The 56216-nt window shown below is 64.2% G+C and carries 55 protein-coding genes and 4 tRNA genes (2 of these 59 only partly in view); 32 read left to right on the forward strand and 27 right to left on the reverse strand.

Annotated features, from left to right (window positions below; all coding sequences use genetic code 11):
• From AC5P6X_RS05965 to AC5P6X_RS06070, 22 genes are all read left to right on the forward strand, one after another.
• Positions 1–666, forward strand: the 3' portion of a protein-coding gene (locus AC5P6X_RS05965; RefSeq protein WP_495215355.1) for a CHC2 zinc finger domain-containing protein. The gene continues 396 nt to the left of window position 1, outside the view; the window shows 666 of its 1062 coding nt (coding positions 397–1062); its start codon lies beyond the left edge, outside the window; the stop codon is at positions 664–666.
• 171 nt (positions 667–837) lie between these two features.
• A complete protein-coding gene (locus tag AC5P6X_RS05970) occupies positions 838–2238 on the forward strand; it encodes a virulence-associated E family protein (RefSeq protein ID WP_495215356.1) in 1401 nt (466 codons plus the stop codon).
• A 401-nt stretch (positions 2239–2639) separates the two neighbouring features.
• Complete coding sequence (locus AC5P6X_RS05975) at positions 2640–3173, forward strand: terminase small subunit (RefSeq protein ID WP_099524823.1); 534 nt, start codon at positions 2640–2642, stop codon at positions 3171–3173.
• Positions 3170–5266: a phage terminase large subunit family protein gene (locus tag AC5P6X_RS05980; RefSeq protein ID WP_495215357.1), complete on the forward strand. Its 2097-nt coding sequence runs from the start codon at positions 3170–3172 to the stop codon at positions 5264–5266. The genes AC5P6X_RS05975 and AC5P6X_RS05980 overlap by 4 nt, the downstream gene beginning before the upstream one ends.
• Positions 5263–5592 carry a helix-turn-helix domain-containing protein gene (locus AC5P6X_RS05985; RefSeq protein ID WP_099470263.1) on the forward strand — a complete coding sequence of 110 codons (330 nt, stop codon included), beginning with the start codon at positions 5263–5265 and terminating at the stop codon, positions 5590–5592. Before AC5P6X_RS05980 ends, AC5P6X_RS05985 begins: the two co-directional genes overlap by 4 nt.
• 138 nt (positions 5593–5730) lie before the next feature.
• Positions 5731–5949, forward strand: a complete 219-nt coding sequence (locus tag AC5P6X_RS05990; RefSeq protein WP_099524829.1) for a DUF6148 family protein — start codon at positions 5731–5733, stop codon at positions 5947–5949.
• Positions 5946–7472 carry a phage portal protein gene (locus AC5P6X_RS05995; RefSeq protein ID WP_143600432.1) on the forward strand — a complete coding sequence of 509 codons (1527 nt, stop codon included), beginning with the start codon at positions 5946–5948 and terminating at the stop codon, positions 7470–7472. The genes AC5P6X_RS05990 and AC5P6X_RS05995 overlap by 4 nt, the downstream gene beginning before the upstream one ends.
• The gene (locus AC5P6X_RS06000) at positions 7469–9775 is read left to right on the forward strand and encodes a ClpP-like prohead protease/major capsid protein fusion protein (protein ID WP_099470266.1); all 2307 of its coding nucleotides are present in this window, start codon (positions 7469–7471) and stop codon (positions 9773–9775) included. The genes AC5P6X_RS05995 and AC5P6X_RS06000 overlap by 4 nt, the downstream gene beginning before the upstream one ends.
• 86 nt (positions 9776–9861) lie before the next feature.
• On the forward strand, positions 9862–10221 hold the full coding sequence (locus AC5P6X_RS06005; protein ID WP_033835715.1) for a DUF2190 family protein: 360 nt from the start codon (positions 9862–9864) through the stop codon (positions 10219–10221).
• A 78-nt stretch (positions 10222–10299) separates the two neighbouring features.
• A complete protein-coding gene (locus tag AC5P6X_RS06010; protein WP_099524837.1) occupies positions 10300–10731 on the forward strand; it encodes a structural protein P5 in 432 nt (143 codons plus the stop codon).
• Between the two features lie 206 nt (positions 10732–10937).
• Positions 10938–11072 (forward strand): hypothetical protein, encoded by a 135-nt coding sequence (locus tag AC5P6X_RS06015; RefSeq protein WP_258008217.1) that lies wholly within the window; start codon positions 10938–10940, stop codon positions 11070–11072.
• Complete coding sequence (locus AC5P6X_RS06020) at positions 11069–11560, forward strand: lysis system spanin subunit (protein ID WP_495215358.1); 492 nt, start codon at positions 11069–11071, stop codon at positions 11558–11560. Before AC5P6X_RS06015 ends, AC5P6X_RS06020 begins: the two co-directional genes overlap by 4 nt.
• Entirely contained in the window at positions 11557–11901 is a 345-nt protein-coding gene (locus AC5P6X_RS06025) for a head-tail joining protein (RefSeq protein ID WP_495215359.1), read from the forward strand. The genes AC5P6X_RS06020 and AC5P6X_RS06025 overlap by 4 nt, the downstream gene beginning before the upstream one ends.
• Positions 11894–12376 carry a hypothetical protein gene (locus AC5P6X_RS06030; RefSeq protein WP_495215360.1) on the forward strand — a complete coding sequence of 161 codons (483 nt, stop codon included), beginning with the start codon at positions 11894–11896 and terminating at the stop codon, positions 12374–12376. Before AC5P6X_RS06025 ends, AC5P6X_RS06030 begins: the two co-directional genes overlap by 8 nt.
• 13 nt (positions 12377–12389) lie before the next feature.
• Positions 12390–13190 (forward strand): phage tail tube protein, encoded by an 801-nt coding sequence (locus AC5P6X_RS06035; RefSeq protein WP_099524839.1) that lies wholly within the window; start codon positions 12390–12392, stop codon positions 13188–13190.
• Positions 13191–13261: 71 nt separating this feature from the next.
• A complete protein-coding gene (locus AC5P6X_RS06040; protein ID WP_495215361.1) occupies positions 13262–13912 on the forward strand; it encodes a hypothetical protein in 651 nt (216 codons plus the stop codon).
• A complete protein-coding gene (locus AC5P6X_RS06045; protein WP_495215362.1) occupies positions 13905–18071 on the forward strand; it encodes a Laminin subunit alpha-2 in 4167 nt (1388 codons plus the stop codon). Before AC5P6X_RS06040 ends, AC5P6X_RS06045 begins: the two co-directional genes overlap by 8 nt.
• Positions 18072–18074: 3 nt before the next feature.
• The gene (locus AC5P6X_RS06050; RefSeq protein ID WP_495215363.1) at positions 18075–21680 is read left to right on the forward strand and encodes a hypothetical protein; all 3606 of its coding nucleotides are present in this window, start codon (positions 18075–18077) and stop codon (positions 21678–21680) included.
• The gene (locus AC5P6X_RS06055; RefSeq protein WP_495215364.1) at positions 21677–22672 is read left to right on the forward strand and encodes a hypothetical protein; all 996 of its coding nucleotides are present in this window, start codon (positions 21677–21679) and stop codon (positions 22670–22672) included. Before AC5P6X_RS06050 ends, AC5P6X_RS06055 begins: the two co-directional genes overlap by 4 nt.
• 1169 nt (positions 22673–23841) lie before the next feature.
• The gene (locus AC5P6X_RS06060) at positions 23842–24867 is read left to right on the forward strand and encodes a hypothetical protein (RefSeq protein WP_495215365.1); all 1026 of its coding nucleotides are present in this window, start codon (positions 23842–23844) and stop codon (positions 24865–24867) included.
• Complete coding sequence (locus AC5P6X_RS06065) at positions 24857–25090, forward strand: hypothetical protein (RefSeq protein ID WP_262242831.1); 234 nt, start codon at positions 24857–24859, stop codon at positions 25088–25090. Before AC5P6X_RS06060 ends, AC5P6X_RS06065 begins: the two co-directional genes overlap by 11 nt.
• A gap of 147 nt (positions 25091–25237) precedes the next feature.
• On the forward strand, positions 25238–26029 hold the full coding sequence (locus tag AC5P6X_RS06070; protein WP_169448241.1) for a DNA adenine methylase: 792 nt from the start codon (positions 25238–25240) through the stop codon (positions 26027–26029).
• 3 nt (positions 26030–26032) lie between these two features.
• Here the strand turns inward: AC5P6X_RS06070 and AC5P6X_RS06075 are convergent, their stop codons facing one another.
• A complete protein-coding gene (locus tag AC5P6X_RS06075) occupies positions 26033–26575 on the reverse strand; it encodes an SOS response-associated peptidase (RefSeq protein WP_495215366.1) in 543 nt (180 codons plus the stop codon).
• A 388-nt stretch (positions 26576–26963) separates the two neighbouring features.
• Here AC5P6X_RS06075 and AC5P6X_RS06080 point away from each other — a divergent pair, with 388 nt between their 5' ends.
• From AC5P6X_RS06080 to AC5P6X_RS06110, 7 genes are all read left to right on the forward strand, one after another.
• A complete protein-coding gene (locus tag AC5P6X_RS06080; protein WP_242912764.1) occupies positions 26964–27473 on the forward strand; it encodes a hypothetical protein in 510 nt (169 codons plus the stop codon).
• A gap of 303 nt (positions 27474–27776) precedes the next feature.
• Positions 27777–28514: a BPL-N domain-containing protein gene (locus tag AC5P6X_RS06085; RefSeq protein ID WP_108270721.1), complete on the forward strand. Its 738-nt coding sequence runs from the start codon at positions 27777–27779 to the stop codon at positions 28512–28514.
• Between the two features lie 193 nt (positions 28515–28707).
• Positions 28708–28784, forward strand: a tRNA-His gene (locus AC5P6X_RS06090).
• A 78-nt stretch (positions 28785–28862) separates the two neighbouring features.
• A tRNA-Lys gene (locus AC5P6X_RS06095) sits at positions 28863–28938 on the forward strand.
• A 197-nt stretch (positions 28939–29135) separates the two neighbouring features.
• Positions 29136–29211 (forward strand) — tRNA-Lys (locus tag AC5P6X_RS06100).
• 246 nt (positions 29212–29457) lie between these two features.
• Complete coding sequence (locus tag AC5P6X_RS06105; RefSeq protein WP_108270722.1) at positions 29458–29757, forward strand: hypothetical protein; 300 nt, start codon at positions 29458–29460, stop codon at positions 29755–29757.
• A 139-nt stretch (positions 29758–29896) separates the two neighbouring features.
• A tRNA-Leu gene (locus AC5P6X_RS06110) sits at positions 29897–29983 on the forward strand.
• A gap of 59 nt (positions 29984–30042) precedes the next feature.
• On the opposite strand, the gene AC5P6X_RS06115 is transcribed toward AC5P6X_RS06110, so the two are convergent.
• The 11 genes from AC5P6X_RS06115 to AC5P6X_RS06165 form a co-directional block, all read right to left on the reverse strand.
• A complete protein-coding gene (locus AC5P6X_RS06115; protein ID WP_049417433.1) occupies positions 30043–31287 on the reverse strand; it encodes a tyrosine-type recombinase/integrase in 1245 nt (414 codons plus the stop codon).
• Between the two features lie 66 nt (positions 31288–31353).
• Positions 31354–31728, reverse strand: a complete 375-nt coding sequence (locus AC5P6X_RS06120; RefSeq protein ID WP_005412378.1) for a winged helix DNA-binding protein — start codon at positions 31726–31728, stop codon at positions 31354–31356.
• Positions 31729–32467: 739 nt separating this feature from the next.
• Positions 32468–32608, reverse strand: a complete 141-nt coding sequence (locus AC5P6X_RS06125) for a hypothetical protein (protein WP_005412379.1) — start codon at positions 32606–32608, stop codon at positions 32468–32470.
• 241 nt (positions 32609–32849) lie between these two features.
• Positions 32850–33470 (reverse strand): antirestriction protein ArdA, encoded by a 621-nt coding sequence (locus AC5P6X_RS06130; protein WP_032961789.1) that lies wholly within the window; start codon positions 33468–33470, stop codon positions 32850–32852.
• Positions 33471–33533: 63 nt separating this feature from the next.
• Entirely contained in the window at positions 33534–33794 is a 261-nt protein-coding gene (locus AC5P6X_RS06135) for a hypothetical protein (RefSeq protein ID WP_032961791.1), read from the reverse strand.
• Complete coding sequence (locus AC5P6X_RS06140; RefSeq protein WP_032961794.1) at positions 33791–33973, reverse strand: hypothetical protein; 183 nt, start codon at positions 33971–33973, stop codon at positions 33791–33793. Before AC5P6X_RS06140 ends, AC5P6X_RS06135 begins: the two co-directional genes overlap by 4 nt.
• Positions 33970–34410: a hypothetical protein gene (locus tag AC5P6X_RS06145; RefSeq protein ID WP_005412383.1), complete on the reverse strand. Its 441-nt coding sequence runs from the start codon at positions 34408–34410 to the stop codon at positions 33970–33972. Before AC5P6X_RS06145 ends, AC5P6X_RS06140 begins: the two co-directional genes overlap by 4 nt.
• Positions 34410–34733: a hypothetical protein gene (locus AC5P6X_RS06150; RefSeq protein WP_005412384.1), complete on the reverse strand. Its 324-nt coding sequence runs from the start codon at positions 34731–34733 to the stop codon at positions 34410–34412. Before AC5P6X_RS06150 ends, AC5P6X_RS06145 begins: the two co-directional genes overlap by 1 nt.
• Before the next feature lie 52 nt (positions 34734–34785).
• Entirely contained in the window at positions 34786–35385 is a 600-nt protein-coding gene (locus AC5P6X_RS06155; RefSeq protein ID WP_076739530.1) for a DNA polymerase III subunit beta family protein, read from the reverse strand.
• Positions 35386–35449: 64 nt separating this feature from the next.
• Positions 35450–35620, reverse strand: a complete 171-nt coding sequence (locus tag AC5P6X_RS06160) for a hypothetical protein (RefSeq protein WP_004154558.1) — start codon at positions 35618–35620, stop codon at positions 35450–35452.
• Positions 35621–35688: 68 nt separating this feature from the next.
• On the reverse strand, positions 35689–35850 hold the full coding sequence (locus tag AC5P6X_RS06165; RefSeq protein ID WP_154267699.1) for a hypothetical protein: 162 nt from the start codon (positions 35848–35850) through the stop codon (positions 35689–35691).
• Positions 35851–36925: 1075 nt separating this feature from the next.
• Here AC5P6X_RS06165 and AC5P6X_RS06170 point away from each other — a divergent pair.
• The 3 genes from AC5P6X_RS06170 (at position 36926) to AC5P6X_RS06180 (ending at position 38293) form a co-directional block, all read left to right on the forward strand.
• Positions 36926–37255, forward strand: a complete 330-nt coding sequence (locus AC5P6X_RS06170; protein WP_032961796.1) for a hypothetical protein — start codon at positions 36926–36928, stop codon at positions 37253–37255.
• A gap of 215 nt (positions 37256–37470) precedes the next feature.
• On the forward strand, positions 37471–37803 hold the full coding sequence (locus AC5P6X_RS06175; RefSeq protein ID WP_032961798.1) for a hypothetical protein: 333 nt from the start codon (positions 37471–37473) through the stop codon (positions 37801–37803).
• A gap of 88 nt (positions 37804–37891) precedes the next feature.
• Complete coding sequence (locus tag AC5P6X_RS06180) at positions 37892–38293, forward strand: response regulator (RefSeq protein WP_125899042.1); 402 nt, start codon at positions 37892–37894, stop codon at positions 38291–38293.
• Between the two features lie 21 nt (positions 38294–38314).
• Here the strand turns inward: AC5P6X_RS06180 and AC5P6X_RS06185 are convergent, their stop codons facing one another.
• The 15 genes from AC5P6X_RS06185 to AC5P6X_RS06255 all read right to left on the reverse strand — a co-directional run.
• Entirely contained in the window at positions 38315–38767 is a 453-nt protein-coding gene (locus AC5P6X_RS06185; protein ID WP_005412387.1) for a hypothetical protein, read from the reverse strand.
• On the reverse strand, positions 38764–39072 hold the full coding sequence (locus tag AC5P6X_RS06190) for a hypothetical protein (RefSeq protein WP_005412388.1): 309 nt from the start codon (positions 39070–39072) through the stop codon (positions 38764–38766). The genes AC5P6X_RS06185 and AC5P6X_RS06190 overlap by 4 nt, the downstream gene beginning before the upstream one ends.
• 9 nt (positions 39073–39081) lie before the next feature.
• Complete coding sequence (locus tag AC5P6X_RS06195; protein ID WP_065426719.1) at positions 39082–39579, reverse strand: hypothetical protein; 498 nt, start codon at positions 39577–39579, stop codon at positions 39082–39084.
• The gene (locus tag AC5P6X_RS06200) at positions 39576–39767 is read right to left on the reverse strand and encodes an LPXTG cell wall anchor domain-containing protein (RefSeq protein ID WP_005412390.1); all 192 of its coding nucleotides are present in this window, start codon (positions 39765–39767) and stop codon (positions 39576–39578) included. Before AC5P6X_RS06200 ends, AC5P6X_RS06195 begins: the two co-directional genes overlap by 4 nt.
• Before the next feature lie 8 nt (positions 39768–39775).
• Positions 39776–41440: a phage terminase large subunit gene (gene terL, locus AC5P6X_RS06205; protein WP_032961836.1), complete on the reverse strand. Its 1665-nt coding sequence runs from the start codon at positions 41438–41440 to the stop codon at positions 39776–39778.
• Between the two features lie 8 nt (positions 41441–41448).
• Positions 41449–41694: a DNA packaging protein gene (locus AC5P6X_RS06210; protein WP_032961803.1), complete on the reverse strand. Its 246-nt coding sequence runs from the start codon at positions 41692–41694 to the stop codon at positions 41449–41451.
• Positions 41691–41960: a phage holin family protein gene (locus AC5P6X_RS06215; RefSeq protein WP_005412393.1), complete on the reverse strand. Its 270-nt coding sequence runs from the start codon at positions 41958–41960 to the stop codon at positions 41691–41693. The genes AC5P6X_RS06210 and AC5P6X_RS06215 overlap by 4 nt, the downstream gene beginning before the upstream one ends.
• 26 nt (positions 41961–41986) lie before the next feature.
• Complete coding sequence (locus AC5P6X_RS06220; protein WP_126411773.1) at positions 41987–42472, reverse strand: hypothetical protein; 486 nt, start codon at positions 42470–42472, stop codon at positions 41987–41989.
• A complete protein-coding gene (locus AC5P6X_RS06225; protein ID WP_005412395.1) occupies positions 42472–45276 on the reverse strand; it encodes a tail fiber domain-containing protein in 2805 nt (934 codons plus the stop codon). Before AC5P6X_RS06225 ends, AC5P6X_RS06220 begins: the two co-directional genes overlap by 1 nt.
• 25 nt (positions 45277–45301) lie before the next feature.
• Positions 45302–47839 carry a phage tail fiber domain-containing protein gene (locus AC5P6X_RS06230; RefSeq protein WP_005412396.1) on the reverse strand — a complete coding sequence of 846 codons (2538 nt, stop codon included), beginning with the start codon at positions 47837–47839 and terminating at the stop codon, positions 45302–45304.
• Between the two features lie 39 nt (positions 47840–47878).
• Positions 47879–50980 carry a hypothetical protein gene (locus AC5P6X_RS06235; protein WP_234500153.1) on the reverse strand — a complete coding sequence of 1034 codons (3102 nt, stop codon included), beginning with the start codon at positions 50978–50980 and terminating at the stop codon, positions 47879–47881.
• Between the two features lie 69 nt (positions 50981–51049).
• Entirely contained in the window at positions 51050–53224 is a 2175-nt protein-coding gene (locus AC5P6X_RS06240; protein ID WP_032961810.1) for a hypothetical protein, read from the reverse strand.
• A gap of 3 nt (positions 53225–53227) precedes the next feature.
• The gene (locus tag AC5P6X_RS06245) at positions 53228–53626 is read right to left on the reverse strand and encodes a virion core protein, T7 gp14 family (RefSeq protein WP_032961812.1); all 399 of its coding nucleotides are present in this window, start codon (positions 53624–53626) and stop codon (positions 53228–53230) included.
• Between the two features lie 32 nt (positions 53627–53658).
• Positions 53659–54132: a hypothetical protein gene (locus AC5P6X_RS06250; protein ID WP_005412400.1), complete on the reverse strand. Its 474-nt coding sequence runs from the start codon at positions 54130–54132 to the stop codon at positions 53659–53661.
• A protein-coding gene (locus tag AC5P6X_RS06255) for a phage nozzle protein (RefSeq protein ID WP_005412401.1) crosses the window boundary here: on the reverse strand, positions 54129–56216 show its 3' portion. Its footprint extends 45 nt past the window's final position; the window shows 2088 of its 2133 coding nt (coding positions 46–2133); the start codon falls outside the window, past its right edge; the stop codon is at positions 54129–54131. The genes AC5P6X_RS06250 and AC5P6X_RS06255 overlap by 4 nt, the downstream gene beginning before the upstream one ends.

A 56216-nucleotide genomic window follows, 5' to 3' on the forward strand; every position in this document is an offset into this window, starting at 1 on the left:
GTACCGATCTGGAACGCCAAGCGCGACAAGCTGCGCAGGATGAAACCGGCCCGGGTGTTCCCGTACCGAAATGCAGAAGGGCAGATCCTTGGGTACGTGCTTCGCTGCGAGTTCATCGACCGTGAGAGCCGCAAACTCAAGAAGTGGACGCCCCAAGTGACCTGGTGCGTCGGTCCGGATGGGCAGAAACAATGGTGCCTTGAGAGCTTCCCTGGCGCGCGGCCTCTGTATGGGCTGGATGCACTGGCTGCGAAACCCGATGCGCCCGTTCTGATTCCAGAGGGAGAGAAGTGTCGGGACGTAGGCGCGCGCGCCTTCCCCGGATATGCGGCAATCACCTGGTCGGGCGGCGGCAAGGCCGTCACGAAAGCGGACTGGTCGCCGCTGGCAGGGCGGGACTGCGTGCTCTGGCCCGACGCCGACCTCCCGGGCCGGCAGGCAATGCTGGGGTGGAGCAACGACGCCCAACAGTTCAAGCCGGGCGTCGCCCAGCTGCTCAAGCGTGCAGGTGCCAGATCCATCCGGTTTGTGGATGTGACGGGCCAGCCTGATGGCTGGGACATTGCCGATGCGCTTGAGCGCGATGGATGGTCGCCTCGCCAGCTTGCAGCCTGGGCGGCAAACCGCGTGGTTGAAATCGACGTGGTGGCCGCCAATGGCGCATGACAGGAGGCTGGAGGAACGGTTGCTGCACTCCAACGCGAAGCTCGCTAGCGCATATCGAATCGCAGCGCAGACCGCACTGGACAACCCATACGAGCACTCCCCGCGCTTGCGCCGGGAGCGGGCAAGAGAATACCTGCGCCTAGCGCGGGGCTACGAAAAGGCAATGCGTAAATGACCGTGGGGACAAGGCGCAGGATGACGGTGATCGATGGTGGCGGTGCGCCACCGCCAGGCGATGGCGGGGTAGATCCGAATGCCTGGAAGTCGAACCTGACGCGCAATCGCGATGGGAACGTGGAAGGCACGCTGCACAACCTGATCCTGATCATGGAAAACGATGATCGGCTGAAGGGGCTGTGGTGGCTCAACGACTCCAGCAACCAGGTCAAGCTGCACCGGGACCCACCGTGGACTGGCGGCAGCAGGGATGAGTTCATCGACTCGGACGCCTACGAACTGGCGGCTTGGCTGCAGCACCCGGATCGCTACTGGATGAAGTGCAGCGATGACCTGGTGCTGAAGGCCGTCATCGCTGTCGCGCGCCGGCACCGCCGTCACCCGATCAAAGACTACCTCGGTGCCCTGGAATGGGATGGTGTACCCCGCGTTGAGCGGATGCTCGTTGAGCTGTTCGGGGCAGCGGACAATGCCTACAGCCTGCGCGCAGCGCAGTGCTTCATGGTAAGTGCCGTGGCTCGCATCCTGTGGGTGGACGCCAAGCAGCCCAGCGTGGGCGCACAGGTTGACTTCATGCTGGTCCTGGAAGGTGAGCAGGGTAAGCGGAAGTCCAGCGCCCTGCGCGCGATCTTCGGCAGCGAATGGTTTGTCGAGACCAGCGAATCCCCAAGTGGAAAGGACTTCTACCAGGTCATCCAAGGGGCTTGGGGCGTCGAGATCGGCGAGATGGACTCGTTCTCGAAGGCTGACGTGACCAGCGTAAAGACGGCTATCACCAGGCGAGTGGACAAGTTCCGCGCTCCCTACGAGCGCGTGCCTCGATCCTACCGCCGCGAATGCGTGTTCGCGGGCACCACGAACGAGCATCAGTATCTACGCGACCCAACCGGTGGGCGGCGCTTCCTCCCCGTGCGAACTGACGGCGACGTGCAGATCGCCCAGATCGCGACGTTGCGCGACCAGCTGTGGGCCGAGGCAGTGGCCATGTTCGACGCTGGGTTCGAGTGGTGGGAGCTGCCAGCGGACGCGAAGCAAGAGCAGGCCAGCAGGTACGTGGGCGACAGCTGGGAGGGGCGAGTCGAGCAGTGGCTCGACCTTCGGATGGAGCCGAGCAAGTACCCAACGCGACTGGCAATGGCGTCGCAGATTGACTGGGCTACCACGGACAACCTCCTCACGTACGCCATCGGCTTGGACCCAGGCAAGCACGGCAAGCCCGAGCAGATGCGGGTCGCCTCGATCATGAAGACGCTGGGCTGGGAGCAGCAGCGCAGGCGTTGGCCGGATGACGGCAGTCGGGAGCCTCGGTGGTTCAGGCCTGGCCTCGCCATCGATGATTGGCTGGCAACCGTACAGCGGTCAAGGCGGGAGGCGTCCAGTGGACCTGACTTCTGACCAGACCTCTCCAGCTTCGTCCACACCCGTCCGAACCACTGACCAGACCTGCCGCCTACTGCGACAGCGCTGTCCTGACCGTCCACACCATTTCTCGCGCGCGTACATGTACCAACACACCGCCCCAGTTCTCAACTACTCAAATCAAAGAAATAGGTATGGACGGTATGGACAGTGTGGACAGATTAGTAACGGCGCGGGTTCCGGGCGTCCAGACCTTGCCTTGATGGTTGGGACGGTGCGGACGGCTGGCATGTTCCACGCGAATCATCATGCGGTTGGTCGGCCGGGAGGGACAGGGGGGGGAAGGCAGGCCGATGGGTCCTCCCCGGCCTCAGATTCCACGGGTATTCGGTCGCGCAATTTCTCGCTAGTCATGAAGCATTTCCAAGGGGGTTGTAGTGGTTTCTGATCTGAGCAGCCCGATGAAACAGGGCGCGTTTGGGGATCTGGTGGGCATTTCCCAGCAGGCGGTCAGCGACCTGGTGCGTCGTGGCATCCTCGCTGACGGTGCTGCAGGTGATGAGTGGTTGCTTGCCTACTGCGATCACCTGCGCGAGGTTGCTGCTGGCCGGGGCGGGGAGGCAGGCAAGGATCTGACTGCCGAGCGTGCCCGGCTGGCGCGAGAGCAGGCTGACCGCTTGGCAATGCAGAACGCCGTGACCCGGGGCGAGCTGGCGCCGGCACATCTCATGGAACAGGTATTGTCGAAAGTCGGCGCGCGAGCGGGTCGCATCCTTGAGACGATCCCGGGCACGCTGCGGCGCCGGCTTCCACAGCTGAAGGCGGCGGATGTCGAGGTCGTGGCTCAGATTGTCGCCAAGGCACGAAACCTTGCCGCGTCGATGCGCCTGGCCGACGTTGACGCTGACGATGACACCGATGAAGGCGCGTCCACGGCGGTGCCGGTTGATGCCGAGGACCAATGCGAATGACGCTTCTTCGTGGAATCGATGCAAGCCAGCTGCAGGCCGTGGAGCGCCATCTGCAGCGCGGGCTCGCGTCCTGGGCGGTGCAGGAGCCGATCACGCTGGAAGCCTGGGCCCGGGAACACTTCTACCTTTCTGCCGAATCGAGCTACGTCGAGCAGAAGTGGACCCCGTGGCCGTTCCAGCGCGGGATGATGGCAGTGATCAGTAACGACGACGTGGCCGAGGTCTCGGTGAAGAAGTCGGCGCGTGTTGGATACACCAAGATCCTGCTCGCCTTCCTTGGCTACAACGCAGAGCACCGACGTAGGAACCAATGCATCTGGCAGCCGACCGACGACGACTCCGATGACTTCGTCAAGTCGGAGCTAGAGCCCATGCTGCGTGACGTGGAGTGCATGCGGGCCGTGTTCCCGGCCTATCTCGCCCGCCACAAGGACAATACGCTGCAGCAGAAGAAGTTCATCGGATCGCTGCTGCGCGTGCGCGGCGGTAAGGCCGCGAAGAACTATCGTCGCATCTCCGTGGACGTAGCGTTGCTCGATGAGCTTGATGCTTTCGACAACGACATCGAGAAGGAGGGCGCGCCGGACTCACTGGCGGCCAAGCGTCTGGAAGGTGCGACCTTTCCCAAACTTGTGGCTGGCAGCACCCCGAAGCTCAAGGGCTTCAGCCTGGTGGACACTCGCTACTCGCAGGCGGACGAACGATTCACCTACCAGGTGCGTTGCCCCCAGTGTGATGACTTCCATGCGCTGACCTGGGGTGGGAAGGACGAATCGCACGGGTTCAAGTTCGAACGTGACGCCGATGGCGACGTTGTCCACGTCTACCACCTCTGCCCGCACTGCACCTACCCCATGACGCAAGGCGAGTACCTGCAGGCCGCAGAACTGGGTGAATGGGTGAACTCGCGCGGTGACCTCTGGCTCCGCCCAGATGGTCGCTTCACGACTCCGGATGACCAGGTCGTCCCGGCGCCGCGTCATGTGGCACTTCACATCTGGACCGCTTACAGCCCGGCGGTCGCGTGGCAGCAGATTGTCCGCGAGTTCCTGGAGGCGTTCACAAAGCACCAGGAAGGCGACGACAGCAAGTTGAAGGCGTGGACCAATACAACTCTCGGTGAGACTTGGGAAGGTGAGGTCGAGCGGACGGATGCAGATGAGCTGGTCAACAGGGCGGAGCCGTTCCCCCTGAAGATTATGCCTCGCGACTGCTTGTTGCTCCTGTGTGGCATGGACACGCAGGACAACAGACTTGAGGCCGGCATCTGGGGTGTTGGCAGAGGCGGTCAGATGTGGACTATCGATCACCGGGTGTTCTTTGGTAACCCAGCACAAATGGAGGTGTGGTCCGAGGCGGAGGCATTCCTGCGTGAACAGGAGTACACCCACGTCAGTGGCCGGGCCCAGCGAATCTATGCGACCGCCATCGATTCGGGTGGTCACCATGCCGATGCGGTGTATGCCTTCGCGCACAGGCTGAAGGCACTCCGCGTGCATGCCGTCAAGGGCGCCAGCGGGCAGGAGCGGTCTATCGAGAACGGAAACAGCCGCGTGAGCTACCGGTTCAACGGTCGTATCGAGAAGCATGGCCCCGTGCTGTGGCACGTAGGTACCAATCTAGCCAAGGACCGTTTCCAGGCGCGGTTGGATGTTGCTGTGCCGGGGCCTGGCTACGTCCACCTGTCGGACCAGCTCTCGCCCGAATGGTTCAAGCAGTTGGCGGGCGAGATCCGCGCCACGCGGCGGATGAAGGGTGGGTCCGAATCCAGGTGGACCGCGACGCGGAAGCGAATCGAGGTCAAGGACTGCCTGACGTACGAAATATGGCTGGAAGAGCGCCTCGACCTGTGGGGACCCAAGAAAGCGAAGTGGTGGGATCAGTTGGAGGAACAAGTGCAGCCCGAGAACGATCTGTTCAGTCTTCCGGCCGTAACAGCACTGTCGGCGGATGGCGCTGCCGCTGCAGCGCCGGCTTCGCACGTGCCTGCTGTCGAGAAGAAGCCCACGCCGAGGACTGTGCAGGTAGCACGCGATTCCCGTGAAACGTCGCGCGATGGTTTCGGGTCGAGCGGTTGGAGCAGCCGCCTATGAGCAATTCTCGTGACATTGACGCTGCGGAACACCTGCGTCGCCTGGTAGTTCGGGGCATTGTCGAGCAGACAGGCTTGAACGAGGAACACGCGATGCCCTACGCCACGGCGGTAATGACGGTTCTGCAGACCGAGTACGGTGGCGAGCGCCTGCACATCCCCAAACCAGCTGGGCAGGACAAGCTCTGCTCGCGCGTGGAGGTGATCCGCGCCGAGCTGGCTGAAGGGCAGGACTGGCGATTGGTCTGCCGCCGGCACGGCGTATCGAGAGCGGCACTGTATCGAATGTTCCCGGGTGGATTGCCCAAGCCATCCCGAGCTGGATGAATTTGCCAGCGACCGTCTCAACCTCTGGCAAAGATTGAGACGGTCGCTTCGTAAGTGACTGATTTGATATGGGACGAAATCGAGATCGTCTCATGCGGCTGGTAACGGTTGAGACGGCCCAGTCTCCAAACTGTTCCCATGCCAACACCCGCCCAAACCATGCTGGAAATGTACCTGGCCGCAGAGGCTGCGGTGCTGCAGGGGCAATCGTTCCGTATGGGGGAGCGGCAGTTGAACCGCGCCGACCTAGCTGAGATTCGCGCCGGCCGGCGCGAATGGGAAGCCAAGGTGAACATGCAGGCAAGGGGCGGTAGCCGCGTGTCCGTGTCTCTTGCTGATTTCAGGGAGCGCGAGTGAACCGCCTTGACCGCGCTATCGCCGCTGTGGCCCCCGGCTGGGGGGCGAAGCGCGCCATGGCGCGTGCACGCATCGCGGCCTACAGCAGTGCGTACGACGGCGCCACGCCTAGCCGCCTGCGAGAGGCTGCGCGCGAGTTTGGATCAGGCAACACGGCGGTTGCCAGCGGCGCGACCCGAATCCGGACCCAGGCGCGGCACCTCGACCGGAACCACGACATCGTGGTGAACGGCTTCAACCAGATGGTGCAGAACGTGATCGGGCGGGATGGCATCGGCATCGAGCCGCAGCCGCGCGACGTGAACGGGAACATCGTGGAATCCCTGGTTGATCAGATCACCCCCCTGTTGCGGGACTTCTGGAAGCGCCCGGAGGTGACCTGGTGCCATGACTTTGGCGCGGCACAGCGCCTGATGACCCGGACCCTATTCCGCGACGGGGAATGCCTGTACCAAGACCTGATCGGTCCGGTGCCGTATCTCGACCACGGCACCGTTGTCCCCTACAGCATCGAGATGATGGAGCCCGATCTTCTGCCGATGGATTTGAACGATCCCGGCCGGAACATCATGCAGGGCGTCGAGCGGAATGCATGGAACCGCCCCATTGCGTATCACCTGTACAAGCAGCACCCCGGCGACCCCAATGCAGTGATGCCCGAAGTAAAGCGCGTGAGCGCTGACTTCGTTCACCACGCCAAGATGGTTGATCGTATCGGCCAAGTGCGCGGCGTGAGCCTGCTGGCGTCGGTCCTTACCCGCCTGGATGACCTCAAGGACTATGAGGAATCCGAACGCGTGGCCGCCAAGATCGCGGCCAGCATGGCTGCCTTCATCATCAAGGGTGATCCCCAGAGCTACGGCGAGAACGAGACGGTTCCGGAACGCAGGAGCATGCGGTTCCAGCCCGGCATGGTGTTCGATGACCTGGTGAAGGGCGAGAGCGTTGGCACCGTCGACACCAACCGCCCCAACCCCAACTTGGAGAGCTACCGCAACGGACAGTTGCGTGCTGTGGCCGGTGGCATGCGGGTTTCGTTCTCGTCGCTGTCGAAAAACTACAACGGTACCTATTCGGCTCAGCGGCAGGAGTTGGTGGAGCAGTATGGCGCGTACGGTGTTCTGGCCTATGAAGTGATCTCGCAGATTGTCCGGCCGATCTACGAGCGCTTCATTCAGGCTGCGATTGCCTCCGGCGAGCTGGTCGTTCCGCGCGGTGTCTCGATGACCACGGTGACCGACGCGATGTACATGCCGCCGGTGATGCCGTGGATCAACCCGGTCCATGAGGCGACCGGCCTGCGCATGATGATCCGCGCCGGCATCCGCTCGCTCACCTCGGTCATCAGCGAACGTGGCGGGCGCATGTACGACACGCTGGAAGAAATACGCAATGAGCGTAAGTGGGCGCGCGAACTGGGAATCACGCTGGACAGCGATCCGGGTCAGGTAAGCGACGCGGGAGTTACGCAGGCCCGACCTGAAGGCACCACTGTGCCGAACACATTCGAGGATACTCAATGAATACTCTGTCTCTGGGCGCGACCTCTCGCCTGGCTCATGCAGTGCTCGCCGCAACTTTCGCGTTCGATTCAAACGACATCGAGGCGCTGCAGCCGGAGGCAAAGGGCAAATCGGTCCTCGCGCTGAACACCACCACCGGGGGTGAGGCCGAGCTGCTGATCTACGGCCCAATCGGCGACTACTTCTGGGGTGAGGGCGTCACTGCGGCCAGCGTGGTCGAGCAGCTGGCCGGGACGACAGCGAGCGTGATCAACGTGCGGATCAACTCCGACGGCGGCGTCGTCACCGACGGGTTGGCCATCTACAACGCATTGAAGCAACACCCGGCCACGATCAACGTCACCGTGGATGGGGTTGCTGCCAGCATCGCCAGCCTGATTGCCATGGCCGGTAGCACCCGTCGCATGCACGAGAACACCATGCTGATGCTGCATGGCCCGCAGGGCGGTGGCTGGGGTTTTGCTGGCGACCTGCGTGAGCGAGCGGATCAGATCGATGTGTATGGACGCCAGATGCTGGTGTCCTACTCGGGGCGCGCCAAGAACCCGGCCGACATTGAGGCGATGCTGACCGATCGCAGGGATCACTGGTTGACCGCGTCCGAGGCGCTGGCGCTGGGCCTGGTCAGCGAAGTAATTCCCGACGTGCAGCCCGAGCCTGCGGACTCCGTCGCGGCAGCAGCGCTGCTGTCCTATGTGAGCGCGATCTCCGGGACCGAGGGCGCAGTGCACGCCCTGCTGCGCAAGCACATCCAGGCAACCACCACCGCTTCAGCCTTCGCCTCGCTCCGCGAGGTTCACCAGCGGGCCGTTGTGGCCCACCTTGAGGAAACCAGCATGAAACAGCAGTGCCAACTGATCATGGCGCAGGCGGGCACCGCTCCGGCTGCATCGACCCCCGCAGCCCCGGCATCGCCCGCACCCGCCACTCCGGTACCGCCGGTCGCAGCCGCTCCTGTCGCGGCCGCGACCTTGGCGCCGGCTGCAACGGTCGAGCAGGTGATTGCGGCAATCTCGGCCCGCAACGCAGCCATTCGTACAGTCTTCGCCGGATTCCGTGAGGTCAGCGGCGTCCAGGCTCTGGAGGCGGAGTGCCTGGCTGATGCTGCGATCACCGAAGACGTGGCGCGCGGCAAGCTGCTGGCGAAGCTGGCGGCGAGCGGACAGCCGCTGGCCGGCGGCTTCAGCATCACGGATGTAGTACCGGAGGAGGACAATCAGCGTCGCGCCCAGGTCAACGCGCTTCTGGCTCGTGCCGGCGTGCTGACCGGCGCGGACGCCGAATCCGCCCGCAATGGTAATCCCTACGCGCACACCACCCTGCTGGCGCTCGCCGAGCGCTCCCTGATCCAGGCCGGCGTGAACACCCGTGGCATGGACCGTGAGCAGATCGCACGCGGTGTTCTGGCAGTGCAGACCACCAGCGACTTCCCGGTCCTGCTGGAGAACGTGCTGCACCGCGTTCTGGTCGGGGCATACAACCTGCAGCAGTTCACCTGGACCCGATTCTGCGCAACCGGCACGCTGTCCGACTACCGTCCGCACAGCCGCTACCACCTTTCTTCGTTCTCCGACCTGAAGCCGGTCAATGAAGCGGGCGAGTACGAGAACGGCGTGCTGGGCGATGGCGAGGTCGAGACCATCAAGGGCGCCCGTAAGGGACGCATTCTGCAGATCACCCCGGAAGTGCTGGTGAATGACGACCTGGGTGCGTTCGTGCGCATCACCACGGCGCTGGGCCAGGCCGCAGGCCGCACGATCGAAAAGGACGTCTACGACGTGCTCAAGCAGAACAGCGGTCTGGGGCCGGTCATGAAGGACGGCCACACGCTGTTCCATGCGGAGCACGGCAACATCGCTCCCGGTGCCGCCGTGTCGGTCGACGCCTTCGACGCGATGCGCCAACTGATGGCACTACAGATGGACCCGGGTGGCAACGACTACCTCGATATCTCGCTGTCGCGTTTCCTGGGCACGGTCGCCATGCACGGCCGCGCGAATCTGGTGAACAACAGCGAGTACGACCCGGACGTGACCGGTAAGTTCCAGGTGAACAACACCTCGCGCGCCACCTTCAGCGACATCATCACCTCTCCGCGCCTGGGTACCGGCAAGGGCTGGTACGGATTCGCCGACCCGAATGTGGAGCCGGTGATCGAAGTCGCCTTCCTCAATGGCGTGCAGACGCCGGTCCTGGAGCAGGAAACCAACTTCCGCACCGACGGCCTCAGCTGGAAGGTCGTCCACAAGTATGGCGTGGGCGCGGTGGGCTGGCGCGGCGCAGCCTACAACCCGGGCGAGTAGCCAACTATCCGGCTGCGGCTTTCCTGTCGCAGCCGTTGTCTCCCCCCCCCTCCATTCATGCAAGACGCCAACTGAGGACCATCGTCATGGCGAAGAACTACAAATTCCCGGGAGCGGTGATTGACATCGTCGCCGCGTCCGCTCTGGTCAGCGGGCAGGCATCCATCGTCGGCCAGCTGTTGGCCGTCGCGCTGGTGGACATCCCCGCTGGCACCAAGGGCAGCGCCCAGATCGAAGGCGTGTTCGAACTGCCGAAGCTTCCCAGCGCCACCATTTCTGCAGGTGCCGGTCTGACCTGGGATTCCCAGGGCGGGCAGGTGATTGTCACCGGCGCCGATGCAGGCGACCTGGAGCACTGCGCGGTCGCCATCGCAGCCGCTGGCGCTGGTAGTGCGACCGTGCTCGCAAAGCTGACGCCGGGCTCCGGCTCGTTGAAGTCGGCGTAAGTCTTGGCCGGCATCGCTCACATGTGCCTGGGTGGCGTGAGCGGTGCCGGTTCTTCCACAGCGGCAACGGGGAATCGCATGGGCACCACCAGCACGCCGCGCGGCGTACGCAACAACAATCCTGGCAACATCGACCGTACTAGCACGCCCTGGCAGGGCGAGGATCGTTCTGTCGCCGCTATCGCCCGCGAGCAGCGCTTCTGCGTGTTCCTGACCCCGCAGGCAGGGTTTCGCGCTTTGGGGAAGACCCTTCTCACCTACCAGCGCAAGCACGGCCTGCGCACGGTGAAGGAGATCATCGGCCGCTGGGCGCCGCCAGTGGAGAACAACACGTCGGCTTACGTCCAGGAAGTTGCCAAGGCGGTCGGGGTAAGCCCGAGCGAGATCATCAGGCTGGACAACGCCGTGACGTTGGAAAGGCTGGCTACCGCGATCGCCAAACACGAGAACGGCGGACTGTTCTGGCGACGCGAGGTGATCGCGGCCGGCGTCGCTGAGGCGCTCTCGTAATGGTCGGGGGCGAGGTTAATGCGCACGCACCTTGGTGGGCCGCTGGCAGTGTAGTGGCCCTCTGGCTCTTGCGAGAGACCTGGACGGTGCTGCTCTCGCGCCGGAAGGAGCGTACAGAGACTGACGCCAACGTTGAACTTCTGAACGGGCTTGTCCGCCGTGTGGACTCGCTGGAGAGCTCCCTCACCGCAACCACAGAGAAGCTCATGGAAGAGATCAAGCTGCGCATGGCGGCTCAGGAGGAGGCGCACAGGCTGCGTCTGCGCATTATGTCTTTGGAAGCGGCGATGCGAAGCGTGGGTGCGATTATCCCCCCCGAAAGTCCGGTGGTGTCGGCATGATCCGCGCCCTCATCATCGCCGTCCTTCTGCTGCTGGGCGTCGTCGTCTGGCAGCGTGGCTCGGTGTCCATCGCTCACCGGGCGGCCGACAAAGCTGTGTCGAGCCGTGACGCCATGAAGAGGGAGCGAGACGCTGCCCGAGCTGAGGCCGATGCCGTCAACGAAACCCTGAAGGTCGAGCGTGGCAGTGCCGTCGCCGCAAACAACCTGGCGTCCAAGTACGAAAAGGAAAAGAACGATGCACAGAAGGCATCTGATCGCCTCATCGCTGATCTTCGCGCTGGCAACCAGCGCCTGCACCAGCGTTGGCAAGCGTCCGTCGCAACTGCAGAACTGTCCGCGACCGCCGCTGCCGGCAGCCAGCTTGATGGTCGAACCGTCGACCGAATTGAGAGTGCGGGCAGAGCTATTGGCGCCGCAGCCCAGTGCGACGCACAGGTGAGAGCGCTGCAGGCATATGCGCTGCTCTGCTCGGGAGGTTCAAAGTGAGCGAAGCCGAGTTCCTGCGGGATCTGGATGCTTCCCTGCACGCAGCATTCGCCGTCGCTGGTATGGCGTCGGTCGGCACGCATACGGCGAAGAAGGGCGGTGCGGTGACCACAAACGTGCGCGTCTACATCGACCGTGACGTTGAGACCATCGGAGAGCTTCGTCAGTTCGTTGCCGGTCGGGTCGAGATCGCTTACCTGCGTGCTGACGTTGAACCAGAGCAGGGCGACCGCCTGGAAGTTGGAGTGGCAGGGAGCGGCCTCGGCGTGGAAGTGTTCGTGAACAGTAAGAAGCTCAGCGACGACGGCTCCCGCAGCCGGTGGCTGGTGAACCGTGGTTGACCTGGCCGAGCCTTTGTCCTGGCAGTTGGTGGAGTTCCTGCGCGGTCGCGTGGAGCTGATCCAGAAAAGTTCTGGCTTCCGCACCGACATCGGCACCGGTCAGATCGTCGTTGACGACAGCGAAGTTGATGAAGACTTCGAGGGCCCGGCCACATTGATCTCTGTCAGGCAACTGTCCCGTAGTGGTGGGGGAAGCGCGCAGGTTACCTCGGATGCAGCGATCACCATCGAGTTCGAGGTCCCGCGTACCAGCAACCTCGCGAATCCGCGGCTGCTTGTGCACCGTGCCAGGCACGACTTGATCCGCGCGCTCACGTTCAACGTGAAGACGCTGCCCAAGGGCATTACCAGTTTCGATCTGCTTGAAACCCAGATGGCATCCCTGGAAGACGACGCAGGGCATTCCGCCGTCGTCGCTCAGATCACCGCGCGGGCTGGTCTGACCGAGACCTTTGAGCCCGTCCCCAACCCGTAGGAGAAGCACCACCATGGCACAGCCCAAGGTCCGTAAATTCGCAGGCGATCTGCGCTTCTGGGAGCACGGCGCGAACGGCGCCAGGATTCCCGTCATCCCCGAGCCCACTGACAAGTTCGGCAATCAGCCCCTGGAGCAGTCGTCGTTGACGTTCAGCTACGAAGCTGGCGACTCGGTGGAGATCAAGAGCAAGCGCCGTGATGCGCGCTATCAGCAGATCATCCACAAGGATTCCAACCCCGGCGTCACCAGCGTTTCGATCACCGCGTTGGAAGTGCCGCCGGCCATCCTGGCCCGCATGTTGTACGGCACGTTGGTGGCCACCCAGGTTGCGGCCGGCACCGCCACCGACGTTTCCGTGACCGTGGGTAGCGTGGACACGCCGGTGAAGCTGCCGCACAACTTCCTTCTGGCCGACACCGAGCCGACTTTCAAGAAGGGGGCCATCGACCTGGTCAAGGGCACCGATTACACCCTCGATCCGGCGCACGGCCTGCTGATTCCGAAGTTCGGCGGCCAGTTGCAAGCGGGCGATACCGTTGTGGCGAACTACAAGTACGACGCGTACCTGGAAACCGCCATCAGCGGCGGCACCACGCCGAGCAAATCCTTCCAGATCCTGGGCGACATGCAGGACCGCATCAGCGGTGACGAGGGCCTGCTGACCATCCCGAACGTCGACCTGACCGTGGACGGTGACGTGGACTGGTTCAGTGATGAGCCCATCCAGGTGACCCTGACCGGCCCGGTGATCTTCCAGGCCGGTGAGAGCGACCTGTACACCTTCAAGATCGCGGCGCAGGTAGCCGGCTGATCGCCGGGTTGACTCCAGCATGAGGAGGGCGCCAGCACGGCGCCCTCCCGATTCGAACCAGGAAGGGTGCCATGGCGTCCAATCGCAACAACAACCTGCTCAAGTTTTTCGTCAGCGGGCGCCGTGCGAAGGGCCTCCATGGCTTGACCAATCTTGCTGGCGACGTTCTCAACCGCTACGACCTGTCAGTGCAAAGGGCCTTCATCGGTCTGCAGCGACGGGCAGGCCCTGCGACCACGCAAGAGGTGCGGGGGTCCTACAACATCCGCGCGGCCGCGCTGAGGGGGAAGTACCGCGTGGAGACCGGTGAGCGCGGCTACTCAACGGGCAAGCGCGGCAGGGACGACTTCCTTTCGATCTGGGCGAGCACCCGGCAAATCTCACTTCTCGAGTTCGGTGGCCGTTGGGCTGGCAGGCGATCGGTCGGCGCAACGGCCAGCATCGGTCTCGGCGAGACCAGAACTTATGACGGAGCGTTCATCGCCACAATCAAGGGCCGAAGGGCCATTCGAGTGCGACGTTGGGACCGCGCGACCCAGAAGCGGGCGGGGCGAGGCCCTGTTCGAATTCTTCGGGGCCCAAGCCCCTTCGAGATGCTCTCAGGCGCTGACGGCAACAGCCGGGCTCTCGCAGCGCGCCGCCGCTTGATCGAACGTTTTCACACCACGTACCTGACTGAGTTGCGCCGCCAGTGGCGCGTTAATGGAAAGAGCAATGGCTGACCGGCTGGAAGAAGCAATCAGGGTTGTCATTGAAACCCAGGGGCGCGAAGGTGTGGATGACCTGCGCTCGGCATTTGGCGAGCTGGGTGATGTCTCGGTCGAGACGGCGGGAAAGACTTCTAAGCTGCTCGATTCCCTGACGGGCTTGACCTCGGCGGCGGCAAAGGCCGACGCATTTGAGGCGATGCTGGACCAGTTGGGCGAGCTGGAGCGGGAGTTCAACGCCAACCAGCGGGCAGCGCTTGAGCTGAGCCTCAGCATCGGTGAGATGGAGAAGCCGTCGCGCGAGGTGTTGGCGTCGCAGCGCGATCTGCGCAAGGAGGGGGAGCGCCTGAAGAGGGCGCTGAACGAGCAGTGGGCCGAAGTTAGCAAGGCAGATTCGGAGTTGGCGGCGCTGGGGGTCAGCACAGCCGACCTGGCCGGCAGCCAGCAGCGCCTGCGGTCTGAGGCAGCGCGGACCACTGCGGCGCTGAGCGCGCAGGCAAAGGCAGTCAGCGATGAGGCGACCGCCAACCGCCGTCGCACGCAGCAACTCGCGGAAGGCGACGCCGCGATGCGCAAGCAAGCGGAGACGACCCGCGCAGCGCAGAGGGCCCTGGCGGAGTACCGTGAGCGTGCTGACGATGCTGCTGCTGGGAGCGCGAACCTGGCCGGGGCAACTGAAGGCGCGGCAGGCTGGCTGGGTAAGCTGAAGGGCCTTGCCGCCGGCGCGATCGCGTTCGTCGGCTTGAACCGAGTGGTTGACGGCATCAAGTCGATCATCAAGGAAGGAAGTGACGCGGAGCAGGAGGTCAACCAGCTCGATGCCGCCATCCAGGCGGCTGGCCGTAGCAGTGAGTTCACTGCTGAGAAGCTGCTGCAGCTGGGTAAGCAACTGCAGACCGGCCTTTTCGATGGAGGGCAGGTTAACAGCGCGATGGTGCGCATGTTGTCCTATACCAACATCGTCGGCGATCAGTTCCCCGCCGCGATGCAGATCACCATTGACCAGGCCCAACGTCTTGGCTTGTCGCTGGAGTCGTCGGCGGAGATCGTAGGCAAGGCACTGCAGACGCCATCGAAGGCGATGGAGAGTCTTAGCAAGCAAGGCTTCACCCTGTCCGACAGCCAGAAGGAGTTGATCAAGAACCTCGAGGCAACCGGTCGCGTTGCAGAGGCGCAGACCATCATCCTCGACCTTCTCACCGAGTCCTACGGTGGCGCAGCGGCGGCAGCCAAGGTCGGAACGATCGCGGGTCTCTGGAAGGAGGCCACCGATCGCTTCAAGGACTGGAAGCAGGAAGTCGCGGACCAGGGCGTGCTTGCCTACTTCAAGGATCAGCTGACGACGCTTCTGGCGACACTGGATCGTCTGGCGCAGGATGGGAGCCTTACCCGCTGGGCCAAGCAGACCTCGCATGCCATTATCGGGATGGCGGAGGCGGTCAAGGGGGCTACGCGATGGGTGGCTGACCATGCGCGTGTAATTGGCCTCATGGCTGCGGCCTACGCCCAGTTCAAGGTCGTAGGCGCGCTGCTTCAGCTGAACGCGTGGAGGGCGGCGTTGCTTGCGACCACGCGCGCGCAGCTGGCAAACAACGCTGCAGTTGCCGCCGGCAGTTCTGGCATCGGGCGCTTTGGACTGTTGCTCAGGGGCCTACCGAAGGCGGTTCCGATCGCGGTATCGGTGCTGGGGCTGGAGGCCGCGATGGGTGGCCTTGGCGTGCTCAAGACTGTTGCTCAGGACATCTGGAAGCAGCACGATCCCGCCCTGAAGCGAGCCGGCGAGGCGCAGCGTGCGTACATCAGCCAGGTTCGGGACTCCGCCTTGGAGCTTCGCCGCCAGGCCGTCTCGTTCATTGAGTACCGCGACGTGGTGGTTAAGACCACTGAGGAAGTCGCTCGAATGGGGCAGGCTGAGCGGGAAGCCTATGCACAGCGCTTGGCTGGGCTTGAGCAGTACCTGACAGCCCAAGAGGGATTCCTGCTGATGCAGCAAAAGGCGGGCGTTGCTACGGCCGCTCAACTGCAGGAACTTGGCCTTGTGACGCAGCAGCTGCTGGCCGTGTCTACGGGGTACGCAGGACTCTCCAGGGCGGTGAACATCGCTGCGGATGCCATGAAGAGTGGTATCGGGGGCGCGGCACAGCTGGTGGTCGAACAGCTTCAGGGCGTGCAGAGCAATGCGCGCCTGGCCACCGATTCGATCAGCAAGATGATGGCGGGGCTCAATTTTGCTGATACGGGTAGCTTGGCCGCCGTTGGCACGGCGCTTGGCTATGTAGCGTCGCAGGGCGCGGCTGCGGAGCGCAATGTTCGGGATGGGCTTCTGGAATCGCTGCGGAGGCTCTCGGGCGAGGAGTTGGCAAGGTTTCAGGCTGCATCCCAGGCGGCATTTGAGGCGCTGCCTCAAAGTGCTGCCAATGCAGCCGCAGTCCTGCAGACGACGTTGCTTGCCGCGATGGAGAAGCTGGGCGTCTCCGCGTCCAGGTTGGGTGTGCAGTTCACCGGAGCCGGCCGGGACGCGATCGCCGCGTTCGGTGCCGTAACCGAGAGCGCTGTTGCCACCGGCGTTCAGATCGAAGAGGCGTTCAAGGCAGCTCTTGGGAAGGTCGCTACGCTGGACGAGGCGAGGGCCTTGGGCGCCTTGCTCGAAGCAGCGGGAACGCAGGGCAAAATCGGGTTCGACGCGGCGGCGCGTTCTGCAGCGGCACTCAACGCCCGAATTCGTGACATCCAGGCATCGGTGAACCCTCTGGCCGATGAGTTCGCCCGCCTCGGCATCCAGTCGCAAGAATCCCTGAACAATGCCCGTGATTCTGCGAAGGCAGCGTTTGAGGCGATCCAACGGGGCGCTTCGCAGGGCAAGGCCAGCATTGAGGATGTCCGCCGAGCATTCGAGGCCTATGCGAGCACTGCTCGCGCAGCGGTGGCCGATAGTGATAGCTGGCGCCGGGGCCAGGTGGAGTCACAGCTCGAGGTGCAGGGGAAGATCCTTCAGACCGGGCAGCACCTGAAGGAGATGGGCGGAAGCGGAAAATCTGCAATGCAGCAGGTTCAGGCCGGCGCGCAGGAAGGTAAGCAGGCCGTGGGGCAGTTGGCGCAGGAAACGTCCCAAGCCGGCAATCAGATGGAAAACCTCGGCAATCGAGCGGAGAAGTCTGGACAGCAGATGGGCAGTGCTGGAAAGGCGGCCCAGAGCATGGCGTTCAGCATCGGCGAGGTTTCCGATGCAGCGCTCAAGGCGATGCGCAACCTGAGTGGTCCGAATCCGCTTCAACAGTTCGCGAATGCCCTAAATAGGGTCACCGCCCAGCGCAAGCAGCTGGCGGAGTACAAGAAGGAGCTTCAGGGATTGGCGGAGACCGAGGACGAGTTTGCCTCCTCCGCCAAGAGCCGATTGGAGTATCAGTACGACTTCCTCGGCAAGCAGGAGGTTGCCGAGGTCGCGGCGCTGGAAGCTCAGGTGCAAAGAAAGCGCGCCGAGCAGGATCGTGCGGCCGCCGATGCGATGAAGGAGCGGCGCAGGGCCGTTCAGGCCGAGGCAGATGCTCAGGCGAAGCTCGATGCGGGGCGGATACAGGCAGGCGCCGACAAGGAACAAGTGCTGATCATCGACTGGAAAGTGCCCAGCAAAGAAGTGGTGGCCGGGGCGACCGCCCAAGAGCTCCAGCAGGCCCAGAGGATCGCGAACCTGGTGACGCCGATGGTGCTGACTGCTGTCCAGAAAAGCCGCTCGGTTTCGGTCAGGGGGGCGTCGCTGATGACCCGCATTCTGCTCGCCGGGATCGAGCTGCCGGCCGATCTCCAGTGGACCGATGAGTTCACAGCATGGAGGGTGGGGCAGCAGGTTCGAAACAGCCTCAATGGGGCAATGATCGTGCAGGAGTCCGCGCGGCAGGCCGGTCGCCCCATCACGCTGCAGACATCCCGCGACGGCACTGCGTACGTCGGCGTGGTCGCCTTGCCCATCGTCCGCGCTCTTCAGGCCAGTGAGAGCGAGGCGCGCCTGTCGCCTCTGGAGTTGGTCATGCCTGCCCATAACGGCGGCGATCGCACCTTCCAGGTTCGGTGGCGTCGTGTCGATGGCCCAGCTATCGAGGTCGAGCCCACTCGGTTCGCCGTTCCCGCGCTGGATTCTGACCTTTTCACAATCACACTTCGCCTCATGACGGTGTAATCAATGCCCATTTCCGCAACCGACATTAAGCTCCGCCAGTCGCAGCGCCTCACAGACAATCCGGATGGTGGTGGCCGGATGATCCAGGCAGAGGTTCAGGACGGCGCCATGAACAATCTTTTCCCGGACATCGGCGATGAAGAGCGGACGACTGGCCGCGCCACGCTGCGCAAGATGTTCGTGCACGTGGACACTTCGAACGTTGATGTGCTGAAGGATGCTATCGGCGTCCTCATTGAGCCGCCGTCTGACCCGAAGGTGACGGTGAGCATGTTCGCAACGGGGTCCTACAGTGATGTGCGCCTGGACGCCAAGAACAGGGTCGAGAGCTACATCACCCGTGGAACCGAGTCGCGATTCATTCTGATGGGGAACCACTTCATCGGCCAGATGACGCTGTTGGTGTACACGACCGCAGATGCGCCAAGCCCTGACATCAATGACAACCTGTCGCTGTTGACGCCTGCCAGCTCGGGGCATGATGAGGGCGAGCAGTACGTGCGGGTGAAGTCGGTGCTCTCGCGCACGACCCGAACCTTCACGGACGATCAGGGTGCTTTCGAGCGGGACGTTCTGGTCATTGAGCTGGTGAATGCCCTGCTGCGGAATTTCTACGGCCAGGAAGTCGTCCGTTACACCGCGAGCAAGCCGGCCACCCGCGTCTACGAGACGAACGTGGTGGATGCCAACAGCTATCACAGCGTGAAGCGCCTTACTGCTGCCGGCAAGCCTGGCGATCTCTCCGTGCTGGTGGATACGCCGTACGTTCCAATCGTACCCACGTCTACCGCTGAAACCCCGGTGAGCGACGTGCTTGCCGGTCTGGGCATGATGAGTTTCGTTCCTTCAGGCGCGGCTGGAAGCCTGGCGCTCAACTTCGCGTCCAGCTTCCAGGCAGGCGTACCGGTCACCCGCTACCTGGGCACAGGAATGGCCGTCGGCAGCGTGAAGGTCGTTGCCGGGAGCGTGGAGCTGACCGATGATGGTTCCGGATCGTTGACCTCGGTGGCCGTCACGCCCTGGGGTGGAACGGTCGACTATCAGGCGGGCGTGATCTCCGTCACCCATGCTTCTGGCGCGAGCGCTACCTCTATCAGTGTCACGGCAACCCCGGCCGGCGCGATCCCCATGCAGGGCTTTACCGATGAGATCGCGGTGACTCAGAACAACCAGGGCATGGTGTGGCTGATCCAAGCCACGCCATTGCCCGCACCTGGAACGGTGATCGTCGACTACCGGGCACTCGGTCGCTGGATACGCCTGACCGACAATGGTCGCGGGCAGCTTGTTGGCAAGCCGGGGCAGGGTAGTGGCACGGTCAATTACTCGACTGGGTCCATCGTGCTCACTGCCGGTGCGTTGCCCGATCTGAAAAGCAGCATCATTGCCGCGTGGGGTACGCCTGTGATCGCTGAATCCCGTGTCGGGGATGCGGCCATCCAGCCGCCGGCATTGCACTTCGTTCTGGGCGAGGGCTCGGCTGTCCCGGGCACCGTCAGCATGACCCTGCGGATCGGTGGTGCAGACGTCGCGGTCACCGACAATGGGGTGGGCGGCATGCTGATCGGCGGTCAGGTGCGCGGGTCAATCGCGTACTCGACGGGTGAGGTATCGCTGCGGCCTGGCACCCTGCCGGATGCCGACAGTCGCCTGGCAATTACCTACGATTGGGGGCAGCCGCTACATGCTGCTCCGCAGCCGGTACCGGACGCGTCAGGCATCGTCTCCTTCACCTTGCCGCAGGGGCCGGTGCGCGCCGGCTCCGTTCTTCTCGATTGGTTGGTCAGCGTTACCCGTGATCGGGACGACCTGACCTCTGCTCCTCAGCCGATGCGCGTTGTTGCCAAGGACGATGGGAACGGCAACATCGTCGCCGTGTCAGTGGGCGACACCGCATCCACGACTGTGCTCGGGTCCGTGAACTACAGCACCGGCGCGGTGTCTGTGCAGGCCGGAAAGTTCATGGTGCGTCAGGTCTCCTATCCGCAGTACGAGAACAGGTCCGGGCGGCTCAGAGTTGTAGGGTACGGCCGACTGGACGTGCTTTCACAGTTCTCGGCAGGGACGATCATGTCGGCGGCGTGGCTGCTTGCAGGGGACAGTTCGCAGCAGGCGCAGGAATCGTTGCCGCTGCCCGCCATGCAGCTGCAGCTGACACCGACTATCAGCGATAGCGTTGTGCCCGGCAGCGTTCGCTTTGGTTTCCGTGGTAGGACCTACATCGACCGGAGCGGTGGGCTGTACCACAGCATCGACCCGCAGACTGGTGCCGGTGTGTACGCCGGCACTGTGGATTACACGTCGGGGATCGTGAACCTCACTCAGTGGCAGCCAGGTGGCGGCAACACCGTACAGGTGCTCTCGCTGCTGACCCGGATCGCCGATCCGGGCGTGGCGTTCTCTTTCTTCCGCGCGCCAGGCTCACCGCTTCGTCCGGGTATGTTCACTCTGCGTGCCAACCGACTGGACGGCGAGCTGCTGACTGCGACAGCTGACATCAACGGTGACATCACCAGCGCCCAGATCCGCGGCCACGTGGATTGGGAAAGCGGCGTTGCGAAGGTGAAGTTCGGTCAGCTGGTGCCGGTCGCCGGTAATGAAGGCCAGCCGTGGTTTGATCCCGGCCAAGTGGAAGGCGACCAGGTCTGGCGCCCGGCTCTCGTACTAGCCGGCTCAATCTACATGGGGGCGGTGGTTTACCGGTCCATTCCGCTCTCCGAGGTGGTAATCGGCCTGTCGTCGGTCCGCTTGCCCAGTGATGGACGTGTGCCGGCATTCAAGCCCGGCCAAACGGTGCTGATTCATCACACCGCCAAGCACAGCGTCACGTCGCCGCAGGCGGGCCAGGTCGTGTCTTTCGGACGCACGCGAATCGCCGGTGTCGAGGTCAGGGACTCCAAGGGGGCTCCGGTCGACAGTGCTTGGTATGCAGTGGATCCCGCGTTGGGTCGGCTGACCTTCAGCGACCCTCTGAATTTGTCCGCCTATACCCTGCCCATCGTGATCAGTGAGCGTGTCGAGGACCGCCGGCTGGTGGTCCAGCCTCAGATCACAGGGGAGATCGAAATCAACAGTGGGCTTACGCATGATTTCCCCGCCGGGGAGGCCATGATCAGCGCGGCCCTGCGTCTTGGCGAGGCCAACGGGTCGCTCGACCTGCAGGCACGCACGGTTAACCTGTTCGACCAGGCGGCATGGACCGGTGTTTGGAGCGACCTTCTCATCGGCAGCGCCGCTCCCGGAACTTTCAACGACACCGACTATCCACTGGTGGTCACCAACGCCGATGCCATTACCGAGCGGTGGGCCATCCGCTTCAACAGCTCAACGACGTTTGAGGTGATGGGGGAGACGGTCGGCACCATCACGACAGGGGCGGTTACTTCCGACTGCGCGCCCATCAATCCACGCACAGGACGTCCCTACTTCACCATTCCGCGCTCAGGTTGGGGCTCCGGGTGGTCGACCAACAATGTGGTTCGCTTCAACACGGTCGGCGGCTTGGCGCCGATCTGGATGGTGCGGACCACACTCCCTGGTACGCCTGAAAGCGTCGTGGATTCGACTCGCTTCCAGGTCATTGGCAACGTCGCAGGAGTTCAAGCATGAGTCTCGTTCCAACCGTTTATCGAAGCACCGATATGGGTGCCCCTCTGCTTTCCGGTGTGCCCGGCGCAATGCTTGCGCTGCTGGATGCCATCTTGGTCGATGGCTACGGCACCGGCGCCGGACGAAAGGATGGGCTCGGCTGGACAAAGGAGTTCGGGGCCGTCAACGTGCGTGTCTACCGCAACTCGCCTGTCTCGGGCACGGGCTACTACTTGAGGGTGGATGACACGGCTGCAAAGTCATGCTTGCTCCGTGGGTACTCGTCCATGAGCGACGTTAATACTGGCGAGGATGCCACGCCTTCGCTGGCGCTCAAGGCAAGCGGGTCGATGTGGGAGAAGGCGAACTCTGCCAGTAGTGCGATCCGTCATTGGATCGCGATCGGCACTGAGCGGTTCTTCTATCTCTTTGTCGATACGGCTGGCTACTACGGAACCCAGGGCATGGCTGGTGCGCACGGCCACTACGCCGGCGATATCGCATCGATGAAACCAGGCGACAGGCACCACTTTGTTGTGTCGTATAAGGGGAGCGACTCCGAGGGGAGCAGTTCGGTTGGATATGCGTTCAAAGCTCGCTCCTGGAATGACTTCGGCAATGCGGATACCCAGACGGCGGCCTTCATTGGTCGTTCTATGTCGGGCATGCCAGGGTCGGTTCGTTCGTTTGTCTCTGCTGCAGCCATAACTGCAAACGTGGCACTGGGTAACCAGTCCAACTATCCGTCTTATCCATACATCGGGAATGGAGGACTTCTCTACTCGACCGTGGATATCCTGGAGAACAACATGCAGCCGCGTGGATTTCTGCCGGGCATCTACGCTCCTATCCACCGCAGGCCATTCCCAGAATTGACCGTCGTGACCGACGTGGATGGACTGCCGGTCGGCACTCAGCTCCTAGCCAAGTGCGTAACGGTGGACAACATGAACGGGTTCAATGAAACCTATTCTGGACAGATTCTGATCGACATCACGAACGCGTGGGGGTGATGGTGGCGATTCCTGCTGCTAGATATGGTGCGAGGTCGGCGCGTGTCTCCTGGAGTGTTCCACGTGCAGCGATGCGTTTCGGGGCTCGGAGCTCAGCCGGCCAACTGTGGGCGGGCCCCGGCTACTTGGCCGGTGAGGCCCCCAAGACGAGCGACCCCGCTGAGCCGGATGGGCGGCTACGCATTCTGAACCAGCCTGCGCAGGGCCGCATCATGGTCTTTGAGCGGGGCGGCGGTGTCTGCGTGGCTTCGACAATGAGTCGCCCTGACGGAACGTGGAGAGTAGATCGTCTTCATCCGGCATTCCGTTTCACGGTGGTCGGATTCGATGACCTCGGTCGGCAGAATGCTGCAATCCAGGATTGGATTGCGCCGGCGGCGCGCGAGTAGCGAATGGACCAGCTGGGCAACAGGGTAGTACTGAACTTGGGCCCGCCCGCTGCGGCGGGCGGTGCCCTGGTCGGCTTGAATCTTGGCGTCGACTGGTGGACGGAGGAGCCGCCTGAACCGGAGCGCGCCTACCTTCGGACGAGTTCCTCGCTCTCATGGTCGGTAGCTCGCCCGCACACAGCCATGATTCTGGTTGGTTGGGGAGGCGCGGGTAGTGCATCGATTGTGACCTCTTCCGGTTGGCGTGGCGCGCCGCGCCTGCAGGGGAGAGCCACAGCCATGGGGTGGGGTCTTACTCCATTGCTGAGCCGTGGAGGCACCCTGCGGTGGCTGACTTCGCAGGGCATTCTTCGGAGGTCAAATGCCCAGCCGTGGCGGTCCATGGACTTCGAGAGCGTGTCGCTACTGTCCCGATGGGGCACGCCAGGCATCCTCGGCGTGGGCGGCGCTTTGCGCTGGTCTTCGCAGGGGCAGGTGAGCGCGTCGACAGAGGCGCGTTGGCTTTCAAGCAACTCAGCGCGAAGCCATTGGCAGGGGACCTGGGGGTGTGGCGATCGTTTGCCCCGCTCTTGGCGGTTGCGCTGGGGTAGTGCAGCCAAACTTCCGTGGATCGTGCGGCCTCCAGTTCCGCCAGATCCTGATCCCGAGCCCGGTTGGCCGGCCGGAAACGTGGTCGGTCTGAATCTTGGATGCCCTGTGGTTGGTGGGTTCGGGATCGTTCCACTCAATCTCGGCGTTGTCGCGTGCTACGCGGTACGCCCTCAACGAAGGACGTATGTCGTGATCAACACCGTGTCATTCGTACGGCTGCCGGACCGAATGCCGATCGAAGTAACAAGAATCACCCTGGAATCGGGCCGTAGCGCGTGGGGCTGGACGTTTGACTTTGAGCTTGCCGATCCTGCGCAGCTGGATCTCCTGAAACCCACAGCGGCGGGCCCGCGCCAGTTCGAGGTTGTGCTCAACGGCCATGCCTGGACTGGGATCGTGGAGAGCTATCAGAAGCAGCGGGAGTTCGCGGATGGGGCGGTACGCCTCAGTGGCCGGTCGTGCACTGCGCTTCTCGCTGCGCCTTACGCGCCAGCTCGGGTGAAGGTCACCGGCGATGATCGGAGCGTGTCGCAGCTGGTGGCGGAGGAGCTCGCCGATACGGGCTTCACAAGCCAGTACGGGACTGTCGACTGGATCGTTCCCGCCGGTGCTTGGTTCTACGACGCGAACACGCCTCTCGATGCCATCAGTGGCTTGGCCGGGGCAAGTGGCGCGGTGGTGCAGTCCGACCCCGCCCAGCCGATGTTGCGAGTCCGGGCCAGCTATCCGGTCAGCCCGTGGCTTTGGCGGGAATCACCTCCTGACCACGTTGTGCAGGAGGACATCGTCCTTACCGAGAGCCTCCAGATGCGCAGTGCGCCGCTGTACGATGCGGTGGTGGTCACCGGTGAGCTGCCGGGGAAGGGCATCACCTGCAAAGTGCGCAAGGACGGCGAGGCAGGTCAGCTGTTCGCGCAACAGGTCAGTAGCCCGCTGATCAATGTTGCTGCTGCCGGCGCCGAGCGCGGTCGGAACATCCTCAGTGATCGCGGTGTGCAAGCCGCTGTCGACCTCACCATGCCGCTGTTTCCCAAGCCGCTTAGACCAGGTGAGGTCGGTCCTATCATGCCGTTGGACTTGGTGGAGGTCGTTGGCGCTGCGGGGAGATGGCATGGGCAGTGCGAGTCGCTGCGCGTTGATGTTGTGATCGATCAGCAGGCAGTGGTGATCGAGCAGACCGTAACCCTTGAAAGGCACTACAGCGATGCGGACTGACCTTTGGGATCAATTCGGCGAACTGGTCAGCAGCAGCCCTCGATTGCTGGCGACCGTCACCGCACACAACAGTGATGGCACCAGCACGCTGACGACGTATGACGGTGTACAGATGCGGGCGTTCGGCCAGCTGCAGCAGGCCATCCCATACAACGTATGGGTTCGTGGTGGTCGCTTGGTCGAGGCGGCTCCCAACCTTCCGGTGATGGAAGTCACCATCTAGCAAGACAGGGCGCTGCCCAGATGCCTGCAAGCATCCAGACAGCGCCGCAACACAGGTGGTCTCAGCACCTGGCATTGGCCGTGGCCCCGTCGCCCTCGCGAGAGCGGCGGGATTGTCGGCTTCCTCTATCGCAAATACTGAGAAACCATGCCCAAGCCCATCATTTCCTGGCCGGGCGGCAAGCGCCGCCTACTGAAGCACCTGTATCCCCACTTCCCGATTCACGATTGCTACGTCGAGGCGTTTGCTGGTGGCGCCGCCTCACTGCTGATGCGGCCGTATCCAGCCCAGATGGAAGTGCTCAACGACATCAACGGCGAGCTGGTCTCCCTGTACCGCTGCGTGCGACATCACCTGGACGAGTTCGTACGCATGTTCCGTTGGTCCCTGGTATCGCGGCAGATGTTCGAGTGGGCGCAGATGGAGCGGCCGGAGACGTTGACCGACATTCAGCGTGCTGCGCGCTTCTACTACCTGCAGAAGCTCGCCTTTGGGGGGAAGGTGCAAGGCCAATCGTTCGGGGTAGTCACCGCAGGAGGTCCGCGGTTGAACCTCCTGCGCATCGAGGAGGAGCTGAGCGCGGTGCATCTCCGTTTGTCGAACACCGTGATCGAATGCCTCCCGTGGCAGGAGTGCGTGCGGCGCTACGATCGGCCGGGGACTCTGTTCTACCTCGATCCGCCGTACTGGGAGACCGAGGGTTATGGCGTCGAGTTTCCCTTCGCGGAATACGAAGCCATGGCCGAGCTGATGCGCAGCTCGGCTGGTCGGTTTGTGGTCTCCATCAATGATCACCCTCAGATCCGGGAGGTGTTCGCCGGCTTCGACCTGGTGCCGTTGCAGCTCGACTACACCATCGGCGGCGGACAAGGGAGAGGTAAGAAGTTCGGGGAGCTGATCATCAAGAGCTGGGATGACAGCCAGGCCACCCTACTGTAGACATCATGCAACCTGCTGGAGCAGGTCTTCGCGATTGTTTCGTGGTGTGTTGACCGCGCGGCTGACCCTATACGCCTCCATGGACGGAGGCGAGCTTGCCAGCAGCATCGCCATGGCATCGTCGGGGCTGGCGGCCATCCACTCATCGATCTGGCCGGCCTGCAGCCACACCGGCATGCGGTCGTGGATGTCGGCTGAGACGCCGCTGCTGTCGCCGGTGATGACGGTGAAGGTGCCCAGATTGCCTTCGGGCAGCAGCGGGCTGGTGTCCTCCCATAGGCCAGCGGCCAGCAGCGGCTCGGTGGCGTGGATGAACCAGGGGTCTTTCTTCCCGTCCTCCGGGTTCACCGACCACTCGTAGTAGCCAGCCATAGGGATCACGCAACGCCGCTTCTTGAAAGCCGACCGGAAGGCGGGCTTGGTGGCCACGGTCTCGATACGGGCGTTGATGGTCGAGCCCTGCAGGCCCTTGGCCTTGGCCCAGAACGGCAGCAGGCCCCACGCTAGGCGGGTGACCTGCCGACCTTCGCCTCGGTCCAGGATCACCGATGCGCGCTGTGTCGGCGCCAGGTTATAGCTGGGCTGGATCTCGGCTAGGCCGGGGGGCAAGGTCAGCCAGCCCCGGCTGGCCGAAGTCGATCACGGGGAGCTGGACGAATCGGCCGCACATGGCCGCAGGGTAGTCCGGCTGGCCGTGCCCGGGGCGTGTAGGGACAGCCCGACACAACAGGGCGAGGTCGCCCGATGGTGTCAGCCGGCCAAGACGGGCATCCTGACCTTGCCGGACCCGGGGCCGCAGGCTGCTCAACCCGGGGGCGCGTGAGCAGCGCTGCGCCGGCACAGCGTCGACTATGACTCGACTCTGCCCGAACGATTCAGGCAGGTCGCTGGCGCGTTCGCAGGATCTGCGACCGCCGGTCGTATCCTTCCGGCCATGCTTCCCTCGCACGGCTACCAAGGTTTCCGCACTGCCCCGATCCCCACTGGCTGGGTCCAGACTGGTGAGCGCTGGGCGCTCTGGTACAACGGCCGCGAGACGGCCAGTGTCACGCCCGATGGCGGTCATGGGGTGCGCATGTGGATGGAGGGGCAGAAGTTCTGGGAAGTGAAGCACGCTCGAGCCGCCAACATCCGACAGGCGAAGCGCTACGCCGAGCGCTGGTGCGCCGCCAGACTGTATCCCGAGCTGCCTCTGCGTGAGGCCGTTGCCCGGCTGACCGACAGCACGCCGATCCAGTTGCCCCCGCAATTGCCCGGACTGCCGCCGACCCGCGAGCAGCAGCAACAGGCTCGACGCCTGGCCGAGGCCGGAGCGAAGGAGGTCGAGCGGATCAAGGCAGCACTCGAACCGCGCAAGCCGCCGGCAGAGACGAAGCCCCGAGCGAGGGACATCCGTAGCAAGGCATGGGTGAGGGCAGGGCTTCGCGATCTACGCGGTTGGTGACGGGGGAGGTTCCCGAATACACCATGCCTACCCCTTGCAGGACTAGGCGCTTTCCCGATGGCCTCCTGAATTGAACTCACTCTAAGTTGTTGACTACAATGCACAGTCCGCCAGCCTTCTAAGCCGGCGGTTACAGGTTCGATTCCTGTCGGGCGCGCCATTTCACCCATCTCCTGCAGGTCCTGTTGTTACCGGCCTCTGCCTGGTCCTGCGCTGTGTTGGCGCGCATTCAATCTGGTCCGTCGTGGCCGAGGCATAGTCGGCCTGCCCCATGCCGGGGTGACTGCGCTGAGCCATCCCTTGATGAACACCGTTGCGCGATCGCGCTGTCTGCTGCTGGCGATGGGCCTGGGGCTTGCCGTGCAGGCGTCCGCCAACGCCCCCGTGATTGCGGTCTACCGCGGCGAGGCCGGTTGCCCAGGGTGTTCGGAGGCCGTCGAACAGGCCATCCATCGTTCGCGTCCGGACTATCACGTGGTATTCGTCGGCCCGGGCGAGGCCGTCGATGTCGATTCGCTGGCCACGTCGCGCTACCGGGCCTATGTGCAGCCGGGGGGCGGGCAGGACATCGACGCCGCGATGGCGGCGGTGGGCGAAGAGGGGGGGGCAGTCATCCGTCGTTTCGTCGATGCAGGCGGAACCTACATCGGCCTATGCATGGGGGCCTACCTGGCCGGTGCATCGCATCTGGGCCTGCTGGCGCAGGACCTGGACGCCGAGGCCGGCAGGCCGGGATTCCCGGTACAGGATGAAGACGATGCCGTGATTCCCGTCGTCTGGGACGGGCGTCGCCAGACGGTGTACTTCCAGGACGGTCCCTACCTGCCCAAGGCGCCACGCGACCAAGGGTTCAAGGTGATTTCCCGCTACACCAATGGCGACATTGCGGCTGCGTCGTATCGCCACGGGAAGGGCAGGGTGGTGCTGTCGGGACCCCATCCGGAAGCGCCGACGCAGTGGTTCAAGATGGCGGAAATCCCGCTTTCGCAGATGCCGTCGGCCGATCTGTTCAAGTCACTGCTGGATGAGGATCGGCGCTGAGGCGGGCGCGTGCGCAGCGCGACGCGGGCCGGAATGGCGACCGGCACATCAATGTTAAGAAATGCTTGCAATTCCTTCGCGACTCCCGGAAAATGCCGGACTCGCTTCAGGGGACGGCCTTCTGGTCCCACCCGGTCGCAACGCATCAGGTTCCACTGCTGGCAGCATCGGCAGGGGAGCAGAAGTTTCAGTGGTGGCTGTAGCTCAGTTGGTTAGAGTACCGGATTGTGATTCCGGTGGTCGGGGGTTCGAATCCCCTCAGCCACCCCACTGTTTCAACCGTATCGGCGCGCCGGAGCGGTATTGCAATAAACAGAATGCACGCTACAATGTGCGTCTGAGTTTCACGGGCCGTTAGCTCAGTTGGTAGAGCAGTTGACTCTTAATCAATAGGTCCAAGGTTCGAATCCTTGACGGCCCACCAAGACAGAAGCCACCTGGTACGCCAGGTGGCTTTTTTCTTATAAGTGTGAGCCCGTCATTTCGATGGATCACGCGCTGAAGCGCTCCGCCTGGCGGGGCTCTGCAGCGGCAACGGGACTGCAGCGCTGGTTTCAACGATGTTGAAAAAAGTGCTTGCACCCACCGAGCGGATCGGGTCATAATTCGCGCCCCGATTTCGGGCTGTTAGCTCAGTTGGTAGAGCAGTTGACTCTTAATCAATAGGTCCAAGGTTCGAATCCTTGACAGCCCACCAGACGAAAGCCACTTGGTTCGCCAAGTGGCTTTTTTCTTGCCTGTTTGCCGGGTTGCGCTTCATCCACGCATGGCGTGGATCTACTGAAGCGGCGCATGGCGCGGATCTACTGAAGCGGTGCTGAAACCAGGGGCATGTGCGCCATCAGTGTTCTCAATGCTGTGCGCTGCTTCTCACCGCATTGCCTCTTTCATCGCACCCAATGGATCTTCCGCGCCGAGGGCGCATGTAAGAAGGAAGAAGCTGATGACCGATATCAACCGACTGTGCCGGATGGCGTGGGTTCCTTTCGCGTTGCTGGCGCTGATGGCCTGCGCACCTGGCAGTGACCCGGCGAAGACGGTCGAGCGCGATGCGGGCACCGGGGCCGTTCCGGCGCGCCCGATCGCCGGAGTCGCGCAGCCGGCATCGCTGGCGGAGGGTGGGGCCGCCAGCGAGGCTGTGGACCTGCGTCGCACCGATGATGGTGGCGTGGACATCCGCAAGGTGGATGCGGCTGGGCAGGGCGCTGACGCATCTGCGCCCCCTGCCGCGGCGAAACGCTGAGTGGCTGCCGTCCCAAACGGTCGCCTGACTTTCGGGACGGCCTTTGGCGCGGACGATGTGCCCGCCTGTCATGTTCAGTTTTGTGCAGGCCTTCCGATTCCAGCCGGCGCCTGCGACAATGAACGCCTGTGCCGGCCACGCGAAAGTGGCGGAATTGGTAGACGCCCTGGATTTAGGTTCCAGTGAGGGTGACCTCGTGCGGGTTCGAGTCCCGCCTTTCGCACCATCTGGCCGAGCACAGATTGCCTAAGTGATTGAAAAATAAGCTGGCGACGGTCAGTTGTCCTATTGGATTCCCGCTTTGGCAATTGATCCCTGTCTCGGAACGTCACCTGTTCCGTTCGAGGCGGCTGGGAGGCGGAACTGCTCCAGTGCAGACATGCCTTGGAGCGATTGCTCGGCCAGTACCTTCGCGTAGACCGCTGAGGTGGTCTGGATGTCGCGGTGTCCGAGCCACTCCTGCACGAGCTTGATGTTGCCGGTCGCCAGCAGCAGCCGAGTGGCGCACGTATGGCGGAGCGCATGCGGTACGCACTCCTTCTCGGAAGCGAGATGTGTCCCCTTGATGGCCCATTGCCACAGCCGGTCGGCGCGCGTGCGATTGAGCATCGTGAAGGGGCCGTCCGATGTGGCCGCCAGGGCGTCCTTGCGCCGCTGTAGAACCTCGGCGACACGGGCGGTGCAGGGTAGGGTGCGGGGACGCCCCTTCTTGAGCGTAGCGTGCCGCCAGAAGCGGACGTGGAGCCTTCCGCCCTGATCGACTACTTCGGACCACCGGATGCCGATGGCCTGGCTCATGCGGCAGCCCAGGTCGGCGAGGCACACGAACAGGTCGCGGTAGTCCGCCCCGTCGCGCACCCGTGGGTGCCCTCCGGCAGGGCCGTTCGGGAGCGTGTCCCACTCCAGCAGCCGCGCCAGGATCAATTCCTCGTCCTCAACGTTCAGGACGAACGTGCGTGCGTTGTCCCTCTCGTCGGCCAAGCTGTACTCGGGCAGCTCTCCCAAGAACCGGCCGGCCTTCCTCTCGCGTTTCAGTAGGGCAAGGAGGCACTGCATCTTGCGGTTCACGGTGGCGGGAGCCGCCTTGTCGGCGAGCATGCGCTGCGCCATGTCGTTGACCGCGGCCTGCGTGATGTCGTTGATGGGCGTTTCCTCGCCCAGGTAGCTCTGGACCACCTTGCAGTTGGTACGCACGGTGTCGATGGACCGGAGCTTGCCCCAAAAGTTGCGGTCGTCCAGCGCGTCGTCCATCGCGTCCTTGAGGGTGCGCTGGCGGACCTTGGCCTTCGCCACGGCCATCTGCACCGACCGGGACTTGCCCCGAATCAGCTCCCGCAGCGCGTCCTCTGCAATCTCGGGGTCGTCGCGCAGGGCGTCGAGGACCGCCTGCTCCTTGCGCTCGGCTGCCACGCGGTCGCGGGTGCCGGTGGACAAGCGCACGCGCCGGTATCCCTCCTGCACGTCGAGCATGTAGTAGCGCTTATCGGGCGCACCCGGCTTGGGCGCGGTCCCTTTGAGGCGAAGGGCCATGTGTATCTCCAGAAATGAAAAAGGCCCGCACTAGGCGGGCCTCGGGGCACAACGGGGTGTTGGGGGTTAGGCGGCTGCGACGCGCGCCGTCACCTTGCGGTTGACACGTTCTGCGAGCGAAGCCAGCCAGTGCAGCGCCTTGGTCGTCGGGAAGATCAGGTTGCGCTTGCGGTAGGCGGGATCAGGGCGCTGCTCTAGGAAGTCAGGCCCCGGCTCGCGGTTACGCTTGATAGACGACAGGTCGAGCACATTGCGGCTCACTGCGGAGGGAGAGAGTCCGCCGAGGACGCGCTCAAGGTCCACCTGCTGAATGCCCGGCTCGTCCACAACGGCGAGTAGGGTGAGGATGCGGGTGGCGGTGATGTCCTCGTCGATCTCTTCCCGGAAGGCTGACAGTGCGGTTGTGAGAATGGCCGTCAGTTCTTTCTGCGAGAGATTCATGGTGCGCTCATTTTCCGTAAGGGGATGGTTCCCCCTTGGGAAACCATCAGGGTCTATCTTGGAGCCGCAATGTAAGGATTACAAGGCCCAAGCCAATGTTGATGGCATTCTTGCCAATTTTGTCCATCCAGAAACCACGCTGCCAAGGCGTGGGGGAGGGGTCGATTCCGATCTCATATCCAAAGGCTTTCACGAACAGGTCCAGGTACTTCTGCCCTGCGAAGGGGCCGTCCTGTCCCCTGCTCACGGCGTTGTAATGCGCCGCCACCCCCGGCTGCGCTCCACAAAAAGGTCTTACGTTTCAGTGTTTTAAGAACGGTAGTGCCAGCATCGCCGCCAGGGTCACAATGGCCCCGACCACGGATGCAAAAAACAGTCCTTGCCCTACGCGGACTACCGCGCTGGCTATTGTCCGTCTCACCGTACTCATAGACTGAGAACGCCCCCCTGGTCGTCTGCGGATGCGCAGCCCGACAGCATGACGCTGCCGTCGGGCAGACTACAGGCCACAATGATGGCGCGTCCGTAGGAATCAAGTACCACGGGAGAGATTGATCCCGACTGGTGCAGTGAAGTCATGGCCGCGGGGTCTCCGTTGGGGCCGCGGGTGGGACCGGATACGACACCCGCCAGCCACAGTCCTCGGGGACGACCGAGAACTGGACGCGCTCGTTGAGTAGGCCGAGCATCGCGCGGAGAGCGCCGCGCTTCTCGTTATGGTCGAAATTGATGGTCCGAATCATTCGGGCACCTCGTAGGTCCGTTCATGCAGGACCAAAACCTCCCGCTCGAATACCAAGAACGGGCCGAACTGGTGGACGCGGAGGGCCACGTTGACGATCACCAGGGTCGAGTTTGCGGTGAAATCTGCGTTACGCATATGTAAGTCTCCTGTTATGCAAGTGCTACAAATGGAACAATGAGTGCCAAATATCGAGATTGGCCTTATGATTAGGGCTGAAGGGCGTGATCGCCACTCCCGACCCCAAGGACCGTTCGATGATTGACCCCCGCGTAGAAGTCGCCATTACGGCCCTTCACCTAGTCGTATGGGTGTGGACTAGCTCGGTGCCGGCGCATCGCACATACCTGTATTGGCGCAGGGTCTTGCGGAAGCGGCGTTAGCGGCTCCAGAAGTAGAAGCCGCTCACCTCAAACGCGTCACCGTTGAGCCGAATGTCGCGGCCATAGCTCTCGTAGTCGAAGTAGCGGGAGAGGGCGTCGGGCACGCCGTGGAGAAGCCCCGATTCGTCCACATAGTTCTCGGCAAAGTCGGCCCAGCTATCGAACTGGCCCACGTAGGCTTCGTGGAACTGCTCCACGGTCACATCGTCGAGGCCCTCGTGGTCGCAGAAGGCCGTGTAGGCAGCGCGTTCGGTGTCGTTGTGCAACTCGTCCAGCCGCTCTTGCAATGCGCACAGCTTGTCCAGGTCGGGGTGCTCGCCCCAGGTATCCCCGAACACGTCGTCGTAGTCGTGGACGGCCCACTCCTCGGCGCTGGCGACCTTGCCGCTTCCGCCACACGCCGTGCATTCCGCCCCGCCGAATACTCGGGGGACGTATGTGGTTCCAGTACCGCCGCAATCCGGGCAATCAACGGTCACGTTCGGGTGCGGCGACTCGCGCAGGATGCGGGCAATCTCATCGCGCACGTCGTCGGCGTCGCGTCCCTCCAAGTCGATCCACTCGCCGTGCAGGACGCCAGCGTTATATGAGGCAAGGCAGGCAACGTAGATTTGCATGGTGTGCTCCAGAAATGCGAAGGCCCGCACTAGGCGGGCCTCGGGATCAGGGGTGGTTATCGGTCAGTGCGCCCAATCGGGCTTGACGTTCAGCAGGTAGGCGGCGGCCACTGCGCGGGCGGTGTCCTCGTCGGCCACGTCGGCAATCCACCACCAGCGGTCCTTACCGGCCCAGCGGTAGACGCCCCAAAACTGCGCGGCCATCGGTGCGCAAGGCTCGACGCTCCCGTCGAACTCTTGGCGGGGACCGTAGGAGACCGATCGGTCGCCCAGGGTGACCAGCTTGTCACCGGCAGGTACAGCCAGCTCGTTGTCATTGCTCATTGCGACAGGCCCTTTGCGTGTTCGATGGCGCGATCCAGTGCGCCGGGGATGTTGTGAAAAATGCCGTGGCGTGTCGAGTGGGTGAGGCCGATTTTGTAGACCTCAAAATGGTTCGGCCCCTTGCGCAGCACCCATGCCTTTTCGGTCTCGAACAAGATGTCCTCCTCGCGGTAGCTCATCGCGCGGCTCCCATGCCCTCGGCGATCCATGCGCGGGCCTGCTGCTCGGCGCGGGCCACGCCATCGGCGGTCTCGTGGTTGATGCCGTTCCTCGACAGCCACCCGCCCAGCGGGTCGGCGATGTCGTAGGCCCAAACGCCGCTCCACTGCTCGCCGACCTCCTGCCAGAGGCGGTGCAGCATGCGCGCCACCTCGACAAGAAATTCGGAGTCCTCAATGCCCAGCGGCGCGGTGCTCATCGGCTCGGGCCACGTCCACCCGCTCGCCAGCTGCGCGAGGTCGATGGGGTCGAAGTCGGTATCCCTGATTGCGCGGTTGACCACGGTGGCGAACTCCTCGGCTTGCTGCGGCGTCATCGCGGTCGCCGCCAGTTGTTCGTGATAGCGCCCCGGCTGTGCCAGGAACACGTTGCGGGTTCCGTAGGTGCGCAGTTCCATCACAGCACCCCCAGCCCGCGCAGCACCGGCATCACCAGCGCGTTGGTCTCGTCGTTGTCGCTCCAGTCGCTCGCGGCGTCGTCCCCGTTCTCCCAAATCAGGAGCACAAACCCCGCCTTTGTTGCGTCCGGGCGGTAGAACCGCAGGTGATCGTGGTCGGTAGAGGCGAGGGCCTCCAACACTTCTTGCCGGTCGCGGCTGTGCCGCACCGTGGTTTCTTCGCCGTCGTAGACGCCGAGCGAGTAACCAGCGGCGAGGGCGGCATCCACCAGCGCCACGGCTATGCGCTTCGCGCTCTCGGGGGCGTAGTTGTCGAGGTTCATGGCTTTCTCCGGGCAACAAAAAAGCCGCCTTGCGGCGGCTGATGGGTTCGGGTTAAGCGCGGAGCGCGTCGCTGCACAGGGCTTCCGGGTATGACGAGTCGCGCATTGGCATGACGATCAAAGACGCGCACCTGATGCTCGGATCGGTGATGCCGCCAATACCGAACATGGCCGCCACGTCGCCGCCAGTCACCGGAATCAGTGAAGTGGCCTTGCCGCCGAATGCCTTGCAAATTACACCGGCCGCCTTCACTACGCCTTCGAGGACGGCAGGCGCGAATCCGGACAGCTTGAGTTCGTTCGGCTTGGACACCGCAGCACGCCAGTCCGGGTAGGTTCCATCAACGGCAGCAAACTCAATGGCCTGGCCTCCGCGCTCCGCCTTGAACCGGCTGGCATCGTCCACGGCGCTGAAATAGACATCGCCCTTCATCTTGGCGACCAGCTCGCACGCATTGCGCGGCACGATGATCTTGCCAATGTCCCACGGCAGGCTGGTACGCACCACAAGCATGCGGTGGCCGTCTGTAGCAACGATGATCGCACCATCGGCGTGCGACTCAATCAGCACGCCATTCAAGTAGAAGCGAACGTCATTCTTGGGGGCCACATGCAGAGCGGCGGCGATCAGGGCGGAAGGAATTTTGTTCATAGCTTTCTCCGGGCAACAAAAAAGCCGCCTTGCGGCGGCTTCGGGGGATTGGGGTAGGGCGCTGTTAGAGGAACAGCTTGGTCAGCGTGACGATGCCAGCCACAAAGGCCGTGGCGACCACCAGCGGATACCACCGGGTCTCCATCATCAGCTTGTCGCTCTCGCGGTTGATCTTGCGAATCTCAGCGGTGAGCTTGCGCACTTGCAAGTCCTCCAGTGGTCCATTGGTGCTCATGGTAGCTCCAAAAAAGACCCGCCGTCACACGTCGGCGGGGTGTGGAAAACCGGGTTGACGAAAGGGGATCAGATGACAACGGGGGATGGACAAGGCGCAACTTGGGTGCGGTTCTTGTGTGCCTGGCGCTCCCGCTCGTTGAGTCGGGCGCGGTGCTCGCGGATGCCGCGGCGGATGCAACCGGCCACGTAGTAGTCGCGGGCGGTCATATCAAACGGGATCATCGTCATGGGTTGCTCTCCAGTGAATCGGACCACCAAAACGCCCCATCACAACGGTAGGGGCGCTTTGGCGGTCAGACTCATGCTCGTAAGGCATGGAATCTGACCGTCGCCAGCTTCCGGGAGCGCCTCCAGCTCGCCTAGGAATCCCGTACAGATGGCCCCGCTCTTTCTGGCGGTGACCCGGTATCCGTGGCGGCCTTCATCGGCCCTTACACTTCCCGGCGCGGCTAGTGTTCCCAGCTCCCCGCGTTCTGCCGTGGGCGGCGCTCCTGCCTGCCCCTTTCCTACTGTCCCGACCGCACCCTGCGGCCGTTGTTCGATGGTGGGCATTATGCCCTTTTGCTCCCGGTTTGTCAATCACTCCCGGTAGGGGGATGGTTGAGCCGGACGTTACCTGCGGTGCGCTTAGGGGCCTTTGGGGCTAGTCCTCAGTGCTGGCGGGATAAGCTCTAGGTGCTGTCGATCCATCGGTCGCACGTCTGTCGCCGCCTTTTCCGCTGCCGCCGTGTTGCTGGCGACGGGTATAGATTAGATCAATCCCCGCATGGCTGTCAATACCCCGATGGCAACGATTTTGGATGGTCGCAGGGAGCGCCTAGCGCGCGCGTGGGGAGCTTCTATAGGCGGGGCGGTAGGGGTGCCCGTGGCGGGCCTTGCGTGGGCCGTGGTGGCGCATTGGCTGGCCGTGGTGGGCGGCAGGTGGGCATAGGCCGGGCAGGGTGTGCCGAGGTGGTCGGCAGGTGTGCCGAGGTGGTGCCGAGGTGGGCGCGTGGCGGTCAGGGCAAAAAGACAGATAGGGACAGACAGGGGCGCGAACGTTTGAGCGCGGATGTCCGCAGGTTGCCCAGGTATCGCATGGGATTGCCTAGGCACTGGATACCTAATCCGGTGGTTCACCTTTGGAATCAGTAGGTTAGCCGAGGTGGTGACGCCGCAGGTGACGCGAAGGGGGCGCATCGTGCCTTACGCTACAGGGGGCGACCCCCTACGGGGGGTGATCGCGCCGTTCCAAGTAGTTGGATACTCCTTCGGAAATTTGCCGCAAACCTTTCGACCACCTCTGTCACTTCGAGGAGACGTTATGTACGCCCGCCGATACACGATAAGAACCGCTACCGCGATCACCGTCCTGGCCTTAGTGCTCGCAGGACTCCCTGCCGCGTACTTTCAGACCGGCGTAAGGAGCGCTGAGGAGTTGCGTTCCTGGAACGAGCAGATCATCGAGAACGACGCCTCGCCGCAGGTGTTGGTTGATGAGGCGGTGCGGACGTTTGACGCCGCGACGAATGACCTCATCAGCAACCGCAATTCCCGCAACCTGTTTCTCCAGCTCGCTTTGGGCATCCCGGCGCTCGCTTGGATTGGTGCGGGCGTGGTGCTATGGGTCATCAAGGATGGGACGGAGGTCTAGTCCGCCGCAGTGGCACCCAAGGAGGACAGAGGAACACCCCAGGAGTGCATAGGAGAACTGTAGCTCTACTTGATGGTGAATACCAATGAATAGAACTCTATAGTCCTGCTAGAGTAATACTTAGGTCTTACTATGATAGCACCCTTGTCAAGCCCTCCCAGTGCTCCGTGGTCGAATAAACTTAGCGGTTGGCATAGACATTACAACGAGCATCTATGGCATCGCTCAATACCCTCCTCATTCGCTTGGCGGCGCTGGTCACTGTCCTCTCGCTGGTCTGTGCTGGAGTGCCCGCCGCATATCAGCACGCGAAGCTTCGAGCAGCACGGGAGCTGGTCGAACGTACCCGCGAGGTCATAAACGATGACACGACCGCGTACAGCGTGGTGGCCGATGCGGTGCCAATTCTGGATTCTGCACTGACTGAGGCCGCGCAGCACGAGCACATGAGAGGCCTACTCGTGGAATTCACGATTGGCGTCCCGCTGATCGTTTGGTTTGTCGTCTTGGCTGTAATGTGGTGGTTCAAGGATGAAGAATTGGCGTGATAGCTGAACTGTTCACTTTCAGGTAGAGTCGTTTCCTGTCTTTTAACTGGCCGTCGTGTACGGTACGAACCGTTTGGGGAACGTAGGCGTGGGAGAACGCGCGATGGCTACGGATGCATACAGCCAGGGTCGGCTCGGCTCGTTGTTGGTCATGGAAGATGATCCTGACCTCTCAGGGATGTTGAAGGAAATCCTGGCGATGCAGGGTTACGAGGTCGATGTGGTCGCCTCCGCTGCCGATGCATTCGACCGCATAGAGGCGAAAGCATTTCACGCGGCGATCTTAGACATCCAGACGCAGGACGGAGCATCAATGTCCGTCGCCGATTACCTGCTGTCGCACCGAATTCCCTACATGTTCGCGTCCGGGGTGCCGAACCCGCAGCTCCCTGACGCTCACCAGTGGGCGACCTTTCTCCCGAAGCCGTACCGCATCAAAGAACTCATGAGCGCCCTTGATAGGACTCGCCAAATCGGCATTCCTGTTTAGGCGCGTCCATGCGCCAGTAGTTCAGGTCCGGCGTTTTAGGAAACGCTTTGTAACCGTGTCGTAGGTCTGCACCGGAGGACCGCTGTAGAGGTCCGTCGAGCAGGCCATGAGGACTGCTTCGGTCGCGTTGTGGCCTGCCTTCATGGCGGCCAGGGCAATCGCACCACCACTACCGGCGACGAGGAAGTCGCGCCGGAGGTCGAGAGGGAGACCGTCGTGGTAGAAGGCCACCGGGTTGTCCCGCAGGCCGACCACGAGGATCGTGTACTCGCCCTTGGTCAGTTCGTCGAATCCCTCCGACAGCTCGCGCACGGCTCGCTGGATGTGGGAAGTGGTGCCCGCGCCGAACACCACCAGGTCGCGCCCGGTGGTGTCGGTGGTGCGGTAGAACTTCTCCTCCTCGTACCGCAGATCACCAGCGGTGACCTGCGAGTCGATAGCAACGAGCCGGCCGTCAAAGGCCAGCGTGGTCACTGCTTGATGTGCTCCCGCCAGTAGCTCGGGGTGAACGCAGCCCACTCGATGTCGTTCACGTCATCCCACAGGCGCTCCGCGGCATTCCGCAGGTGCTCCCACAGGCCGCCGAGGACGACGTAGGGCAGCGCCAGGAACACGACGACGAACAGCCAGCCGGTGTAGGTGCGACGGGAGGTCTCGCGCAGGCGCTCCAGGAGCCACTGCGAGGCGAGGGCAATGCGTAGCGCTACGTACCCCTTAGCGCGCTCGTAGGCGCGCACCAGGCGCTCGCTGGCGCGGTTGTAGATGGTCTTGAAGTTCATGGGTTCCGGTTAGGTGTTGCGGATGGTTGCCAGGGCCTTCGCGTAGAGCGCGTCCCAGGTGTCACGGTGCGGCTTGCCCGGCCGCCAGTTGCGGACGTAGTAGTCCCATGCGGCCTGGGGGTTACCCAGGGCGGGCAGCGGACGCGGATCGGTGAACAGCAGCAGGCGAGCGAACGCACAGGCGAGCACGTCGTCGGAGGCGAGCGCCTCGTTGACCGCAGCGGTCGAGGGACGCTCCAGACGCGCGGAGACGAGCTGTGAGGCGCGTGCGGAGGTCGCCGGGTGACGGAGTACACCTGCGGTGCCGCCGCCCGCCTCGAACTGCCAGAAGCCGCGTGCGGGGCCTTTGATCTGCCTGCGGTGCTCGAAGCGAGATTCCTGGAGACCAATGGCGAGCAGCATGACCTTCGCTTCGGGAGTGAAGGCCACGCCGGGGAGCAGCCGGGCCGCCGCGGGGATCAGGTTGTCCCTGACCTCCACGAGGCTCGGCAGCTTTGCGTCGGTCATACCGGCGCGTAGGGGTTCGACTGGCCGCCCTGGGTGTGGCAGCAGGGAGCGTGGTTGCAGTCGCACGGCGTTACCGGCGCGGGTGCGCTCGGGCCGTCGTTGTCGTCGTCGTTCTTGCGGCGCAGGAACAGGTACAGCAGGCCAGCGGCGGCGAGCGCCATCAGCCACGCAGCGAGCGTGTTGGACATTGGGTCTCCTACAGGATGTCGAGGTAGTTGTCGGGTGACGGCATGCGGCCGGTCACGGACTGGATGAAGGAGGCGTACTCGCGGTCGAGCAGCTCCTCCAGGTAGCGCTGCTCCTCCTTGGACACGTCTCGGGAGAGCTGGTCGGCCCAATACTTCACGGCCATCGCCAGCGCTTCGAGGCGGTCGTCGTGGCGCAGTGCGCCGCGGTCGCGCGTGATGCGCGTCAGCTGGTAGCACAGCTGGTACTTCTGTTCGGACTTCTGATCGGCGCGGATGATCGAGGCATCGACCACCAGGCGGTGCTGGTTCAGCACCGGCTCCAGCACGTCGATGATTCGGTTCTCCTTCGAGGTGCCGTAGTGCTTCACCTCCTCGATGGAGCACGGGTACACGCGCGCCAGGACGCCGGAGAGCATCTTGGCGAACATGCCGTCACCGAAGTTCGCCTCAATGAGGACTGCGGAGACCTTCTCGGCGCGCGCGATGTGCGCCAGGGTCTCCAGCGTGTCGTCGTCGTAGCCGCCCTTGGTCGCACCAGCGCGGCGCGCGTAGAGCATGCCGCGAAGCATGCCGACGACCGCGTAGCCGGTTTCGTCGCCACCTCGGCCCGAGGGGTCGATGGCGAGTACCTTGCCGGTGAACTCCTCCATTTCCGAGGCGAGGTACATGGGCCGGTACAGGCGGTCGCCAGTGAAGCCCACGGACGGGATGTCGCTGACGATGTACTCCGGGCCGCTGCTGTAGACCACGCGGATCGGAGCGACCTCGCGGTCCACGTCCATCACGATCAGGTCGGACAGCTTGAGCGGGTACTTCTCGGCGTCGGACAGCGACGCATCGAGCATGAACTGGAGCATGAAGCCGGAGCGTCCGTAGGACGCCTCGCGCTCCATCAAGTCCTCATCGGAGAAGCGGACGCTCTCGCAGTTCTTCCAGGCGAGCTTGGGGTTCGCGTCGAACGCATCGGCGATCATCGGCGCGAGGCGGTCGCCGTACACCTGACGGTGCTTGGTGTCCTTCGGGTAGCGCGCAGGCCAGATGCGGATGACGTAGCCGCGCTCGGGCAGCTTGTTGTAGAGCGACTCCTCGGTCTGCGGAGTGCCGAGGTAGATGATCTCGCCGCCAGGCTTGAGCACCGCGTCGAACTCCTTGACCAGCTCGGCGAGCTTCTCGCGCTGCACGACGGTCATGGAGTTCTTTGGGACTTCGATGTCGTCCGCGATGATGGTGTCGGCGCGGGAGCCGGTGAGCTGGCCGTTGATGCCGACCGACTTCACCGAGGGCGACTGATCGGGCTGCGCGGGACCGACATCGAACGCCAGGTTCGAGTTGCGCTGGTCGGGACGCGGGCGCAGGTGTTGCAGCTCAGGCAGGGTTTCGATCAGGCGCTTGACGAACACCGAGAACGCATCGGCGCGTTCCTTCGATGCCGAGACCACCATGATCTTGTGCTGGGGGTCTTTCCAGAGGAGCCAGCAGACGTAGGCGGCCGTCACCCAGGACTTGCCGACGCCGCGGTACGCCATGATGACGCGACGGCGCGGGCCGGTTTTCAGGAACTCGCAGATGTCGTACTGGATCGGAGTGGGGCTTGGTAGCCCCAGCTCCTTCCAGACGTACCAGGCGAAGTTGCGGAAGTCCTCGAAAGGGTGACGAACGTGGAGGCTCGTCATGCCCTCCATCAGTTCAGCCGCCCATCCTCAGCGGGATCGAACGGGAACTCGGACACCTTGTCGGCCAGCTTGCCCAGCGGTGAGCCGGGCGGCGTGGCCGCAACGTCGATGCCGTTGTCCTTGAGAAACTGCCGGGCCACGTTGAGGATCGAGGCCAGGCCCTTCGCGTCCGACTCCATCGAGTCGATGGTGTCGGCGAGCTTGTCAGCGACTGCGGCGTGCAGTCGCTCCAAGGCATCCTTGGGGGCGGTCACTTGTTGACGACGCGGTTCAGTACGGTCTCCAGCGCGGACGTGCCGAGCGACGCCAGGATGCACGCGAGCGCGACCTGGGCGACGAAGGAGACGCCGGGGATGAAAATGACGATGGCACCAGCGGCAAGGCCGGTAGCGCCAGAGAGGATTGCGCGGCCGAGCGCCTGCTTCCAGGTGATCGGATCGTTCGACGTGAGCATCTTTGCGATGCCCACGATGAGGCCGACGCCCGCGAGAGCGCCGACCAGCTTCACTTCATCGTGCATTAGGTCTCTTGTAGGTGGTGGATGCGTTAGAGCGGACGACCGAAGCTGTACTCGTAGTTGCCGGTCAGGGTGATCTGCGTGACGCCATCGGTGACGACGACTGTGAACTGCCCCATGCGGGAGGTGTTCCGCCCAGAGGCGGTCACAGTGCCACCGAGGCCGCTGCCGGAGATCGACGCGCCGCCTGTGACGGAGCGGGAGACCACGGAGTAGTTGCCGGTGCCGCCCGAGCAATAAACGCTGAACGACTCGCTGACCGTGCCGTTGGTGGACTGAGGCCAGTTACCCATCAGGTAGCTCGGCGACAGCGATGCTTGGAACGGCGTCGCCTTGACCGCGTTGTAGAACTGCGAGGCGTAGATCGGGCCGCTCGTGGGGACGCCGTAGTTGGCCGGAACGTCGGGCACCAATCCACGTCCTCGGTAATACTGGTCCGCGTAGATCGGGTAGCCGCCGCCAAACTCGGCGCGGATCATTTCCCAGGAGATAGGGCCGGAGCCGGGGAGGGCCATCAGGCACCTCCCCCAAGGTCCGCGACGCGCTTACGCAGCGCCTGCACCTCAGCGATAAGGAAGGGAATAGCCTTCTCCCACTGGATCGTCTTGATGCCGTTTGCGTGCGTGGCGACCATCAACGAGTAGACCTCCTCGGCCTCCTGCGCGATGCCGCCGACCTCGTGATCCGCGCTCGGGTGGAACGTGGGATTCAGCTCGGCGATTGCCTTGGCATCCCAATCGAACTCGCGTACACGGAAGCGGTCGAAGAAGTCGGCCACCTTGGAGGCCGAGGCGTCCACGATGTTCTTCTTTAGACGCGCATCGGACGCATAGGCGACGATGTTGCCCGTGGCGACCCAATTGTTGCTGCCGTCGCGGTAGGCGCACCACGAGAAGGCGTTGCTGGCGAGGAAGCCGTGGTTGTTGTCGTTGCAATGGAGCCAGTGCGTGGTCCCGTTGTCGGAGTCGTAACAGGTGATGGTTGGCGAGTAGCTCTCCAAACGGAGGTCGCCACCGCTACCGCCTGGGCCAGCGATAAGGAATCCCTTGCCGCCGTAGGTGCGAACCCAGGTGCTGTCCTGCATCCAGATGCCGCCGCCGTGCGCTTCCGAGTACCAGCCGGTGCCGGACTGCTGGGAGCGGAACCAGCCAGCGTTGAGGTAAATCTGATCGCCGACCGTCAGGCGGCCCGCAATGTTCGCAGCACCGTTCCAGTACAGGTTGTACCAGCTGTTCGTGTTCACGCGGGTGATCGAGCAAACGTCATCGCCAGCGCCGTTCGTTCCGTGGATGTACGCGGTTCCCGCTGCACCCATGCCGGTCAACCGCAGCGGCGCGCCATAGGCCAGAGTGACCTGCCCGGTGAAGGTTGCGCCACCCAGGCTCGCCTTGCCGTCCAGTGCGGACTGGAGGCCGCTGACGTTTGCGATGGTGTGCGTGTGACCGGCGTCGGCCTTTCCTGCCGGGTTGAAGTTCGCCGAGGTCCAGACGGTGCCGCCAGCGTTGAGGGACGCGACGCCACCCGTGCCATCGCCGAATCGGAACTCCAGCGAGTTCGCAGCTGGCGGCACGTACACATAGCGATCCAGCGACCCCAGGTACATGACGCCGGACGTGGCCTCGCCGCCAAATCCCTGCACACGAATCTGCCCGGAGGCGAACGTCTTGACGCCACCGATGGACTGATCGTCGGTCACGTTGACGACGTTGGCGATCTCGGCGGCGGTATGCGTGTGGCCGATTGCCGACTTCCCGTCGAGCGCCGCTTGCAGCCCGGTTACGTTTGCGATGGTGTGCGAGTGGGACGCCGCCGCTTTGCCGTCGAGCGCGGACTGGAGGCCGGTCACGTTGGCGATGGTGTGCGTGTGCGTCGCCGCCGCCTTGCCGTCGAGCGCCGTCTGCGTCGCGGTGCTGATCGGCTTGTCGAGGTCGGCGGTATTGTCCACCTTGTCGAGGCCGACCTGCGCCTTGGTGTGCGTGTGGGTGCTCGGCGGGTAGGTCGTCGGCTTCCCGGTGACGTGGGTGTTGAAGTCCACGTCGTCGCGGGTCGCCAGCGCGCCCAGGCCGCCGATGTCGCCAGCCACGAGGGTCACGTCGCCCTGCTTACCGGCGACGCTGGTGACCTGATCGGTGTTGTCGATCTTCTCCCAGGTAGCGCCGTAGAGCGCCTGGTCGCCGACTCGCCAGTGGATGTCGCCCACAGTGCCTTCGCCGACCACCTTGTAGAAGTGACCCTTCACCGGGTTGGCCGGGAACGCACCAGTGCCGGCATCCCACGATCCCATGTAGACCAGCGAGCCAGTGACGGCAGCCTGCGCCTGGGCGGCCCAATGCTTCGCCGAGAACTCGCCCGGCGAGACCTCGGTGCCCTGCGGCGCGTTCGCGTACAGGCCAGCCTTGTCGCGGGCAGCCTCGGCAGCGGCCTTGGCCGACGATGCGGTCTGCGCCGAGATCGAGGCGGCAGACGCCGAGCCGGACGCAGCGGAGGCATGACCGGCTGCGGTGGTCGCCGAGCCAGCAGCCTCGCCAGCCTTGGTCGCCGCGGCGGACGCCTGGGCTTCCGCCCGGTTGGCCTGGGTGGTCGCCTGAGTGACCGAGGTCGCTGCGGCGGTCGCGCTGTCGGCGGCTGCGGCAGCCGATGCTGCGGCAGCGGTGGCGTCAGCTTCCGCGCGGTCGGCCGCGTCGGTCGCATAGCCCAGGATGGTCTGCGCCTGATCCCGTGACGTGGCGGCAGCAGTCGCCGCTGCTTGCGCGTCGGAACGCGCCTGACCCGCTGCGGTGGCCGACGTGCCCGCCTGGCTTGCGGAGCCAGCCGAAGCCAGCGCCGAGGTGGCCGAGGCCGTCGCCGAAGCGGCGGCGTCCACTGCGGAGCTTGCCGCCTCGGTCGCGCTGTCGGAAGCCTCGGCCGCCTTGGCAGCAGCGAAGGTCGCCGCGTCGGCGGTGGCCTGCACGTCGTCGTCGATGCTCGCGGCGGATTCCGCAGCGCGCACGGCGGATGCTTCGGCAGCGTCGGCGAAGCCAGAGGCGTCATCTGCGGACGCCTGCGCGGCGTTCGCCATGCCGGTTGCCACGGACACCAGGTCGCGCACCTGCACGACCGAGCCGGTCAGCTCGTCGGTCAGCCCGGCCACGTCCTTCTGGAGCTGCGGGAACGAGGGGAGGGTGTGGTTGTTGCCCAGGCCGTCCGTCACGACGACGGTGCCTTCCTCCTGAGTCAGCAGCGCGATCATCTGATTCTCGCGCCGGTTCCAGCGGTCTACCAGCGTCGAGAGGCGCGAGGCCAGCTCGGCGTTGGAGACGTAGCCGGGGGTAGTGCTCATGCGGTGCTTGGGTTCTCTCTGAGGGTTATCGGATGCCGAAGGCGAAGCCGCCAATCGACGTGATGAGGTAGTTCGGGTAGGCCGGGGCGTCGTAGCCGTGGACCTGCGGAGGCGGGCTGGATGCGCGGCACCGCACGCGGAATGCGCGGGCACCGCCTGTCCATGCGCCGGACGCCGAGAGCGTCACCGACTGCTCGTAGGTGTAGAAGTTGGACGCAGTGAAGGTGTTGCCGTCGCCGCCCATCTGCTGAATCAACGCGCGGTACATCGGCGGCTCGTGCGAGGCGATGACGACCCACACAGAGTCGCGCAGCTCCTCCAAGATGACGTGCAGCCCGTAGACGCGCGTGTTCGCGGTGACGGTCACCGACACGGAGGGCGTATGACCCTCGCCAGCCAGCACCGGAGCGCCGAGCCAGAACTCGTGGATCGCCACCCAATCGCCGAGCGGGATGAAGTTGTTGCCCGCCTGGTAGCAGAGGCTCGTTGCCCCGGTCCACCACACGCCGGTCGCCGACTGGAACTGCCCAACGATGTTGGGAGCATTGACGCGGCCTCGGAAGAACGCGCCGCCGTTGCGGTCCACGTAGAACACCGCGTTGTTGGCGTTCTTCGCGCCGGAGCCGACCCACAGGGGCCAGTCGCCGAGGTTGGAGATTTCCACGCGGAACTCGGCAGCGTTGACGATGTTGCCGTTGCCGTCGAGGGTGTGGGTCTTGAACGTGCCGCCGTTGATCGTGCCTGCGTTTGCCGTGAGCGCGGCCAGGGAGTTCACCCTGATCTTGTCCGCAGTGATCGTCCCGTCCACCACCAGCGCACCCTGGATGCCCACGGTGGACTGGCCGCCGACAGTGCCGATCACGAACGGATACTTGATGCTCGCCAAGGTGCCGCCCGAGGTGTACTGCGGGTGGACGAAGGCGAAGCGATCCGCGGTGACGATGAAGTCGCTGCCGGTCTGCGGGTTGGCGGAGAGGGCGATACCGGCGACCACGGGGACGCCGTTGATGGTGCCCGCGTTGATCTTGACCGAGTAGTTGGCCTGCCACTGACCGTACATGCCGGAGTGCTGCCCGGCGACCACGTTGAACTCCTGCCGGATGGTGGCGAAGTCGCCGTCCTTGAACGCCTGGACCTGCGTGGCCGCGATGGCCTGTGCCTGCTCGGCGGTGATCTTGGTGGTGTTGAGCTGCTGCACCAGCGCGCCGGTCGGAGAGGTGACATCCAGGTCGGCCTTGCGCCAGCCGGTGCCATCCCAAATCTGCGTCAGGTACGCGCCGGTCTGCACGGTCTTGACCCAAAAGGTCGGAACCTTGAAGCCGCCAGCGGGCGGGGAGGGCTGCGCGTCCGAGAAGATCGTCGGCGCGGTGCTGGTCTCCAGCGTGGATACCTGGGAAGCCAGGGCTTCGCGCGCGGACGCTTCGGTGTCGATGCGCTGCTCGAAGGCGGCCGAAACCGCCGACACCTGGCCGTCGATCTCATTGGCAATCCCCTGCGGCACGTTCGCGCCGTAGCTGGCCGCCATCTGCTGTCGGAATGCCGTGTTGGCACCCTCGGCGTCCGTCAGGGCTTCGGTGGTCTCGGCCAGGCCAGCGATGTTCTCGCCGTGGCGGACTACTGCCGTCTCAACGTCGGACACGCGGGCCTTGGTTGCGTCAACCTCGGCCATGACCGCGGTGCGGACCTGCGCCGCGCTGTCCTCGATCTCTGCGCCGAGGCGCTGCTCGGTGGCCGCACGCGCCGCTTCGGTGGTGCTCTCCACCTCGTCGATGCGCTGGTTGAGCGCTGCGGAGATCGTCTTGCCGTTCTCGACCACCTGGCCTTGCAGCTCGGTGATCGCCTCGACGCGCGCGGAGCGCTCGTCAGCGATGGCGCGATTGACCTCCAGGAATCGTGCCTGGCTACTTTGCTCGCCGTAGTCCACCCGCGCGAACAGGTCGATGATCTGCTGCGCGATGACCTTGTTGCCTTCGGTCAGCAGTCCGATCTCGTGGGTGGCCGTGCTGATCTTGTCGCCATAGTCGCGCTGCACGTCGAAGAACTCGTGCGAGCGCATGATTTCCTCCAGGATCGCCTCGGCGTTCACGTCGATAAGGTCGATGCGGGTCAGCAGGTCTTGCAGTGCTGGCGAGCGGAGGAGCTGCTCGATGATTGCGTTGAGGTCCGGGTCGCCACCGGGGTTACCGGGGCCGCCACCGGGGAGGCCGCTGCCACCACCGAACTCGGCGAGTTCCTGGTGTGCGTACAGCAGTTGGCGGAACGACTTGGACAAGTCGCGCGCCGGGAGGTTTGCGCCTTCCTTGTAGTTGACCAGGAGGGCGTCAATCGGCGTGAATCGCCGGATGGTCACAGTGTAGGGTGCGTCGAGCACGCCATCCTGCGACGGAATCTCGATGGTGCTGGCGTCCACCCACGACACGGAGACAGCGCGGGCCGCGTCCGGTTCACCGACGAACGCCCGGATGTGTTCGCGGGCGATGTACGGGAACGGCACGGTGAACCGCGTAGGGCCTCCCTCGTAGGTGTAGAGCACGAAGGAAAGGCCGCGCGATAGTTCGATCATGCGTCCTCAAAAAGGTGGAGGCCCCGAAGGGCCTCCTGGTTACGGTCGATCAGTCCCGTCCTTGCGGTCAGGGAACTGCTGTAGGGCTTGATCCGCGATGTTGCGGACGCCCGTCATGTTGTTGAACCACCAAATCTTCCAGAAGTCGCGCATCTGCTTCTCGGTGATCTCCTCATCGTCGCGGATGGCCGAACCGATCATCCGCGTGCTGCCGTAGACCTTGTTGAACAGGTCGATGGACGGGATGCCCATCACGCCGTTCTCCAGGCCGGTCGAGCGGTTGTTGGCGAACACCGGGTCGTTACCCAAGGCGTCCGCCCACACGGCGTCGGTGACCGCGGGGATCACGTTCGACCAGCTCGATTGCGCGACAGCGTTCTTGTAGAAGTTCTCCTGCGTCAGCTGCTTCTTCCGCTGTTCGGGGTTGCCCGCAGTGTTGATGTACGTGCGAGCCGCCCAGCCCATGCCTGCTGCCGAAGTGGACAGCACGACCATCGCGTAGGTGCGCCAGTCGTCGTAGTGGTGGACGGAGTTCAGGAAGTGGCGGGTGTAGCTGTTGACCATGAAGCTGCGGAACTGCGTGACGATGCGGCCGGTGGTGGAGTGCATCAGCTCGATGCTGTCCGAGGCGTCACCTTCGAGAACCTGGTGTCGCGTCACGCGGAACAGGAAGGCCGCCATGCGCTCGCGCGTCTGGAACGGCAGCTTGTCCGGGTCGATCTGCTCGATCTGCCGCTTGCCTTTGAGGTAGCCGAACACGTCGGCCTGGGCCTTCTCGTCGAGGCCCCAGGTGCGCAGGCGGGCCACTTCGGCGTCCGACAGCTTCTTGGCGTTCGCCATGTCCAGCAGCCGCAGCAGCGTGGCGCGACCGGCGATGCGTTGGAGCATCGTGTTGATCGGGGCCATGCCGGATGCGACCGAGGTGACGTGCGTCGCCATGTTCATCGCGTTGTCGATCTTCTCGCCGTGCTTGACGTTGAACGTCTGCGGCACTAGCGCATCCTCGTCCAGGCGCAGGAACGGCGGGTTGCGCAGCCAGTCGGTGCCGGGTGCGAACAGCCGCTCCATGACGCGCGCCTCCTGCGAGGACAGCTTGCCGTCAGCGCCGCGCACCAGGAAGTCGCGGGCGGCACCCACGGAGTTCCAGAAGTTGCGGAGACCGGCATGCGCGATGGTCGGGCCAAGCTCGGCGAACAGCGAGAAGCCGACCTGGTTCATCACGCGGGCGAAGTTCCAGTTGCGCAGGAACCGCGCGTAGCGTGCGCCTCGGCTGGCGGGATCGAGTTCGGTGCTGCGGCCGAAGGTGGACTTGAGGCCGATGTCGATCAGGCGCTCGATGTCCTTCACGTCGTCGCCGGACTTGCGGGCGTCGCTCTTGAGCTTCGACACGAAGCGGTCGAGCTGTGCGCGGTTCTTGATGCCAGCCTTCGACGACAGCGCCGACCAGCCGGTGATCTCGCGCATGTAGCGGGTCATCACCGAGTCCACGTCGTTGTCGAACAGGTCGGCCATCGAGACCTGCACGTCCTCGCCAGCCTCGTTGCGGATGGTGGTGGAGTAGGTCTCGTCGAGGTCGATGCGCTTCTTCGCGCGGTCGAGCTTGCCCGACTCGTAGGTCTTGCGCTCCAGCTTGGACAGTAGCTCTTGCGACCGCACGGGCGAGACGCCCGCCTCGGTCAGCATGTTGCCGATCTCCTCGACCGAATCGCTGTCCAGCGGGCGGACCAGCAGGTCCATCCCGTCGCCCTCGAAGTTCGCTTGGGCGCGCTTGAGGTAGGAGCGTGCAACCGCCCCGAGCAGCTCGTCGTCGATCTCGTCGCCTTCGTCGGTGGTGGCCTCCCAGGCGCGACGCATGGCGGGCTTGATGAGCTGCTCGATCACGTCGTCCTGGTGAAGCTGCATCTCGCCGAACAGGCGCTTGAAGCCCTTGCCACTCCAGTAGCGCGGCAGGTAGCTGCCGTTCTGCGCCACGTTGGCGAAGCCGTCGAGGTTGCTGTCCTGCGCCAGCTTGAGCGCATCGCGCATCGCCTTGGCGACGCTGCCGGCCGCCTTGGCGGCTTCCGGTGATACGTCAGGCGCACCGCGCACGGCACGGCCGACCTCCTCGTTGAACTTTGCGCGCTCGGAGAAGTTCCACCAATGGGTGCCTGTCCGTTGCTTGTAGGCGTCCCATGCGGCGTTCACTCCGCTCCGCCATTCCGTCTCCATGACGGCCAGGTGGCGCTTGGCGAACTCGCTGGTGGACTCCTGGACCGCGACGGAGCGATCGGTGTAGCCGACGCCATCGCGGAACAGCAGGCGGCCCGCCTCGCGCACCAGCGGCGACTTGGCGCTACCCATGCGGGCAGCAAGGTCGCGGCGGACGGTGGCGAAGTGGGGCGTGATGTGCGCGTTGACCAGCGCCTTGTCGGTGAACTCCTGCTCGAATGCGCTCTCGTTGCGCAGCGGGAGGACGCCTGGCGTGAGGTCGTTGGCGGCGGTGCCTGCCACGCGGGCGGCGGACAGCGAGTCGTCACCGGCCAGCCGCTTCACCACGTCAGGCTTCACCTCGCCGTCGAACAGGGCACCCCGGCGAGCGCCGAGGGCACCACCGAACGCGAACGACAGGGCGGCGCTCTGCACGCCATCCGCGAGCGTCTGCTCGGGGTCGTAGGTGGAGGTTGCGGCCGACATCAGCGCGGAGGTGCCCGCAGCCTGTAGACCGGAACGCACCGCGTTGGCGAGGCGTCCGGCCTTGGCTGCGTACCCCAGGCCGCCCGTGGCGAGATCGAGGCCGGTTGCCACCGGGTCGGTGAAGCCGAGGGCGATCTGTCCGCCCAGGCCGAACTGCGCCAGGTCGTCGTCCGCCATCTGATTCATAAAGGCCACGGATTCCAGATAGGAGAGGTGCTCGTCGGACGTGGCCCGGCCGAACAGCTCCCACTGCTCCGGGCGCAGGCCCATCGACTCCCAGCGCTTGCGCGCGTCTGCGGGAATGCGATAGCCCTGCTGCGGCTCGTAGCCCAGCTCGGTGATGAAGCGGTCGATGAAGCCGATGCCGCCCTTTGCCTGGGCAGCGCCCCATCCGTCCCATACGGTCGTCTGATCCTTCCGGCGCTCCGCGGCCTCTCGCTGCTCCTTGCGCTCGCGCACGGCTTGCACGATGGGCTGCTGGGTTGCCGGCTTGACGATGTTCTCGTCTGCGCCGGGTAGGGATTCAAACATGCGGTCTTACTTCCTCGTCAGGTACTCCAGGAAGTCCTCGGGGACTGCCGGGGTGGTGGTGGTTTGCTTGGTGCCCGCGTTGGGAACCAGCGGCTTGGTGAGGTCGAACTTGGGCAGCTCGAAGGCGGGAGCCTCGGCGGCGCTGGCGTCGCGCTTGGCGATGGCCGCAGGGACTTCCGTGGTCGCCGACTGCGAGCGCAGGTCGCGGATGTTCCGGGACTGGTCCGCCCAGGTGGTGCGCTGCTCGACCCGACGACGCGCCTGGGATTCCGCAAGGTCTCCCTTCCAGCGCTGGTGCTGTGCCGCGATGGCACGCGGGTCGAAACCGATGGCGCGGCCGGTGTCCGGGTCAGGGATCAGCCAGTTGTCGGGGCCGACGATCTGCCACTGCCCCGGATTGCGGGGATTGGGCAGGGCCGACAGCTCATCCGGGTCGCGGCCGAGCTTGCGCGCGACCGTCTGGATCAGCTCGTCTACCGCTGGCTCGGCACCCTGCGGCATGCCGATGTTTGGCACGCGGCGGCCGTTGACGGTCGTGCGCTGGGCGTCGATCTGACCGACCGCTGCACGGATGGCAGCTTCGCCGGACACTCCGCCACGCGAGGCGATGCGCTCGGCTTCCTGGCGGATGCGGTGCAGCTCACGCGGGTCACGCGGCTTGCCGTCGATCTCCAGGTAGTCCTTGATGCCGGACTTCCAGGTGTCGTTGATGACCGAGCGGGCCTCCTCGACTTCCCGCTTCGGTTGCGTCAGGACGCGAGCGGCCTCCTGGTGAGACTGACCGCTGCGCCGGGTGTCGTAGAGGTACTGGTCCAGCATTGCGGCAGCCTCGCCGCCAGCGACCGTATCGGCGTACTTGGGCGAGACCTTGCGGAGCTGTTCGTACAGCGTCGCGGCGTTCTGGAAGTTCTCCTGGAACGCCGGGTCAGCGCGCTTGAGGATGCGTTCGAGCTGGGGGATGACGATGCCCTGCCGTGCCCACTTCTGGAGCACCTGGCCGCGTGCGGCCTGCGGGGTTTCCTCCCACTCCTTACCGGCCTGCTTCTTGAGGTCGGCGTCGCTGATCTCGTAGGGATTGCCCCCGGCTACCAGCTTGCGGATGCGCTCCTCTCGGGCGCGCTCCTTCGCTTCCTGCTCCCAGCGGCGAAGCGTCTGCTCCTGCTGGTTGTTCCAGTATCGCTTGAAGGACTGGAGGTCGCCACCGCTCAGGCCGAATTTACTGGCCCAGGTGTCGATGGTCTTGTGGGTGAGCTGGCCGCGATCCGCGAGGCCCTGGAGCGTCCACTCTGCCTCGGCCATCGCCTGCTTGCGTGCCTCGTCCTCGCGGTGTGCGATCACGCGGGCACCAGCGGCAGCCGCCGCGCGCAGCTCGTCGCCGTGCTCGGTGTTCATCAAGCCGGGCTGGCCGTCGCCGCGGTCCTGCTCCAGGAACGCCAGGATCGACTGAGGATCGCGGTTGCCTGCGGCCAGCTCCTCCTTGGCGGCCTCGACGTAGAGTTCGTCCACGTCGCGCTTGTTGAGATAGGCGTACTCCTCCTGGTCCAGCATCGCGTACAGGCCGTTCATGCCCTCGGAAGTGAGGAACGTGCCGCCCTTGATGCCGTCGCGGATGATCGCGGTCAGCGACTCCTTCTGCCGGACCAGCATTTCCCGCATCGAGTCGGCCTGCCACTGCTGGCGGACCTGCTGCGCGGCGCGCATGGCGACCGGCATCAGGGCCTTGCGGACCTGCGGGTCTTGGAACTCGGGGTTCTGCGTCAGCGCAGCCATCCGCTCCTTGATGAGCGGCTCGATGTCGGTGCCGGGTTCGGCCTTGGCGATCTCTTTGGCCGCTTCGATCTGCCAGTCGCGGACGCGGATGATGCCGTCTGCCTTGAGGTAGCCGCGACGCCATGACTCCGACTGCTGGGCAACGAAGTCCTCGGCCTGCCGGGGCGTACCCTCGGCGTCCTCCTGCATACGTTGGGTCGCCGCGGCGCTGTACTGCTCGCGGCTGTTTGAGATCATCTGCGAGTTGACGGAATCCGAGACGCGCGTCAGCACCGCAGCGGCGGTGCGAGAGAGGACACCGGCACCAGCGGAGGACGCTTGGTCAGCCTGCACCGCCAGAACGGGGCGCTCGGCGAGACGCTGCGGCACCTGCGCGCGGCGGATGATCTCTTGGGGTTTCGTGCGAGCCACGGGTTACTCGTCTCCGGGAATGGAATAGCGCTTGTAGGTTTGGATGTTGCTGTAGGCATTCGCGCCTGACTGCATCACGCCGCCCAGCGCCTCGGCATTGCCGGTGCGGATACGAGCGCGTGCTTCGGAGCCGCTTTCGACGACTCCGTTCCTGCGGTTCTTCTCGATGAGGGCCACGTCACGGCCAGCCTGGGCCATGATGTCGTTCGCCAGCAGCTCGACCGAGTTGCCGGACACTGCCGCTTCTGCTGCGGAGGCGCGCATCGCGGATCGCAGTGCGCGGGCCTCCTCCATGCGCTGTTGGGTGCGCTCGGCGGCCTGGTCGTTGATCTGCTCCTGCTGACGCTCCGCGGCTTCCTCGATGGCCTTGTTGTTCTGATCCTGGCCGTACATGGTCGCCATCGCGCTGACTGCGGCGATACCGACCTGGACTGCTACGGGGTTGCACATGGGGTCTTGGTTACTCGGACGAAGGGTGTCTTGGCGAAGCCGTAGGCGGACTCGACGCCGCTCTCGCGGAAGCCAAGCCAGCCGAGCCATCGCCGCGTGGTGACGGCGTGGACATCGACGAAGTTGAAGATGGTGCCGAAGGTGGCCGACCACTCGTCGCTGATCCGCCGAGCTTCTCGGAGGAACGTGCGGCAGAACGTGGGAGCCACCAGGGCGTCGGTGCCCAGCAGCCAAACCGAGGCGATACCCTCGGCGTGCTGGCTGAAGCCGAAGATGCACACGGGGGAACCGTCGTGCATCGCGGCGAAACTGCGGTCGCTCGCGGTCACTGCAAATGCGAGCGCCTGGAGCGGGGTGTGACCATGCGAAGCCGCCACCTCCAGGATGTCCTCCTGCCGCATGTTCTCGGCGACGTGGAGGATGTCGCTGGCGGTGGGGCTTCGATAGGTCAGGGTCATACTCGGCTGCGGGAGACGAACATGCCGCGCCACTGTGCTGACTGGAACCAGCACTGGAACGGCAGGCGGTTGACGAGGTGCATGCGGACGCTGTTGGCGTCGCCCAGCACGGGGAACCGGCGAGAGCCGGAGTGGAACGTCGGGGCGCTGGTGCGGAACACCGAGTCGTTGAGGACGCGCGCGGTGTACGCACCGGAGTGCGACGCCACGTAGGTCTCGACGCGGCCATTGCCGTGCTGCTCGACCTCCAGCTCGAAGTACGCGCCATCCTTGTAGGCGACCTCGATGTCACGCACCTGCGTGCGGCCCACCAGCACGGCCTGGTTCTGCCCACCGCGAACGATGGGCTTGGTCAGGGTGAGGCGGTGCTCGTAGTCCATGCCGACGACCACGCGGCCCTCGGTGTGGTTACCGGGGAGCGCAAGGCGGGTGCGGGCGTTGTCCCAGCGCGCCTTGGTGATGTCCAGGTACGCGCCGGGGTCTTGCCAGTCGTCCGTCTTGAGGACGGTGACCGTCATGCCATCGGGCACGATGTAGGGCAGGTCGATCCAGGTCTCGTTGCCGAACTGCTGATAGGTGGGCTGCACCACCAGCATGCGGTCGAGCAGGAAGTTGTAGTCGCCCGTGGCATCCGTGTCGTGCTGGTTGAGCACCATGCGGAACTTGAGCAGCTCGCAGCCGCCGCCTGGGGCTTCCGCGACGGCGTACAGCACGTCGTTGATGGCGTGCATGTGGACGATGCGACCGACGCCGGAGATTGACCAGCGCGTCCATGCGGACTGCTGCTTCTCGTCGCCGATCCAGCGGACGAAGTAGACGTAGAGCTGCGCGTCGGTCGGCTCGTCAGGAGCGAAGAACACGCAGTCGGCACCACTTGCGCTCGCCATCGCTCGCATGCGGCCCGGCATCAGCTTGGGCACATGCGCCGTCACGTCGGCGGCGTCGCCGGTCACCGACAGGTCGTCGATGAAGTATTCGCGCACGCTGGCGTATGCGCCGCTGTCCTCGGTGAAGTACAGCGACTCGCCCATCAGCTTCGGCCGGATGTACGGCGAGCTGCTGTAGCTGTTGACCGGATCGCTCTTGACGTTCTTGGCGGCCAGGTACGGCTCGGCGGTCAGGAGGAACTGGCCGCCCGCAGCGGCAAGGAACAGGGCCGACTGGAACGGGACTGCGTGGTAGAGCGTGGTGACGCCGTTAGACCCGCTGACGCTCACGTCGATGGGGTCGGCGTCGAGCACCTGGGTCACCGAAGTGCGCCAGAGGTTGAACGGATCGGAGACCTCGGACATCAGCACGTTCTCCCCGGCCAGGAAGCCTAGGCGGTCCCGGTGCTTGAACACCTCGCGGATGCGCTGGCCGTCGATGGACGGGAACGGGTTGCTTTGCTCGTCACCCGCGAGGCGCGCGGTCCACTCCGGTCCACCGAAGGAGAACCAAAAGCCGTCCGCATGCACTGGATCGGGGATGCGCTTGAGGATGTGCGGCATCGTCTTGGCATCGAAGCGGTGCTTGATGCCCGGCCGGGCGACCTCCAGGTAGACCGAGGAGGACTGCTTCTGGACGTAGTAGTCGTCGAATTGCGATTCGGACGAGCCGATGATGTTGTAGATCGCGCCGGTCGGCACAACGGCCGAGCCTTTGTCGCCGGGCTTCGGCAGGTCGGACATCGTTTGCGCCGATCCGTACAGCGAACCGGGCGACAGCTCATCGCTCTGCTTCACGTCTACCAGCCGGTTGACGATGAAGGTGGTGTCGGAGAACGTCGCCAGCGCGAAGCACGACCACGCACGCTGTCCCTGGGTGTCCAGGTAGTTGAGCGCGTCGCCCGTGGCGTTGACGGTGTATTCCTTGCCGGTCTCGTGGTCGAACACGCGGATGCTGCGGTGACCCACGGCGACGATGTAGCGCTCGTTCTCATCGCGGACGATGGAGTGGAAGGCACAGTCGTGATCGAGGGTGACGCCAAGGCCAGCAACGAACTCGGCGGGCGGGCGCTTGCCAGCGCCCATTGCGGCATGCAGCCAGGCGTTGATCGCCTTGGTGAGCTGGTTCGGCGAGCGGACGGTATCGTCCTGCTGCGA

Source organism: Stenotrophomonas sp. YJH_SMC_40 (assembly GCF_059368615.1).

What these genes read in the sequence shown, in the direction of transcription:
- AC5P6X_RS05970 (WP_495215356.1), top strand. Translation starts at nt 838, where the DNA reads ATGACCGTGGGGACAAGGCGCAGGATGACGGTGATCGATGGTGGCGGT.
- AC5P6X_RS05980 (WP_495215357.1), top strand. Translation starts at nt 3,170, where the DNA reads ATGACGCTTCTTCGTGGAATCGATGCAAGCCAGCTGCAGGCCGTGGAG.
- AC5P6X_RS05985 (WP_099470263.1), top strand. Translation starts at nt 5,263, where the DNA reads ATGAGCAATTCTCGTGACATTGACGCTGCGGAACACCTGCGTCGCCTG.
- AC5P6X_RS05990 (WP_099524829.1), top strand. Translation starts at nt 5,731, where the DNA reads ATGCCAACACCCGCCCAAACCATGCTGGAAATGTACCTGGCCGCAGAG.
- AC5P6X_RS06000 (WP_099470266.1), top strand. Translation starts at nt 7,469, where the DNA reads ATGAATACTCTGTCTCTGGGCGCGACCTCTCGCCTGGCTCATGCAGTG.
- AC5P6X_RS06005 (WP_033835715.1), top strand. Translation starts at nt 9,862, where the DNA reads ATGGCGAAGAACTACAAATTCCCGGGAGCGGTGATTGACATCGTCGCC.
- AC5P6X_RS06010 (WP_099524837.1), top strand. Translation starts at nt 10,300, where the DNA reads ATGGGCACCACCAGCACGCCGCGCGGCGTACGCAACAACAATCCTGGC.
- AC5P6X_RS06015 (WP_258008217.1), top strand. Translation starts at nt 10,938, where the DNA reads ATGGAAGAGATCAAGCTGCGCATGGCGGCTCAGGAGGAGGCGCACAGG.
- AC5P6X_RS06020 (WP_495215358.1), top strand. Translation starts at nt 11,069, where the DNA reads ATGATCCGCGCCCTCATCATCGCCGTCCTTCTGCTGCTGGGCGTCGTC.
- AC5P6X_RS06035 (WP_099524839.1), top strand. Translation starts at nt 12,390, where the DNA reads ATGGCACAGCCCAAGGTCCGTAAATTCGCAGGCGATCTGCGCTTCTGG.
- AC5P6X_RS06040 (WP_495215361.1), top strand. Translation starts at nt 13,262, where the DNA reads ATGGCGTCCAATCGCAACAACAACCTGCTCAAGTTTTTCGTCAGCGGG.
- AC5P6X_RS06045 (WP_495215362.1), top strand. Translation starts at nt 13,905, where the DNA reads ATGGCTGACCGGCTGGAAGAAGCAATCAGGGTTGTCATTGAAACCCAG.
- AC5P6X_RS06050 (WP_495215363.1), top strand. Translation starts at nt 18,075, where the DNA reads ATGCCCATTTCCGCAACCGACATTAAGCTCCGCCAGTCGCAGCGCCTC.
- AC5P6X_RS06055 (WP_495215364.1), top strand. Translation starts at nt 21,677, where the DNA reads ATGAGTCTCGTTCCAACCGTTTATCGAAGCACCGATATGGGTGCCCCT.
- AC5P6X_RS06065 (WP_262242831.1), top strand. Translation starts at nt 24,857, where the DNA reads ATGCGGACTGACCTTTGGGATCAATTCGGCGAACTGGTCAGCAGCAGC.
- AC5P6X_RS06070 (WP_169448241.1), top strand. Translation starts at nt 25,238, where the DNA reads ATGCCCAAGCCCATCATTTCCTGGCCGGGCGGCAAGCGCCGCCTACTG.
- AC5P6X_RS06080 (WP_242912764.1), top strand. Translation starts at nt 26,964, where the DNA reads ATGCTTCCCTCGCACGGCTACCAAGGTTTCCGCACTGCCCCGATCCCC.
- AC5P6X_RS06085 (WP_108270721.1), top strand. Translation starts at nt 27,777, where the DNA reads ATGAACACCGTTGCGCGATCGCGCTGTCTGCTGCTGGCGATGGGCCTG.
- AC5P6X_RS06105 (WP_108270722.1), top strand. Translation starts at nt 29,458, where the DNA reads ATGACCGATATCAACCGACTGTGCCGGATGGCGTGGGTTCCTTTCGCG.
- AC5P6X_RS06115 (WP_049417433.1), bottom strand. Translation starts at nt 31,287, where the DNA reads ATGGCCCTTCGCCTCAAAGGGACCGCGCCCAAGCCGGGTGCGCCCGAT.
- AC5P6X_RS06120 (WP_005412378.1), bottom strand. Translation starts at nt 31,728, where the DNA reads ATGAATCTCTCGCAGAAAGAACTGACGGCCATTCTCACAACCGCACTG.
- AC5P6X_RS06125 (WP_005412379.1), bottom strand. Translation starts at nt 32,608, where the DNA reads ATGCGTAACGCAGATTTCACCGCAAACTCGACCCTGGTGATCGTCAAC.
- AC5P6X_RS06130 (WP_032961789.1), bottom strand. Translation starts at nt 33,470, where the DNA reads ATGCAAATCTACGTTGCCTGCCTTGCCTCATATAACGCTGGCGTCCTG.
- AC5P6X_RS06135 (WP_032961791.1), bottom strand. Translation starts at nt 33,794, where the DNA reads ATGAGCAATGACAACGAGCTGGCTGTACCTGCCGGTGACAAGCTGGTC.
- AC5P6X_RS06140 (WP_032961794.1), bottom strand. Translation starts at nt 33,973, where the DNA reads ATGAGCTACCGCGAGGAGGACATCTTGTTCGAGACCGAAAAGGCATGG.
- AC5P6X_RS06145 (WP_005412383.1), bottom strand. Translation starts at nt 34,410, where the DNA reads ATGGAACTGCGCACCTACGGAACCCGCAACGTGTTCCTGGCACAGCCG.
- AC5P6X_RS06150 (WP_005412384.1), bottom strand. Translation starts at nt 34,733, where the DNA reads ATGAACCTCGACAACTACGCCCCCGAGAGCGCGAAGCGCATAGCCGTG.
- AC5P6X_RS06155 (WP_076739530.1), bottom strand. Translation starts at nt 35,385, where the DNA reads ATGAACAAAATTCCTTCCGCCCTGATCGCCGCCGCTCTGCATGTGGCC.
- AC5P6X_RS06160 (WP_004154558.1), bottom strand. Translation starts at nt 35,620, where the DNA reads ATGAGCACCAATGGACCACTGGAGGACTTGCAAGTGCGCAAGCTCACC.
- AC5P6X_RS06165 (WP_154267699.1), bottom strand. Translation starts at nt 35,850, where the DNA reads ATGACGATGATCCCGTTTGATATGACCGCCCGCGACTACTACGTGGCC.
- AC5P6X_RS06170 (WP_032961796.1), top strand. Translation starts at nt 36,926, where the DNA reads ATGTACGCCCGCCGATACACGATAAGAACCGCTACCGCGATCACCGTC.
- AC5P6X_RS06175 (WP_032961798.1), top strand. Translation starts at nt 37,471, where the DNA reads ATGGCATCGCTCAATACCCTCCTCATTCGCTTGGCGGCGCTGGTCACT.
- AC5P6X_RS06190 (WP_005412388.1), bottom strand. Translation starts at nt 39,072, where the DNA reads ATGAACTTCAAGACCATCTACAACCGCGCCAGCGAGCGCCTGGTGCGC.
- AC5P6X_RS06195 (WP_065426719.1), bottom strand. Translation starts at nt 39,579, where the DNA reads ATGACCGACGCAAAGCTGCCGAGCCTCGTGGAGGTCAGGGACAACCTG.
- AC5P6X_RS06200 (WP_005412390.1), bottom strand. Translation starts at nt 39,767, where the DNA reads ATGTCCAACACGCTCGCTGCGTGGCTGATGGCGCTCGCCGCCGCTGGC.
- terL (WP_032961836.1), bottom strand. Translation starts at nt 41,440, where the DNA reads ATGACGAGCCTCCACGTTCGTCACCCTTTCGAGGACTTCCGCAACTTC.
- AC5P6X_RS06215 (WP_005412393.1), bottom strand. Translation starts at nt 41,960, where the DNA reads ATGCACGATGAAGTGAAGCTGGTCGGCGCTCTCGCGGGCGTCGGCCTC.
- AC5P6X_RS06220 (WP_126411773.1), bottom strand. Translation starts at nt 42,472, where the DNA reads ATGGCCCTCCCCGGCTCCGGCCCTATCTCCTGGGAAATGATCCGCGCC.
- AC5P6X_RS06225 (WP_005412395.1), bottom strand. Translation starts at nt 45,276, where the DNA reads ATGAGCACTACCCCCGGCTACGTCTCCAACGCCGAGCTGGCCTCGCGC.
- AC5P6X_RS06230 (WP_005412396.1), bottom strand. Translation starts at nt 47,839, where the DNA reads ATGATCGAACTATCGCGCGGCCTTTCCTTCGTGCTCTACACCTACGAG.
- AC5P6X_RS06245 (WP_032961812.1), bottom strand. Translation starts at nt 53,626, where the DNA reads ATGGCGACCATGTACGGCCAGGATCAGAACAACAAGGCCATCGAGGAA.
- AC5P6X_RS06250 (WP_005412400.1), bottom strand. Translation starts at nt 54,132, where the DNA reads ATGACCCTGACCTATCGAAGCCCCACCGCCAGCGACATCCTCCACGTC.